The 57,671-nt window shown below is 42.5% G+C and carries 55 protein-coding genes and 1 pseudogene (1 of these 56 running past the window's edge); 26 read left to right on the forward strand and 30 right to left on the reverse strand.

What is annotated here, in order from left to right; all coding sequences use genetic code 11:
- Window positions 1–802: 802 nt before the first annotated feature.
- From IM473_RS09020 to IM473_RS09040, 5 genes are all read left to right on the forward strand, one after another.
- Window positions 803–1,765 (forward strand): glycosyltransferase family 8 protein, encoded by a 963-nt coding sequence (locus IM473_RS09020; protein ID WP_287690419.1) that lies wholly within the window; start codon window positions 803–805, stop codon window positions 1,763–1,765.
- Between the two features lie 22 nt (window positions 1,766–1,787).
- Window positions 1,788–2,627 carry an FkbM family methyltransferase gene (locus IM473_RS09025; RefSeq protein WP_287658576.1) on the forward strand — a complete coding sequence of 280 codons (840 nt, stop codon included), beginning with the start codon at window positions 1,788–1,790 and terminating at the stop codon, window positions 2,625–2,627.
- A 428-nt stretch (window positions 2,628–3,055) separates the two neighbouring features.
- Complete coding sequence (gene dapB, locus IM473_RS09030) at window positions 3,056–3,886, forward strand: 4-hydroxy-tetrahydrodipicolinate reductase (protein ID WP_287658577.1); 831 nt, start codon at window positions 3,056–3,058, stop codon at window positions 3,884–3,886.
- Window positions 3,887–4,037: 151 nt separating this feature from the next.
- Window positions 4,038–4,835 carry an Rpn family recombination-promoting nuclease/putative transposase gene (locus tag IM473_RS09035; protein WP_287658578.1) on the forward strand — a complete coding sequence of 266 codons (798 nt, stop codon included), beginning with the start codon at window positions 4,038–4,040 and terminating at the stop codon, window positions 4,833–4,835.
- Window positions 4,836–4,857: 22 nt separating this feature from the next.
- The gene (locus IM473_RS09040; RefSeq protein ID WP_287658579.1) at window positions 4,858–5,043 is read left to right on the forward strand and encodes a hypothetical protein; all 186 of its coding nucleotides are present in this window, start codon (window positions 4,858–4,860) and stop codon (window positions 5,041–5,043) included.
- Window positions 5,044–5,071: 28 nt separating this feature from the next.
- Here IM473_RS09040 and IM473_RS09045 read toward each other — a convergent pair.
- From IM473_RS09045 to IM473_RS09070, 6 genes and pseudogenes are all read right to left on the reverse strand, one after another.
- Window positions 5,072–5,428, reverse strand: a pseudogene (locus tag IM473_RS09045) (transposase); the annotation flags it as partial.
- A 152-nt stretch (window positions 5,429–5,580) separates the two neighbouring features.
- A complete protein-coding gene (locus tag IM473_RS09050) occupies window positions 5,581–5,757 on the reverse strand; it encodes a hypothetical protein (RefSeq protein ID WP_287658581.1) in 177 nt (58 codons plus the stop codon).
- Between the two features lie 261 nt (window positions 5,758–6,018).
- A complete protein-coding gene (locus IM473_RS09055) occupies window positions 6,019–6,504 on the reverse strand; it encodes a crossover junction endodeoxyribonuclease RuvC (RefSeq protein ID WP_287629052.1) in 486 nt (161 codons plus the stop codon).
- 3 nt (window positions 6,505–6,507) lie between these two features.
- Window positions 6,508–7,611 (reverse strand): non-hydrolyzing UDP-N-acetylglucosamine 2-epimerase, encoded by a 1,104-nt coding sequence (gene wecB / locus IM473_RS09060; protein WP_287658582.1) that lies wholly within the window; start codon window positions 7,609–7,611, stop codon window positions 6,508–6,510.
- A gap of 157 nt (window positions 7,612–7,768) precedes the next feature.
- The gene (locus IM473_RS09065) at window positions 7,769–9,100 is read right to left on the reverse strand and encodes an MlaD family protein (protein WP_287658583.1); all 1,332 of its coding nucleotides are present in this window, start codon (window positions 9,098–9,100) and stop codon (window positions 7,769–7,771) included.
- 46 nt (window positions 9,101–9,146) lie between these two features.
- A complete protein-coding gene (locus tag IM473_RS09070) occupies window positions 9,147–9,929 on the reverse strand; it encodes an ABC transporter ATP-binding protein (protein ID WP_002752097.1) in 783 nt (260 codons plus the stop codon).
- Between the two features lie 205 nt (window positions 9,930–10,134).
- Between IM473_RS09070 and IM473_RS09075 the strand changes: the two genes are divergently transcribed.
- A complete protein-coding gene (locus IM473_RS09075) occupies window positions 10,135–12,705 on the forward strand; it encodes a TIGR03960 family B12-binding radical SAM protein (RefSeq protein WP_287658585.1) in 2,571 nt (856 codons plus the stop codon).
- A 220-nt stretch (window positions 12,706–12,925) separates the two neighbouring features.
- Here IM473_RS09075 and IM473_RS09080 read toward each other — a convergent pair whose 3' ends face one another.
- Window positions 12,926–14,140 (reverse strand): type II secretion system F family protein, encoded by a 1,215-nt coding sequence (locus IM473_RS09080; protein ID WP_287658586.1) that lies wholly within the window; start codon window positions 14,138–14,140, stop codon window positions 12,926–12,928.
- On the opposite strand from IM473_RS09080, the gene IM473_RS22710 reads away from it, so the two are divergent.
- On the forward strand, window positions 14,109–14,297 hold the full coding sequence (locus IM473_RS22710; protein ID WP_502845926.1) for a hypothetical protein: 189 nt from the start codon (window positions 14,109–14,111) through the stop codon (window positions 14,295–14,297). The genes IM473_RS09080 and IM473_RS22710 overlap by 32 nt on opposite strands.
- On the opposite strand, the gene IM473_RS09085 is transcribed toward IM473_RS22710, so the two are convergent.
- Together IM473_RS09085 and IM473_RS09090 are read right to left on the reverse strand one after the other, a co-directional pair.
- A complete protein-coding gene (locus IM473_RS09085; protein WP_287658588.1) occupies window positions 14,281–15,387 on the reverse strand; it encodes a type IV pilus twitching motility protein PilT in 1,107 nt (368 codons plus the stop codon). The genes IM473_RS22710 and IM473_RS09085 overlap by 17 nt on opposite strands.
- Before the next feature lie 197 nt (window positions 15,388–15,584).
- Entirely contained in the window at window positions 15,585–17,597 is a 2,013-nt protein-coding gene (locus IM473_RS09090) for a GspE/PulE family protein (RefSeq protein ID WP_287658589.1), read from the reverse strand.
- Window positions 17,598–17,930: 333 nt separating this feature from the next.
- Here IM473_RS09090 and grpE point away from each other — a divergent pair, with 333 nt between their 5' ends.
- Window positions 17,931–18,653, forward strand: a complete 723-nt coding sequence (grpE, locus tag IM473_RS09095; protein ID WP_287658590.1) for a nucleotide exchange factor GrpE — start codon at window positions 17,931–17,933, stop codon at window positions 18,651–18,653.
- A gap of 203 nt (window positions 18,654–18,856) precedes the next feature.
- On the opposite strand, the gene IM473_RS09100 is transcribed toward grpE, so the two are convergent.
- Window positions 18,857–19,516 carry an HAD-IA family hydrolase gene (locus IM473_RS09100; RefSeq protein ID WP_287658591.1) on the reverse strand — a complete coding sequence of 220 codons (660 nt, stop codon included), beginning with the start codon at window positions 19,514–19,516 and terminating at the stop codon, window positions 18,857–18,859.
- A gap of 90 nt (window positions 19,517–19,606) precedes the next feature.
- On the reverse strand, window positions 19,607–21,571 hold the full coding sequence (locus IM473_RS09105; protein ID WP_287658592.1) for an amylo-alpha-1,6-glucosidase: 1,965 nt from the start codon (window positions 21,569–21,571) through the stop codon (window positions 19,607–19,609).
- 90 nt (window positions 21,572–21,661) lie between these two features.
- On the opposite strand from IM473_RS09105, the gene rpmH reads away from it, so the two are divergent.
- From rpmH to IM473_RS09130, 5 genes are all read left to right on the forward strand, one after another.
- Window positions 21,662–21,799 carry a 50S ribosomal protein L34 gene (rpmH, locus tag IM473_RS09110; protein WP_002739276.1) on the forward strand — a complete coding sequence of 46 codons (138 nt, stop codon included), beginning with the start codon at window positions 21,662–21,664 and terminating at the stop codon, window positions 21,797–21,799.
- Window positions 21,800–21,825: 26 nt separating this feature from the next.
- Window positions 21,826–22,188: a ribonuclease P protein component gene (rnpA, locus tag IM473_RS09115; protein ID WP_287658593.1), complete on the forward strand. Its 363-nt coding sequence runs from the start codon at window positions 21,826–21,828 to the stop codon at window positions 22,186–22,188.
- On the forward strand, window positions 22,178–22,573 hold the full coding sequence (locus IM473_RS09120; RefSeq protein ID WP_002738951.1) for a PH domain-containing protein: 396 nt from the start codon (window positions 22,178–22,180) through the stop codon (window positions 22,571–22,573). Before rnpA ends, IM473_RS09120 begins: the two co-directional genes overlap by 11 nt.
- 84 nt (window positions 22,574–22,657) lie before the next feature.
- Complete coding sequence (yidC, locus tag IM473_RS09125; RefSeq protein WP_287658594.1) at window positions 22,658–23,806, forward strand: membrane protein insertase YidC; 1,149 nt, start codon at window positions 22,658–22,660, stop codon at window positions 23,804–23,806.
- A complete protein-coding gene (locus tag IM473_RS09130; protein WP_151695271.1) occupies window positions 23,806–24,300 on the forward strand; it encodes a Jag family protein in 495 nt (164 codons plus the stop codon). Before yidC ends, IM473_RS09130 begins: the two co-directional genes overlap by 1 nt.
- A gap of 105 nt (window positions 24,301–24,405) precedes the next feature.
- Here the strand turns inward: IM473_RS09130 and IM473_RS09135 are convergent, their stop codons facing one another.
- From IM473_RS09135 to IM473_RS09145, 3 genes are read right to left on the reverse strand one after another with little or no spacing between them, the layout of a single operon-like run.
- Window positions 24,406–24,615 carry a hypothetical protein gene (locus IM473_RS09135; RefSeq protein ID WP_002739214.1) on the reverse strand — a complete coding sequence of 70 codons (210 nt, stop codon included), beginning with the start codon at window positions 24,613–24,615 and terminating at the stop codon, window positions 24,406–24,408.
- A gap of 11 nt (window positions 24,616–24,626) precedes the next feature.
- Entirely contained in the window at window positions 24,627–26,306 is a 1,680-nt protein-coding gene (locus IM473_RS09140; RefSeq protein WP_287658595.1) for a glycosyltransferase family 39 protein, read from the reverse strand.
- A 1-nt stretch (window position 26,307) separates the two neighbouring features.
- The gene (locus IM473_RS09145) at window positions 26,308–26,883 is read right to left on the reverse strand and encodes a hypothetical protein (RefSeq protein WP_287658596.1); all 576 of its coding nucleotides are present in this window, start codon (window positions 26,881–26,883) and stop codon (window positions 26,308–26,310) included.
- Window positions 26,884–27,119: 236 nt separating this feature from the next.
- Here IM473_RS09145 and IM473_RS09150 point away from each other — a divergent pair, with 236 nt between their 5' ends.
- Window positions 27,120–27,314, forward strand: a complete 195-nt coding sequence (locus tag IM473_RS09150) for a hypothetical protein (RefSeq protein ID WP_287658598.1) — start codon at window positions 27,120–27,122, stop codon at window positions 27,312–27,314.
- Window positions 27,315–27,444: 130 nt separating this feature from the next.
- On the opposite strand, the gene IM473_RS09155 is transcribed toward IM473_RS09150, so the two are convergent.
- Window positions 27,445–28,974, reverse strand: coding sequence for a pyruvate kinase (locus IM473_RS09155; RefSeq protein WP_287658599.1), 1,530 nt, complete (start codon window positions 28,972–28,974; stop codon window positions 27,445–27,447).
- 484 nt (window positions 28,975–29,458) lie between these two features.
- On the opposite strand from IM473_RS09155, the gene gatB reads away from it, so the two are divergent.
- On the forward strand, window positions 29,459–30,931 hold the full coding sequence (gene gatB / locus IM473_RS09160; protein ID WP_287658601.1) for an Asp-tRNA(Asn)/Glu-tRNA(Gln) amidotransferase subunit GatB: 1,473 nt from the start codon (window positions 29,459–29,461) through the stop codon (window positions 30,929–30,931).
- Window positions 30,932–31,073: 142 nt separating this feature from the next.
- Complete coding sequence (locus tag IM473_RS09165; protein ID WP_287658602.1) at window positions 31,074–31,739, forward strand: ParA family protein; 666 nt, start codon at window positions 31,074–31,076, stop codon at window positions 31,737–31,739.
- Between the two features lie 17 nt (window positions 31,740–31,756).
- Here IM473_RS09165 and IM473_RS09170 read toward each other — a convergent pair whose 3' ends face one another.
- Complete coding sequence (locus IM473_RS09170) at window positions 31,757–32,209, reverse strand: DUF8637 domain-containing protein (protein ID WP_287658603.1); 453 nt, start codon at window positions 32,207–32,209, stop codon at window positions 31,757–31,759.
- Between the two features lie 48 nt (window positions 32,210–32,257).
- Window positions 32,258–33,025 (reverse strand): pentapeptide repeat-containing protein, encoded by a 768-nt coding sequence (locus IM473_RS09175; protein WP_287658644.1) that lies wholly within the window; start codon window positions 33,023–33,025, stop codon window positions 32,258–32,260.
- Window positions 33,026–33,453: 428 nt separating this feature from the next.
- Here IM473_RS09175 and IM473_RS09180 point away from each other — a divergent pair, with 428 nt between their 5' ends.
- Genes IM473_RS09180 through IM473_RS09190 form a run of 3 tightly spaced genes read left to right on the forward strand, consistent with a single transcriptional unit; the run spans window position 33,454 to window position 36,786 of the window.
- A complete protein-coding gene (locus IM473_RS09180; RefSeq protein WP_287658604.1) occupies window positions 33,454–34,491 on the forward strand; it encodes an AI-2E family transporter in 1,038 nt (345 codons plus the stop codon).
- Between the two features lie 18 nt (window positions 34,492–34,509).
- Entirely contained in the window at window positions 34,510–35,367 is an 858-nt protein-coding gene (locus tag IM473_RS09185) for an amino acid ABC transporter substrate-binding protein (RefSeq protein ID WP_287658606.1), read from the forward strand.
- Between the two features lie 12 nt (window positions 35,368–35,379).
- The gene (locus IM473_RS09190) at window positions 35,380–36,786 is read left to right on the forward strand and encodes a DUF2079 domain-containing protein (protein ID WP_287658607.1); all 1,407 of its coding nucleotides are present in this window, start codon (window positions 35,380–35,382) and stop codon (window positions 36,784–36,786) included.
- Here the strand turns inward: IM473_RS09190 and miaA are convergent.
- From miaA to IM473_RS09205, 3 genes are all read right to left on the reverse strand, one after another.
- Entirely contained in the window at window positions 36,728–37,675 is a 948-nt protein-coding gene (miaA, locus tag IM473_RS09195) for a tRNA (adenosine(37)-N6)-dimethylallyltransferase MiaA (protein ID WP_287658609.1), read from the reverse strand. The genes IM473_RS09190 and miaA overlap by 59 nt on opposite strands.
- Before the next feature lie 436 nt (window positions 37,676–38,111).
- Window positions 38,112–39,965: an ATP-dependent zinc metalloprotease FtsH3 gene (gene ftsH3 / locus IM473_RS09200; RefSeq protein WP_052275780.1), complete on the reverse strand. Its 1,854-nt coding sequence runs from the start codon at window positions 39,963–39,965 to the stop codon at window positions 38,112–38,114.
- 528 nt (window positions 39,966–40,493) lie between these two features.
- Complete coding sequence (locus IM473_RS09205) at window positions 40,494–42,983, reverse strand: tetratricopeptide repeat protein (RefSeq protein WP_287658611.1); 2,490 nt, start codon at window positions 42,981–42,983, stop codon at window positions 40,494–40,496.
- A 492-nt stretch (window positions 42,984–43,475) separates the two neighbouring features.
- On the opposite strand from IM473_RS09205, the gene IM473_RS09215 reads away from it, so the two are divergent.
- Window positions 43,476–44,537, forward strand: a complete 1,062-nt coding sequence (locus IM473_RS09215) for a CIA30 family protein (protein ID WP_287658613.1) — start codon at window positions 43,476–43,478, stop codon at window positions 44,535–44,537.
- 86 nt (window positions 44,538–44,623) lie between these two features.
- Window positions 44,624–45,244 (forward strand): CPP1-like family protein, encoded by a 621-nt coding sequence (locus IM473_RS09220; protein WP_287658614.1) that lies wholly within the window; start codon window positions 44,624–44,626, stop codon window positions 45,242–45,244.
- On the opposite strand, the gene IM473_RS09225 is transcribed toward IM473_RS09220, so the two are convergent.
- A complete protein-coding gene (locus tag IM473_RS09225; RefSeq protein WP_002801790.1) occupies window positions 45,241–45,936 on the reverse strand; it encodes an HAD family hydrolase in 696 nt (231 codons plus the stop codon). The two genes, IM473_RS09220 and IM473_RS09225, sit on opposite strands and share 4 nt — an antisense overlap.
- Window positions 45,937–46,288: 352 nt before the next feature.
- On the opposite strand from IM473_RS09225, the gene sds reads away from it, so the two are divergent.
- Window positions 46,289–47,260, forward strand: a complete 972-nt coding sequence (gene sds / locus IM473_RS09230) for a solanesyl diphosphate synthase (protein WP_287658615.1) — start codon at window positions 46,289–46,291, stop codon at window positions 47,258–47,260.
- Here the strand turns inward: sds and IM473_RS09235 are convergent.
- Window positions 47,257–47,802, reverse strand: coding sequence for a hypothetical protein (locus IM473_RS09235; protein ID WP_287658616.1), 546 nt, complete (start codon window positions 47,800–47,802; stop codon window positions 47,257–47,259). The genes sds and IM473_RS09235 overlap by 4 nt on opposite strands.
- A gap of 107 nt (window positions 47,803–47,909) precedes the next feature.
- Window positions 47,910–48,245: a 2Fe-2S iron-sulfur cluster-binding protein gene (locus IM473_RS09240; RefSeq protein ID WP_287658617.1), complete on the reverse strand. Its 336-nt coding sequence runs from the start codon at window positions 48,243–48,245 to the stop codon at window positions 47,910–47,912.
- Window positions 48,246–48,307: 62 nt separating this feature from the next.
- Here IM473_RS09240 and cimA point away from each other — a divergent pair, with 62 nt between their 5' ends.
- Window positions 48,308–49,948 (forward strand): citramalate synthase, encoded by a 1,641-nt coding sequence (gene cimA / locus IM473_RS09245; protein WP_287658618.1) that lies wholly within the window; start codon window positions 48,308–48,310, stop codon window positions 49,946–49,948.
- A 131-nt stretch (window positions 49,949–50,079) separates the two neighbouring features.
- Here cimA and IM473_RS09250 read toward each other — a convergent pair whose 3' ends face one another.
- From IM473_RS09250 to rimM, 5 genes are all read right to left on the reverse strand, one after another.
- Window positions 50,080–50,604, reverse strand: a complete 525-nt coding sequence (locus IM473_RS09250; RefSeq protein ID WP_287658619.1) for a hypothetical protein — start codon at window positions 50,602–50,604, stop codon at window positions 50,080–50,082.
- Between the two features lie 34 nt (window positions 50,605–50,638).
- The gene (locus tag IM473_RS09255; protein ID WP_287658621.1) at window positions 50,639–51,103 is read right to left on the reverse strand and encodes a hypothetical protein; all 465 of its coding nucleotides are present in this window, start codon (window positions 51,101–51,103) and stop codon (window positions 50,639–50,641) included.
- Window positions 51,104–51,155: 52 nt separating this feature from the next.
- Window positions 51,156–51,935, reverse strand: a complete 780-nt coding sequence (locus IM473_RS09260; protein WP_287658623.1) for an ABC transporter permease — start codon at window positions 51,933–51,935, stop codon at window positions 51,156–51,158.
- Window positions 51,892–52,017 (reverse strand): hypothetical protein, encoded by a 126-nt coding sequence (locus IM473_RS22530; protein ID WP_353738144.1) that lies wholly within the window; start codon window positions 52,015–52,017, stop codon window positions 51,892–51,894. The genes IM473_RS09260 and IM473_RS22530 overlap by 44 nt, the downstream gene beginning before the upstream one ends.
- A 179-nt stretch (window positions 52,018–52,196) precedes the next feature.
- A complete protein-coding gene (gene rimM, locus IM473_RS09265; protein ID WP_287658625.1) occupies window positions 52,197–52,775 on the reverse strand; it encodes a ribosome maturation factor RimM in 579 nt (192 codons plus the stop codon).
- A gap of 150 nt (window positions 52,776–52,925) precedes the next feature.
- Here rimM and IM473_RS09270 point away from each other — a divergent pair, with 150 nt between their 5' ends.
- Window positions 52,926–53,723, forward strand: coding sequence for a Tab2/Atab2 family RNA-binding protein (locus tag IM473_RS09270; protein ID WP_287658627.1), 798 nt, complete (start codon window positions 52,926–52,928; stop codon window positions 53,721–53,723).
- Here the strand turns inward: IM473_RS09270 and IM473_RS09275 are convergent.
- Both IM473_RS09275 and IM473_RS09280 read right to left on the reverse strand, forming a co-directional pair.
- Window positions 53,706–54,500, reverse strand: a complete 795-nt coding sequence (locus IM473_RS09275; RefSeq protein ID WP_287658628.1) for a CPBP family intramembrane glutamic endopeptidase — start codon at window positions 54,498–54,500, stop codon at window positions 53,706–53,708. The genes IM473_RS09270 and IM473_RS09275 overlap by 18 nt on opposite strands.
- 408 nt (window positions 54,501–54,908) lie before the next feature.
- The gene (locus tag IM473_RS09280) at window positions 54,909–55,295 is read right to left on the reverse strand and encodes an AbrB family transcriptional regulator (protein ID WP_002765913.1); all 387 of its coding nucleotides are present in this window, start codon (window positions 55,293–55,295) and stop codon (window positions 54,909–54,911) included.
- Window positions 55,296–55,827: 532 nt separating this feature from the next.
- On the opposite strand from IM473_RS09280, the gene IM473_RS09285 reads away from it, so the two are divergent.
- Window positions 55,828–56,811 carry a succinate dehydrogenase/fumarate reductase iron-sulfur subunit gene (locus IM473_RS09285; RefSeq protein WP_002795461.1) on the forward strand — a complete coding sequence of 328 codons (984 nt, stop codon included), beginning with the start codon at window positions 55,828–55,830 and terminating at the stop codon, window positions 56,809–56,811.
- Window positions 56,812–56,884: 73 nt separating this feature from the next.
- On the forward strand, window positions 56,885–57,671 hold the 5' portion of the coding sequence (locus IM473_RS09290) for a CsgG/HfaB family protein (protein ID WP_287658629.1). 215 nt of this gene lie beyond the right edge of the window; only the first 787 of its 1,002 coding nucleotides appear in the window; it begins with the start codon at window positions 56,885–56,887; its stop codon lies off the right edge, out of view.

Raw genomic sequence — 57,671 nt, forward strand, 5'->3', positions numbered from 1 at the left:
GGGGTCAATTACCTAATTTTCAGGGAAAAAGTCCCTGAATTTTCCCCCCGATCACTCCCATATTTGCTACTTTTTGATTGACAAAAAGTCTAAAAGTCTTACCCAACAAGGTTTTTAGATTTATTCAGCAAGCTCTACTTAATCGATAGATTTACTCTGTCAATTTTAAAAGGATCAGTGGAGACAAGCAGGGAGAGCAGAAGGGGCAGGGGAAGCACCGGGAGATTTATCTCTCAATTCAATCTTGACAGACCAATAGGTCTATGGTACAGTGTGGGGGCATTCTCGCCGAGTGTGCGGCAGTTCAAGACAATACCAACAGTAGCCTATGAGTTTGATCGATAGGAAAATTTGTTTCGTCACCCTAGCTGTCGGGAAGAAATATCGAGATCATGCCCTTACCCTCGCCGAGGATATTCGTACTATAACTGATAATAGCCCTTTTGTAGTTCTCACTGATCGCCCTGAAGTTTTTGCCAAATCCGATTCGCTCATCCCGCTCCCCTCATCATTGCGACACCAGTTATCCGGAGGAGGCGAGCCGTCATCGTTAAAAGGCTAAAAGTCTTTCTAGTTAAGAAACTTACCCAAATAGAAATGATTTTAATTGTCCTATATTTTTTCGGTGAAATTGAATTAGCCAAGATGGATATACATTTCAGCCATTGAACTATTTTAAATTAGGACAGAGCCTAAAAGCAAGCTGTAATTGGGTTATAATTTTTAGAGATGTCTAATAGAGAAGCGATTCTTTGACCTTGTTTCTATGGAATTTAAACTTGTAAGACACGAAGAGTTGATAATGCAAAATACTAAAACACCCACAGTCGTCTGTGCTGCGGACAACAATTACGCAATTCCTCTTGGCGTAATGCTTTACTCCTTGGCAGAGAACCTGAAAGAGGGGAAAGCTTTTATTTATGTTATTGATGGGGGAATTACCAATGCTAATAAAAAAAAGGTGATTCGGTCACTACAAAAATTAGAAGTTGAAGTGGTACTTAACTGGCTAAAGCCTCAAGAAGCAGCGTTCTTTACAATCGTGGAAAAACTTCCGACTTGGGGTCATGTTACTATTGCCGCTTACTATCGTTTATTAATTCCTTATCTCTTACCCCCGTCGATTGAGAAAGTTATTTATCTAGACTGTGATTTAATTTTGAAAGAAGATTTAAACAATTTATGGAAAATTGACATTGATAATCAATATTTATTTGCTGTGCAAGATATGGGATGTCCTCTAGTCTCAAGTAAAAATGGCTTAAAAACTTATCAAGAACTTCAAATACCCCCAGATACGCCATATTTTAACTCTGGGGTAATGATTCTTAATTTAAAAAAATGGCGAGAAGACGATATGTCTTTTAAAGTTATTAATTATCTAGAGGAAAATGGGAGACGTCTCCGTTACTGGGATCAGGACGGTCTCAACGCTATTTTGGCGGGCTGTTGGGGGAAACTGGATCCACGCTGGAATCAACTTCCTAATAAATTTTCTTCTTGGCAAGAAAGTCATTTTTCCGAGGAAGTTTATCATCAGGTTATGGAAGCTCCTTATCTAATACATTTTGCATCAGATGATAAACCTTGGAAATTTAAATTCTCTCCGTTAAGGAATACAGAAAAGCAATTTTTTGAATACTTAGATCGAACGGATTGGTCTGGATGGCGACCGAAAGAAGGATGGAGAAGAAGATTAAACCGATATTTTAACAAGGCTCTAGCCTATTTCAAAACCAAATCAGTTAGTCCTAATATTTTCTAGCAAAAGTTATAATTTTTTAGCCATGATACTTGCAAAACTTAAAACTTATATCTCTCGATTAGTCGGCAAAAGATCGGACAAACAGTCAAAGTTCTGGAGCATTTTTAAATCACCTAGTCTTCGCTACAAAATCTTTAAGGATAAGCTCGATACACTGCTTTACAGTTTATCCATTTCGCAAGCGCATATTTTCTTTATTCAAGTAGGTTCAAACGATTCTAGCTACGGTGATCCCCTACGTTCGTTTATGCTAGATGAACGCTGGTGTGGAATTATGATAGAACCCGTTGACTATGTATTCAAAAGATTACGCTCTAAATATGGTGATTATGGTCGATTTAAGTTGGAAAATGTAGCGATTGCCGAGGTAAACGGGTTTAAAGACTTCTACTATGTTGAAGAGACAGATTCTCCCTTGCCTGTTTGGTACGATCAAATCGGTTCATTTTCCTTATCTCATGTCTTAAAACATATTGATTTTATCCCAGAACTAGAACAACTAATTCGGAAAACTCAAGTAGAATGTATAACGTTTGAAGAGTTATGTAACCGGAACTCGGTTGGCACTGTAGACTTAATCCACATAGATACGGAAGGATTCGATTACGAGGTACTGAAAATGATAGATATTGATCGGTTTCAGCCTAGTTTGATACTGTACGAGCATAAACATCTTTCGGATAGCGATAGGATATCCGCTCGGAGTCTCTTGAGCGCACGAGGATATCAATTGTTGCAGTTAAATAGTATGGATACTGTTGCCGTTTCTGTAAAAGCATTGGAAAACAGAAACCCCTTAAAGTCGGCGTGGAAAGTGATCACTAAAAATTTATCTTATCATCAAAATTCAGGGAGCAATTAATTTTTACAACTGCTAGAACTCGCCAAATAATAAGTTGATTAGTTTGAGGTGATAAAATATGGTTAAGGGTGCATCTCACATTTGCCAAAATATCACCCAGACAAAGCACCATTGACGTAGGAACAGCGCAAAATGTAGAATGCTCTAGACCTTCTCACTTTTACACTGTACGCCTGATATTTTTGCCCTTCTTCCAATCCCTAAAAACGACAGTTTAAGCATGGGATGGAGGGTTAACGACCGAGATTTTCCCTAAATAATCACGATTTTATCATAACTACCCCTCGATCATTGTGCATGAGAAAACGGATAATTAATTCAGTGATTAGGCAAAAGGCGGTTAGGTGTTGGGGTTTTTTCCTTTGTCCCTGAAATACCCCTCCACCCCAACAGTCCATAATCCCTACATATAAGGAGAATAATTAACTATGACCGAAAATAGAAACCCGATTCCCGTAGTTGTCAACGGTGCAGCCGGCAAAATGGGACGGGAAGTCGTTAAAGCCGTTGCTCGTGCCGACGATATGATCTTAGTGGGTGCAGTGGATCGAAATCCAGCTTTTCGAGGTCAGGATGTGGGGGAAGTGGCCGGTTGTGAACCCCTAGAAGTGCCGATTCTCGACGATTTACAGAGTGTTTTAGTCCTGGCAACTCAGGAAAAAGTGCAAGGGGTGATGGTGGATTTTACCCATCCCGACGGTGTTTATGACAATACCCGCAGTGCGATCGCCTATGGAGTGCGTCCCGTGGTGGGAACTACGGGATTATCGGCGGCACAACTGCAAGATTTAGCCGAATTTGCCGAAAAAGCCAGCACCGGCTGTTTAGTTATCCCCAATTTTTCCCTTGGCATGGTTTTACTACAACAGGCTGCCGTGCAAGCATCCCGCTACTTTGATCATGTAGAAATTATCGAACTGCATCACAATCAAAAAGCAGACGCACCCAGTGGCACAGCCATTAAAACCGCCGAATTACTGGCCGAATTAGGTAAAACCTTTAATCCTGCCCAAGTTTCCGAAAAAGAAACCATCCCCGGCGCTAGAGGCGGTTTAACTGCTGAGAACATCCGTATTCATAGCGTGCGTTTACCCGGTTTAATTGCCCACCAGGAAGTCATTTTCGGTTCACCAGGAGAAATCTATACCCTTCGTCATGATACCAGCGATCGCTCCTGTTATATGCCGGGGGTTCTCCTCTCTATCCGCAAAGTTACTCAGCTGCAATCCCTCGTTTACGGTTTAGAAAAAATCCTCTAAATCGAGATATTTGAGAGGAAGGAGAGGAAAAGGGCAAAGAAGAGAAATCTCGACAAATTGCCCTAAAAATGCTATCTGCTGGCTTTCCTATACCCAAACTTTAGACTTAGAGATTGAACAAGTACCACAAGTCATTGAGGGACAAAATTGAGTGAAAACGGACAGTATTTTCTATCGTCTCTTTGAGACTTTTCCCGAAAGTTTCTTTGATTTGCTCAATCTTCCCCCTGAAACCGTCAATCATTATCAATTTTCCTCCCTAGAAGTTAAACAACTTGCTTTTCGTTTAGATGGGGTCTTTCTTCCCGATAACCTTAATGACCCGATTTACTTTGTTGAGGTACAATTTCAAAAAGATGAACGGTTTTACTCGCGCTTTTTTAGTGAAATATTTCTCTATTTTCATCAAAGCGAGTTAAGCCAGAATTGGCAAGGGGTGATCATTTATCCCCATCGGGAAATTGAAAATAGTCCCAAATCTCGTTATCAAGAATTCTTTGAGTCAGGCCGGGTTAACTGTTATTATCTGAATCAGTTAGATGAGGGGGATTCTCTGGGGGTAAAAGTGTTACAATTAATTGTAGAATCGGAACCAAACACCTTAGCACAGGGAAAAGAACTGATTCAACAAGTTAGACAACAATTCCAGGAGTCTTTAAAAAGACAGGACATTCTAGAATTAATTGAGACAATTCTCATTTATAAATTGCCCAAATTAAACCGTAAGGAGATAGAAAAAATGTTTAGTTTAAGTGATTTAAGAGAAACTAAAGTCTATCAAGAAGCTTTAGAGGAAGGTAGAGAGGAAGGCAAAGAGGAAGGCAAAGACGAAAAAGCTCGACAAATTGCCCTAAAAATGCTATCTGCTGGTTTTTCTATCCCAGAAATCGTCCGATTTACCGATTTATCCCCCGAGGCAATCGAGAAATTACAATCGAGAGACGATTAAAAAAATCCTTCGGAGTGACATTATGAGAGAATCAGTCATCTATCAAGATATTTTAGAGGAAGGCAGAGAGGAAGGAGCATTAACCGCTAAATTAAACTCTATTCCCCGTTTATTGGCCTTAGGATTAACTATAGAACAAATTGCCCAAGCTTTAGACCTAGAGATTGAACCAGAAACGTTGAATCTCGTAACAAAACTTTACATTTAAGAACATAACAACCCCAAAACGCCATTTTTCAAATTGAATAGACAATTTTCCTAAACCAGTGTACATAGCTGATATGTTGACACATAAAACTCTGTAAATAGCGGAGTTTATCTAATAAGCTTTTGCCAAAATCTTCCGCAATATCAATTAATTGTAAAATTAGGTAGACGATAATACAGCTATAGATTTGTATCCGAATTCCCTTTTCATTTTTGGTGATGAGGTTGTCGAGTTTAAGAGGCATTTTCAAGAACTTCCACAGGAGTTCTATCTGCCATCTTTGTCGGTACATTTCCCCGATTTCTTCATTGCTGACCACCCCTTCCCCTACTAAAGGTAAATCCGTTGCTATCCGAAATTCAGTCCGACTTTCTAGGTCACAGAAAGCGGGAACATCTCACCTTTGCATTAAGCATATAGTCATTTCAGATAAGTCTGATACACTCTAGACCGACAAAACCCTTATGAACTCTGGGATTGATATTCTCAATCTTAATTGAAATGACTATAAATGCAAAGGTGAGGTCAATAAAAAAGTTAAAAAAGAGAACCATTAAAATAGGCACAGCGATGACGAAGATAACCAGGTAAAACTAAGCTGATACCAGCCAAACTATGTATTGTTCCTGGATAACTTTCTTCTGCATCACTACCCACCAATCGCCAACAAAAAGAACCCAACCAAATATAAAAGCCTGGAATCAGTGCGTCCATAGAATAGGCAATATCTTTTAACTGAGGGTTAACTCCGTTTGATGATCGCTTTTTTTAAGAAACTTTTATTTTCATTATTTTAAACTTATACTCATTTAATAACTATACCATATTTTTGTTAGCATTGACGATGACAATTATCACAATTCCACACTTAAACCCTTTGGTGCGATCACTTTTGCTAAAAGGACGAGTTATACTAAATCCAAAGATGGCTTTTAGTTGTCAGCTAAATTTTTGCGCCAATTTCGTCAAATTGCTTCAAGAGATTTGATTGCGAACGCCACTGAAAGCAGCATAGGCGATTGCTATAGCATCTACAGCATCATTAATAGGCATTTTTGTCAATCCGAATAAATACTTAATTTCTTCCGCCACCTCAGCTTTAGTGGCCCTACCATGGCCCAGATGACATTTCCAACTAGCTTGATGGAGGAAAATCGGTTCAATTCCCCCATCGCGACAGCTAACTAGATTGATAATTCCTAAGGCTTGCAGGACTCCACCGGCTGCCTTGATTTGCCGGTTAAAAAAGGGCATTTCCACGGCAATTTCCCCCGGTTTATATTCTGCGATTAACTCCTTTAAATCCCGTTCAATTTCGATCAAACGCTGGGCAGTAGAAAGATTTTTAGAAGTTTCGATCGTGCCGTAATCGACTAAAATTGGCATTAACTCACTATTATCCCGGAGAATAGCCCAACCGACAATCGCTAATCCGGGGTCGATACCCAACCAAGTAGTCATAGATTAAGCCAAAAAATCTTGGACGATTTGGAGGATTCTTTGGGATGCTTGTCCATCTCCAAAAGGATTAATTGCATTAGCCATACGATCATAGGCGATTTTATCCCCTAATAATTCTCCCGCTTGTGCTAAAATTTGCTCTGGATTAGTACCAATTAATTTCGCTGTTCCCGCTTGTACTGCTTCTGGTCTTTCTGTGGTTTCTCGCAATACTAAAACTGGTTTTCCTAAACTAGGGGCTTCTTCTTGAATGCCCCCAGAATCAGTTAATAATAAATAACAGCGTTGAATCGCCCCCACTAACTCGGCATAATCGAGAGGTTCGGTTAAAAATACCCTGGGATGATTGCCCAAAGCGGACTGTATTGGTTCTCGGACGGTGGGATTGCGATGCAGGGGTAATAATAGGGCTGTATCGGTATATTTTTCTAACAACAAAGTGAATCCTTTGATAATATCCTGTAGTGGTTCGCCCCAATTTTCCCGGCGGTGAACCGTGGCTAATAAAACCCGATAATCTGACCAATTCAAGCCCGCAATTTGACATTCTGGTGCGGTTTTTGCTACGGTTAATAAAGCATCAATAACCGTGTTGCCGGTGTGGTGAATATTGCCCGTAACCCCAGATTTTTGTAAATTTTCTACGGCTAAAGTAGTGGGAGCAAAATGTAGGGTAGTCAGTTGAGAAATTAGGCGGCGATTAGCTTCTTCGGGATAGGGATTATAGATATCATTAGTTCTTAATCCTGCTTCCACATGAGCGATAGGAATTTGTTGATAAAAAGCCGCCAAAGCAGCAGCAAAAGCAGTGGTAGTATCACCTTGCACAATAATTAAATCTGGTTTTATGCGCTCAAAAACTGTTTCTAAACCCCGTAAACTGCGGCAAGTAATATCGGTTAAAGTTTGACGAGTTTGCATAATATCGAGATTTTCATCTGCTTTTAAAGCAAATAATTCCATCACCTGCGCTACCATTTCTTTATGCTGTCCCGTCAGGACTACATGGGTTTCAAACTGTTGCGATTCTTGAAAAGCACGAATAACGGGAGCTAATTTAATCGCTTCGGGACGAGTTCCAAGAGTAATACAAATTGATTTCGACATATTATTATCAGTTATCAGTTATTTTAGCCGTCAGGAGACAGGAGACAGGAGATAGGAGTCAGGAGATAAGAGTCAGGAGATTATTTTTATTTATTCTCCCTAATTCATAATTCATAATTCATAATTCATATTCTATCGCTTGAATTGTACTATTTTGTCATTTTTCACTCGTGGGTGGTTGTTGAACGATAAATTGGGGATAGAGTTGCATTTGCTTAGGATTTAAAGGTCGAGAGATGGTCAAAACTTTTTGTTTAGCTAACTCTTTGGTCATGGTATCCAAAGTTTGAGCGATACGCAAATTATATTCTAATTGTTCCCCAGAAGAAAGCAGATTACTTAAGCCATCGATTAAACGTCTTAAATTCTCGCGAAATTGGGGATCACCGATTAACTCATCGATATCGGAGGTGATTTTTTGAGTATTTTCAAAAGTAACCCTAGCGGATTCGAGAGTTTTTTGCAGTACGACAATTGTAGCAGGATCGTTAATAGTTTTAGTAATTTCTCGTAAATTATTCGATGTTTCCACCGCATTATTCAAAATAGTCTCGATATTTTGCATGACTTGTTTAGTATCAATTTCATCTAAACCTGCATTCAACCTCAGGGCGGTATTATTGAGATTATTAGCGAGACTACCAATACCTAAACTAGCTTGATTAATATTACCGAGAGTATCAACAATTTGTCCGCGATTTTCGCTGAGAACAGCATTGATATTAGCGACCAATTGGGAAGATTGTTGAAAAGTCCTGCTGATTTGACTGCGATTTTCCTGAACGGTATTATCTAAAGTATTGACAAAACGGGAGGCATTATTAGCCGTATTAGTGACCGAGCGACTGGTGGTAGCTAATTCCAAAGATAGACGAGAGATTTCTCTTTGGGCATTACGGATAGTCTGGGAGGTATCATCGGATAAACGGGCGATTTTTTGAGCTGCTATAGCGGTATTTTTGGTGACATCATTGAGATTACCCACAAATTCAGGACTGGTAAAAGTATCCACTAAACGACCAACACTAGACATTAATTGTGTTCCTGTTGTCCCCTGTAAACGAGTATTATTACAGAGAATTAACTGTTGATCACAGTCGGGACCCAGAGGGTCGAGATTTTTGGCCTCAGCACTTAAAGAAACTAAGGGAGTGATATCGATGGCTGCCTCCCCAATTAATCCGGAAAGATTGGTAGTAACAGTTACCTTCCTAGGCATAACTAAAGTAGCAGAAGCGATCTCGGCAATAACCTCCACTTGATTACTTCCCGGGATAAAACTCGTAATTCTTCCCACTCTCACCCCGCGAAAACGCACCGGCGCACCGACTTGTAACCCTTCCACGTCGGCAAACTCGAAGATTAATTGATAGGTTCTTTGACCAAATCCCCCCCCGCGAACCCAGATAGCGAGCGCCCCAAAGACCAATAATCCGCCTAGAGCAAACAAACCTAGTCTTCCTTCCCGTAAAGCTCGCGAACTCTGCATGATTTTTTTCTCATTCTCGATAGTTCTTAATTTAGATTAATCTAGCTTAAACGATTGTCCTAATCGGGCCTTCAATGCTGGCGCTAAAAAATTGCCGGATCATGGGATGATCGGTACGATCGATATCTGCCACTACTCCCTGCCATTGCACTTTTCCCTGATAGAGAAATACTACTCGATCGGCGGTGCGTCGGATGGTACTTTGTTGGTGAGAAACCATGACATAAGTGTTCGCAGACCCCGATTTTTCATGGAGAGTCCGCACTAGATCCTCGATAATTGTGGAAGCTATCGGGTCTAATCCGGCGGTAGGTTCATCATACAGCAGTAATTCGGGATTATCGGCCGGATTATCGGGATTAGTGATAATAGCGCGGGCAAAAGCCACCCGTTTACGCATTCCCCCCGATAGTTCCGAAGGATAAAGGTCACTAATTCCCTGTAAACCGACCATTTCCAGGCTTTTTTCCACTAATTCCCTAATTCTGGCTTTTTTTAAATTAGTTTGTTCATAGAGATAAAAACCGACATTTTCCCCGACGGTGAGAGAATCAAACAGGGCCGTTTGTTGAAAAACCAAGGAAGTTCGCATCGCTTCTCGACCATCTTCTAGCAATCCCTGACGCAATTGGCCTTTAATACGAATTTCTCCGGCATTTATCCCCGTTAATCCCGCAATTAACCGTAAAACCGTTGATTTTCCCGTTCCCGACGGCCCGATAATTACCAGGGCCTCCCCTCGATAAATGGTTAAATCTAAACCATCGAGAATAACATTATCCCCGAATCTTTTCGATACTCCTCTCAATTCAATTAACGGTTCTTTCATCGTCGCTTAATTATCTTATAACCTCTGGAATTTTAGGGAGATGGGGAAGTGGGAAGTATTTTCGGTGAACAGTAAACAGTAATCAGTGAACTGAACTCTGATAAGTGATAAGTGATAAGTGATAACTGATAACTGATAACTGACTCGATTCTGGCTGCTATAGTAGAAAAGCACCCATTGCTGACGATATCTGAGGTAGATTGCCGTGACTATTGCTTTAGACCAACTGCTTACCCCCGACATTTTTCGACCAGCGCGTTATTTGGGCAACGAGTTAGGTGCTAAACATAAAGAATGGGCAAGTGCGGTGGTTCGTTGGGTGTTAACCTATCCGGAAGTGTACGAAGTGGGGGCATCTAACCTCGGCCATATTATCCTCTACAATATCCTCAATGCTCAACCCCGCCAACTCTGCGATCGCACTTATTTACCCGCACCGGATTTAGCCCAAAAACTCAAACAGACAAAAACCCCCTTATTTGCCCTAGAATCCCGTCGTTGCCTCACAGATTTTGATATTCTGGGTTTTAGTCTCAGTTATGAGCTAGGAGCCACCAATATTTTAGAAATGCTCGACCTAGCGGCAATTCCCTTGACTTGGAGAGAAAGAGATGCGGGTAACTATCCGCTAATTTTTGCCGGGGGACAAACTGCCACCTCTAACCCCGAACCCTATGCTGACTTTTTTGATTTTATCGTCCTTGGTGATGGCGAAGAATTATTGCCAGAAATCGGTTTAATTTTAGAAGAAGGTAAACTAGCTAATCTAAGCAAAGAAGAACTATTACTAGATTTAGCCCAAATTCCGGGGGTATATGTCCCGCGTTTCTACGATGTCACCCCAATCGGTGCAGTTATCCCCAATCGTGACGATGTACCGCAAAGAATTTTACGCCGGGTAGCCACTCCTATCCCAGCCTATTCTATCGGTTTAGTTCCCTTCGTGGAAACAGTCCATGATCGCCTAGTGGTGGAAATTCGTCGCGGTTGCACTCGGGGATGTCGTTTTTGTCAACCGGGGATGTTAACCCGTCCTGCGCGGGATGTGCAACCGGAAGCAGTAATCGAATCGATTGAAAAAGGAATGCGAGCGACGGGATATAACGAATTTTCCTTATTATCTCTCAGTTGCTCCGATTATCTAGCTCTACCTGCCGTGGGTATGGAGATTAAAAACCGTCTCCAGAATGAGAATATATCTCTATCCTTACCCAGTCAAAGAGTCGATCGCTTTGACGAAAATATTGCTAACATAATTGGGGGCAATCGTCAATCGGGTTTAACCTTTGCACCGGAAGCGGGAACCCAACGAATGCGCGATGTGATTAACAAAGGGTTAACCAACGAAGAATTACTCAGAGGGATAAAAACTGCTGTCGAACAGGGTTGGGATAAGGTCAAACTCTATTTTATGATTGGTTTGCCAGGGGAAACCGATGTCGATGTCATCGGTATCGCGGAAACCCTGCGTTGGTTGCGTCGGGAGTGTCGTTTACCGAAGCGGAAACCCCTCGATTTTACCCTAACTATCTCTAATTTTACGCCTAAACCCCATACCCCCTTCCAGTGGCATTCCGTCTCCACGGCCGAATTTATCCGCAAACAGGAGTTATTAAGACAGGAATTCCAAGGCATAAGAGGGGTAAAAGTCAATTATACCGATGTCCGCATCTCGGCCATGGAAGATTTTATCGGTCGCGGTGACAGAAGTTTAGGGAAAGTGGTGCTGCGCGCTTGGCAATTGGGAGCCGGGATGGATGCTTGGTGGGATAATACAGAGAAAGCCTATCAAGCATGGTCACAGGCGATCGAAGAATCCGGTTTAACTTGGAAATATCGTCAGGTAGAACAGGGAGAATGGAATATTTTTGCCGATACAGACAAAGATATTTTAGAGCGTCCTTTGCCCTGGGATCATCTCGATACCGGTATCGATAAAAAATGGCTAGAGGAGGACTTAAAACGCGCTCTAGACGCGGCAACGGTTCCCGATTGTTCTTTTGAGGGTTGTTCCCATTGTGGCGTTTGTAGCGTCGATTTTGGTCATAATATCGTCATTGAAGCGCCTCCGATTCCCGCTTTTGCCGGACATTTTCAACCCAATCAAGAACGCGCCCAAAGAATTCGGGTTTGGTTTGGCAAAATTGGCGAAATGGCCCTAGTTAGTCACTTGGATCTCGTGCGTTTATTTGATCGCGTCGTCCGTCGCGCTGCTATTCCCATTTCCTTTACCGGTGGATTTCACCCTGGTCCGCGCATTTCGATCGCCAATGCTTTATCCTTGGGAGCAACCAGTAGCGGTGAGATTGTCGATTTTGAATTGACAAAAGTGATCGATTTAGAGAGGTTTAAACAGCAATTAAGCGCACAATTGCCCGCAGATCTACCAGTTTATCAGGTGGAAGAAATTCCCTTAAATGCCCCCGCTGCCACCCGTTTGTTAGAAAAAGCTGCGTATTTGCTCACTTTTAACAGTGAGGGAATTGACTGTCAACAGTGGCAAAATTGGATCGAGGCAATTAAACAAGCAACGGTGATGGAACGGGAAAAAACCACCAAATCTGGCAAAAAAGTCACGATTAATCTGCGAGAACAATTATATGAATTAGAGTTAAAAACTGTTGACAAACAAGCCGTTTTGTGCTATGTGGGCAGTTGTCGCAATGATGGCACTTTACTGCAGCCCGATCATATCGTCGAGATGTTAGAAAGGGTTTCTGGCCAAGAGATTTCGCTGCTTAATTTTCATCGTCAGCGTTTGATTTTAGGAGCTTAACCATCGTAAATTGTTCCCTTTATGCTCTAACCCCAGAGAGTCAGCTAATCTTGATCGACTAATTACAAGGAATCATCAACCAAAGCTGGCCGGTAATTTTGAACAACCAAAAGTTTCCTAAGACACAGATTCACCTAATCAAATAAAAGGAGATGAAAATTAAAATCTGGCTGATTTCAAGCTACCAGCAATAGTCACTGATAACTGATCACTGATAAACTTATCCCAAGGCATCGAAGATTTTAAACATAGGCAAGTACATAGACAGAAGAATAGTTCCCACCATCCCCGCAACAGCAACCATCATCAACGGTTCAATGATACTGGTTAAAGCTTTAACGGCCTGTTCCACCTCATCTTCGTAGAAATCCGCCACTTTCATCATCATGGCATCTAATTCTCCCGTTTCCTCACCAATACTAATCATTTGAATGGCCAAAGCTGGGAAAACATTGGCTTTTTGTAGGGCCAAACTCATCATTCCCCCCTGCTGAATTTCCTCCTTAGCACCAGCGATCGTATTAGCAATTACCTGATTACCCACCGTATTACAAACTATATCAAGGGAACTCAAAATCGGGACACCAGAACGCGTCAGAGTCCCAAAAACCCGGCAAAATCTAGCCACAGCCGATTTTTCATTCAAATCGCCAAAAAGGGGCATTTTAAGGAAAAACCAGTCAATTTGCAGACGACCCATCGGGGTTTTGTAATAGCGACGCAGTAAAAAAACCGTGGCAGCAATGGTGACAATCGGAATTAAAATTAACCAACTACGCATCACACCACTTAAAAAGAGCATAAATTGCGTTAAAGCTGGTAGTGGCACCTTCAAATCGGTGAAAATTTTCGCAAACACGGGAATTAAAAAGATCGTCATCCCGAAAAACACAATTACCGCCAAAATTCCCACTGCTACTGGATAGGTCATCGCTGATTTAATCTGGTTTTTCAAGCGGGCCATATCTTCCAAAAGTTTCGAGAGACGGAGCAGCACTTCATCGAGTACCCCCCCCGTCTCTCCAGCTTCGATCATACTGACATAAAGTTCATCAAAACATTCGGTATGTTTGGCCATCGCTTGCGATAACGGACTCCCTTGCTGTACGTCGGCGCTAATCGCTTGTAGTGCTTTTTTCATCTTGGGATTACTGGATTGATCAGCCAAAACTCCTAAACATCTCACAATCGGCACACCAGCATTAATCATTACCGAAAATTGACGAGAAAAAACCGCTTTATCTTTGATGGAAATGCTGGCAAACATCAACTCTAAACTAGAAAGATCGATCTCTCCTCCCGCTTTTTTGATTTTACCGACGGCAGCATATTTCGCCTTCAGCATCATTCGGGCATGATCGGGAGACATAGCTTCAACTTTCTCTTGGAAAACTTTTCCAGAGCTGCTTTTAACTTGTGCGACAAAAGTAGGCATAGTACAAATCAGTTATCAGTTATCAGTTATCAGTTATCAGTTATCAGTTATCAGTTATCAGTTATCAGTTATCAGTTCACTGTTTACTGAAAAAACTTCCCACTTCCCACTCTCCTATCCCTTTTACACAGGATTTGTTATTAAATCCAGGCTTTAGTTTTGGCGTTAGCACCGGACCCGGCGACAAGACGTTGTAATTCATCGGGTTTACTACTTTTAGAAATTGCCTCTTCAAAGGATATAACACCGCTAACAACTAAATTAGCTAATCCCTGTTCCATAGTTTGCATTCCTAGCTTCATTCCCGTTTGAATTGCTGAGTAAACTTGGGGGGCTTTTCCTTCGCGAATTAGGTTAGCGATCGCTGGAGTTACCACCATGATTTCCTGTACCATTGCCCGGGCAAATTCTCCCGGTTTAGGATTTTTTTTCCTGACTAGGGTTTGACTAAAAACTGCTAGTAAAGAATTGGATAACATGGAGCGAATTTGTGACTGTTGGTTAGGGGGGAAAACGTCAATGATCCGATCGACTGTTCCCGCTGCCGAGCTAGTGTGTAGGGTTCCGAAGACTAAGTGACCGGTTTCCGCCGCCGTAATTGCCAAACTAATTGTTTCTAAATCCCGCATTTCTCCCACAAGTATAATATCAGGATCTTCTCGTAAAGCTGCTCTTAATGCGTTAGCAAAACTCTTGGTATCTTCTCCTTTTTGTCGTTGGTGAAACAGGCTTTTTATATTAGGAAAAACATATTCAATCGGGTCTTCTATAGTCAAAATGTGTTCAGGCCTAGTCCGATTAATTAAGTCTAAAATTGATGCTAAAGTGGTAGTTTTACCTGAACCTGTTTGTCCAGTTACGAGAATTAATCCCCTCGGTCTTTCCGATAATTCTCGGACTACTTCTGGTAAATTTAATTGTTCAAAGTTAGGAATTTTAGAGGACAAAGCGCGTAAACAAGCTGCATAAGCTCCCCTTTCTTTATAAACATTTATCCTAAATCTTGCTAATCCTTTCACCCCATAGGAACAGTCTAATTCCCAATTCTGCTCTAACTCTTTTATTTGAGTATTATTGAGCATACTAAAAATCAATTTCTGACAATCTTGCGGGGTTAAAGATTCTTCATTAATCGGGGTGAGTTTGCCACTAATGCGAAAATAGACCGGCGCACGGGACTGAATGTGCATATCGGAACCGCCCATCTCGACCAATTGTTCCATTAAATCTTCGATCATTAAGTCCATAAGTTAAACTCCATCTATCGTATAAAGTAAAAACTGAAAAGGAGATAGGAGCCAGTCCCGATGAAAAAATTTTCACCCCCACAGATGAAAGAGGTTTCTTTCCCTACACCCCACACCCTCTTTTCCGTCAGGAGACAAATTCATAATACTTTTGCCTGTTCCGGAGTTCCCTGATCACTGATCACTGAAAAACTGTCTTAACCACTAAATCGCGGTCTCATACAATAGGGACAATCGAGCCATTCTGGTTGTAGTTCGGCGCGACAACCACTACAGATTAAACCGCTTTTCCGTTTAGCTTTTAATTCCGCTTCCAGACCAGAATCGCTAAATGTCACCCGTTCCACTTCTTCGAGGGTGGTGTAACCCTCGCGCACCAGATTTAAACTGTAGGCTAGGAGTGTCACCATGCCCTCATCGACGGCCGCCTCCTTAATACGATCGGTGGTTGCCCCTTGGTTAATTAATTGCTGTAGTCGTTCACTGTTCTGCATCACCTCATAGACACCGATGCGACCTTTATAACCGCTGCCGTTACACTTGACGCAGAGATTACCCTGTCTTCGCGCCTGTTGAATTTCCGCTATGGTCAGGGTATTAGCCTTATAAAAGGTCACTTCCTGTTCATTGGCAGCGGAAAGACCAAAACGGGCCAATTCCTCTTGGGTGGGGTGATAGGCGACTCGACACTCGGTACAGACGCGCCGCACCAGACGCTGGGCCAAAACTCCCAACAGAGAACCAGAAATCATAAACGTTTCAACCCCCATCTCATCGAGACGAGCGATCGCACCTGCGGCATCGTTGGTGTGTAGGGTAGTTAAGACCAAGTGACCGGTTAAGGCGGCCTCGATCGCTGTTTTAGCTGTTTCCCTGTCCCTAGTTTCTCCCACCAGAATCACATCCGGATCTTGTCGCATGAAGGCCCGCAGAATCGAGGCGAAATCCATGCCTTTTTCGCGAATTACCTGCACCTGGGTGATGCCTGGTAGAGAATATTCGATCGGATCTTCGACGGTACTGATATTGACCCCAGGGTGATTTCTTTCCGCTAACACCGAGTATAAAGTGGTGGATTTCCCCGAACCGGTGGGGCCCGTCACCAGCAACAGACCAAAAGGATGACTGGCCAAGTCTCGGACGATTTGCAGGGTCTTTTGATCGGTGATTAGTTTATCTAAACCCAACTGGGTAGACGAGTTATCGAGAATCCGTAAACAGACTTTTTCCCCGTAGCGACTGGGCAGGGTATTAACCCGAAAATCCACTTTCCGCCCTTGATACATCCGCCGAATTTTACCATCTTGGGGAAGACGACGTTCGGCGATATCGAGCTCGGCCATGATTTTAAAACGGGCTGTAACCGCCGGGGTAATTCTTTTCGGCAGTGGATCAAAAGCTTGATGAAGAACTCCATCTTTGCGAAAGCGAATTTTCAGGAATTCGTCTTGGGGTTCGATGTGAATATCGGAAGTCCCTTCCTGTAGGGCTTTAGCTAGAATTTTATTGACCAGGTTGATGACGGGGGCTTGATTAGCGTCTCCTTCTCCGAGATCATCGGCCACTTCATCGTCAGCACCAGAGACCACCTCAATACTGGCGACAATATCGGTGATATCCGAGAGTTTTTCCAGTTCTTTTTCTTTTTCGAGTCTGGCTTTTTCCCTTTCTAGTTCCGGTTGGGCCCAGTGGAATTTTTCCAGTAATCTTTCATAATCTTCGCTGGTAATCACTAAACGCTGTAAACCTAACTCCCTGGGGCGGAGGATACGATTAATATCGTCCGTAGCCTCTAGGTTGTCGGGATCGACCATCGCTATCAAAATTGAAGCCGGCTCTCCTTCGATTCGACGCAGGGGGATGAGACGATAGCGACGACAAAGATCGATCGGAATCAAAGAATCGATCAGCCTGGCTATTTCCAGTCCATCCACATCGCTCAATTCGGGGTCGATAGATTCGACTCCGTAGAGAATTTTTAGTTCAAATAACTGGTTTTTCTTATACTGTCGCTGTAAATCTGGGGGCAAAGGTCGCCCGGTTAGTTTTTGTAATATTTCTACTAATGATCGTCCCGATTTTCGTGTTTCCACCAGGGCCTGTTGCATTTGCTCGGCACCGATATAGCCCGACTGCACCAACTTGTTACCAAAGGGGGAAAAGTAATTGCGTAGGGCAACAGCACGGGTTTTCTTGGAAGAAAATGTCATAGACGATTCCTAACCTCTCCACTACCCTTTAATCTTTCCAATTTTACTGAGAAAATTGCATTCTAGCAAAAATTTTTCTAGATCACTGATTATTGATCGGGGCTGCCTATAGTGCTTTTCACGTTACTGAGGTATCGACAAGTTTTGCCAACAAGGGGTTTAAGCCCCTTGCCCATGCCTCATTCTGATGAAAACTGCTATATATCTAGTTACGGATATTGTCCACAAAATGTTACATTAAGGGTTAAACCTTGATTATTAGCTGGTACTTAAAGACCAAAATTAGCAGTAAATGGTCATATATTGCCAAATTCCCCACTAAAATCGTATACCATGAGTGCAGAACCAAATACCTCAGCAATTTTCGACGAAAACCAAGAATCCTTTTCTAATTCCCCTGAATCTCTTGCAAACGAATCAGAAACCAGTCTCACCGATGAAGCCAAAACGGTGACGGACAAGGCCGCCTCTAGCGAGGAATTTTCCCTTCCAGACGGAATGACTATCGATTTTCTACAAGAGGAGATCGACACTCTCAAGCAGCAGTTAGAGGAGCAAACCCAACAGGTTGATGCCTATAAGAAACGCTATATCAGTCTAGCGGCCGAGTTCGACAATTTTCGCAAACGCACAGAGAAAGAAAAAGAGGAACTGGAAACCAAAACCAAGGGCAAAACCCTGATGGAAATTCTTGGCGTGGTGGATAATTTTGAGCGCGCCCGTACTCAAATTAAACCGGCTAATGATGGCGAGATGGGTATTCACAAGAGTTACCAAGGAGTCTATAAAACCTTAGTGGAGAGTCTCAAGCGTTTAGGCGTTTCCCCCATGCGTCCGGAAGGTCAACCCTTTGATCCCACCTACCACGAAGCGATGATGCGGGAGTACACCGATGAACATCCCGAAGGCACGGTAGTGGAGCAGTTAGTGCGGGGATACACTCTCGGAGAAGATGTTTTGCGTCATGCTTTGGTAAAAGTGGCCGCCCCCAAAGAGGCAGACCCTAACGCTGATCAGTCAGAATCTACTTCCATTCCATCGCAGGAATCGGTCTAAAATCCCGATGGGGATTAAAGCATTTTGAGGGTTAGGTATTAGCTGGTAGGGTCTGTATTCCCTCCCTGTCCCCTATCCCCACTGAAAGACTTTTTCTCTCTTGACCTATTTATTCGTAGGGGTGTGGGGTGTGGGGTGTGGGGTGTGGGGTGTAGGATTTTACCCATAAGAGCCAAAGATATTAGCCAACAAGGTTTTTAGATTTATTCAGCAAGCCCTATTGATCTTTTAATTAAAAATGCCTCTATACCTAGGGATTTTGCTCCTTGGTAATCCTCTTTTTTACTATCGCCAATATGCCAAGCTTGTGCGGGGGAACAATCATGTTTTTGCAGGGCGATTTGAAAAATTTCCGGATCGGGTTTAGCTGCTCCTGTCTGGGAAGAAATCGTGATCGAGCGAAAAAAATATTCTAAGCCTAATTCTGCCAAAACTTGGTAGATACGACTATCAAAATTAGAAATAATGCCCAACTCGATCCCCTGAATCTGCCAGAGTCTTAAAGCGGGAATGACATCCTCGTACAGGACCCAAGGCTCGGCCGTGGCAAAATGACGGTAAAGTTCGCCAAAAAAAGCCTCAAAATCGGGAAATTGTTCCAGATAACCTAAATTATTAAAAACTGCCCCAGTCAGCGATCGCCACCAGCGATACTCTAACTCAGGAATTTGTGCCGGTTCAACCTTAGGAAAAGCCAGGGGGGGAGAAGTGGGGAAAATAGCCGAGAAAGATTGTTCTAGTCTCTCGGCCGCCACCTCTACCCCAAAATCCGCCGCTATTTGACTATAAATTGCTCCGACACTGCCTTTTACTCCAAAAATGGTCCCCACAGCATCGAGAAAAATAACTTGCGGTTTCTGCATGAGAGTTTTGTTTATAACGGTCGAATTGAGGTTTTTAGGGTCGGCCCTTTAGCCAGCCTAACACACCTAACAATTGCTCATTTTAAAGGATTATGGCGTAAATTCTCGGATCGCTTGCCAAACCCTTAATGCCTCTGCCACTGTCCATGCTTGGGCAAAAGCACCCCTAGGGGTAAAAGGGGCATTACCATCGAAAATTTCACTTAAATTACCGATACAGCTATCCTGAAGATGGTCGATCATCGGTGTTAAAAAACTCTCAGCTAGAATGGGATCGCGATAGATTTTCAGATGGGCCTCGATAAATGCCCCTAATAACCATCCCCAGACTGTCCCCTGATGGTAGGCACTATCTCTTTTTAAGCGATCACCACTGTAAACGCCACGGTAATCAGGATGATCGGCATCTAGTGATCGCAAACCGCGAGAAGTCAACAATTTTAAAGCACAAATATCGACAATGGCCTTTTTCTGTGGGGAATTTAATAACTCCTCCACCGACAAGGACACGGCAAAAAGTTGATTCGGTCGTAAACTGGCATCATTACCCTTGTCCGTATCCAAAACATCGTAACAATACCCCAGAGAATCATCCCAGAAGCGAGAAAACCCTTTTAAGGTCATTTTTCTCATTTTTTCGTAATCAGTGGCATCCATGCCCAAATAATGGGCAAATTGAACCATTATTTTTAGGGCATTGAACCAAAGGGCATTAATTTCTACGGGTTTGCCGATGCGGGGAGTAATCACCAGATCATCAACTTTGGCATCCATCCAAGTCAATTGTACTCCCGCTTCGCCGGCATAGATCAAACCATCGTCATCTAGGTGAATATTGTAGCGAGTACCGCGACGAAACCAAGCGATCACTTCCTTTAAAGCGGGATAAATAGTTCTGAGAAACTCAAAATCTTGGCTTTGGTTAAAATAGGAACGAATGGCTTCAAAATACCAAAGAATAGCATCGACAGCGTTATATTCGGGCATTTCTCCGCCATCGGGCAGTAAATTGGGCAATAAACCCCGGTCTAGATAACGAGAAAAAGTTAGTAAAATCTGACGCGCGATCGCAGGTCTGCCTGTAGTCAAAGTTAATCCTCTTAGGGAGATCATCGTATCGCGACCCCAATCACCAAACCAAGGATAACCCGCGATTATCGTTTTGCCGTCCGGTTGATCCCGGAGAGGACGACTAACGATAAACTGGTCGGCAGCGAGGGTAAGTTGTTGAATCCATTCGGGCTGCTGGGGATTAATCAGACTATTTTCGTAGCGATAGCGAAACTCTAGAGAAGATTGACCGTCTAAATTCGGATCGGGACGGGTACTAGCGGCAATTGTCACCGATTCTCCCACTTTAAGAGTAGCCGAAAAACTAGCCCCATGAAGATGATTTTCCCGATCGATTAAACCACGATAACGTTCCACGGCCAAATCAAAGCGATAATACCAGATATGAGCAGGAAAAACCTCTCCTTGACTGATTAATAGATAAAAAGGTACAGCATGGTCATAGGCAATCACTCTTACTCCTTTTTCCAGAGGACTAATAGCCATTTGCCAGTTAAAACCCTGGGTATTGCCGTGAAAATCACGATAATTGACAAAAGCAGTCAGATTGAGAGTTAGGGGAGAATTGCCACGACGGTAGGTATAGTGAGTATAGGTGGTATTTTCTCCCTGTTCCATCCAAATGCGCTTTTCTAGCAAGGCATCCCCACAGATAAAAGTCCAGACGGGAATCGTCCCTTCCAGATGAAAACTTTCGATATTAATATAGCCTTGCGGTTCGATCGTAGCACCTAACCAGCGATTGCTGGCCAGATGATAAATTTTCTGGTTATATTGTACCGATTCATCGATTTTAGTCACAAGAAGCGTTCTTTGCGTCGGTGGAGCCAAAGCAGCGATCAAGAGGCCATGATAACAGCGAGTTAGCAATCCGGCCACGGTTCCCGCGGCAAAACCACCAATACCATTAGTGACTAACCATTCGCGCTTTTCAGCCACCGGGAGACAATTACAGATATCTCGACCAAAACGGAGCCTGACCATGAGCTTCCCAATTCCTAGTAATTTTGTTATAATTGAAAATTGTGTCTTTATATCTATAGACTAACTCTATCTTAAGGAGAAAAATCAGCAGTGAGTAAACGTACTTTAGAAGGAACCACGCGCAAACAGAAGCGCACTTCTGGATTTAGAGCGAGAATGCGTAGCGTCAACGGACGTAAAGTGATTAAAGCTCGTCGGAAAAGAGGGCGCTATCGTTTAAGTGTTTAGGTTATTCTGGGAACCGACTAATTTTCGTGGGACTACCCCAAATTCATCGCTTAAAACATCGACAGGATTTTCAAGCTGTCTATGGAAAAGGGAGGCGTTATCACGGTTCCCACTTAACCTTAATTAGTTTAGAGGATTCTTGCCCAGATCACTCTCTCCCCAGTCGTTTTGGTATCTCGATTAGCAAGAAAGTTAGTAAAAAAGCGGTGGTTCGTAATCGACTAAAAAGGCAAATACGAGCGGTAATTCGGCAGTTATTGCCAGAAATAGCGACAGGATGGCGAGGGATAATCATTATCCGTCCCGAGGCGATCGAGTGCAATTATGAACATTTTTTGCGAGAATTAAAGCAGTTGTTAGTGAAGGCGAATATAATTCATGGGCATTAAAGAAGAAACTTTTTATGAAGGCGGTCCGCACATCGGCGACCTAATCATCAATATCCTGCTAGGATTTACGGTGATTTGTTTACCTTTGACCGTTGGGGCAGTAGTACGGGCAATCTGGTTAAGATATAAGATAACCGATCGGCGGATTTCGATCACTGGGGGTTGGATGGGACGCGATCGCACAGATATTATCTATTCAGAAGTGGCAAAAGTAGCGAAAATGCCGAGAGGAATTGGTCTTTGGGGGGATATTGTCGTAACTCTCAAGGATAGAAGTCGTTTAGAAATGCGCGCGATGCCGAAATTCCGGGAAATTCATGACTATATTGCCGAAAGAGTCGCCGATAAAACCGGTCGTCCCCTAGAATCGATCATCAGTCAATAAAACAAAATAATCGATCGCCGCGATTCGATAAATTAGATTTGTCAAAGTGAACCCCCATTAAACGAGAAGGCATAGATTAAAGCCATGGATTTTGGAGTCGGATTTATTTCCACAAATATCATGTTGCCAATCCTAGATTTTTTCTTTCGGATTGTGCATAGTTACGGTTTCGCCATCATTGCTTTAACGCTAGTGGTGAGATTTGCCGTCTTTCCCCTCAGCGCCGGCCAGATTCGCAATATGAGAAAAATGCGAATCACGCAACCCCTAATGAAGGAAAGACAGGCAGAAATTCAACAACGCTACAAAAATGACCCGCAAAAACAACAGGAGGAAATGGGCAAATTAATGCAGGAGTTGGGCAATCCCCTAGCCGGTTGTTTACCCCTGTTATTACAAATGCCGATTCTTTTGGCTTTATTTGCGACGCTGCGGGGTTCCCCTTTCTCGGATATTAACTATACCGTCGATTTACAAGTGCTGCCAAGCGAACAAATCGCCCTCGTGCAGCGCCAACCCTATGCCACCAAACCCCAAAACGTCTATATTGACGAATCTCTCCACTATCCCATTACCGCTTTTTTACCCCAAGGCAATAAAATCGCCCCGGGAGAACAGGTAAAAATCGACCTGCAAAACGACCAGGGCAAGTCTTTAAGCCAATTAGCCACGGAAGCACCTGAAAATAACCTAAAACCCACCTACGAGGTGGTTAAAGGTCAAGAACTGGTGCAAGTTAATGAAGACGGTTCCATCGTCGCTTTAGCCCCCGGAGATGCCAGTATTAAAGTTATCGTGCCGGGGATTGCCGCTAATACGGGTTTTCTCTTTATTGAGGCCCTGGGAAGAATTGGGGCAACCGGTGCGAATGGTGAAATTCACTGGGATATCTTGGCGATGGTGATCGCTTTCGGTATTAGTATCTATGTTAACCAAGAGTTATCCGGCGCCGGTGCGCCTTCGGGGGGAGCAGCCCAACAACAGCAAACGGTGAATAAAATCACCCCGATAATTTTTAGTATGATGTTCCTGTTTTTCCCCTTACCGGCGGGGGTATTGATGTATATCTTAACCGCGAACATCTTCCAAACTATTCAAACGGTGATTTTGATGCGGGAACCTTTACCGGAAAACCTGCAAAAATTGGTAGCGGAACAGGAAAAAACGGAAAAAACCCGCGATGCTCTCCCCTTTGAAAAACGTTCTAGCAAGAAAAAGGAAAAAACATCGTAATGAGTATATGGGAGCAAAATAGCGAGAAAGCTAAACAATGGCTGGAAAAACTGCTAAAGTTGATGGCCATGCCCACAGATGTCCAGATTGGTGTGCAGGAATTGGGAACTGGACCTTCCTCCTGTTGGTTAATTATTGATAGCAGTCAATTGAGTCCCCAACAAGTGGAACTTCTCCTCGCTAACAAGGGTGAGGGACTGGATGCGATTCAATCCCTAGCTAATACGATTCTGAATATTGGTGTCGAGTCGGCAGAACATCAGTTCTATATTGTCGAAATCAATGGCTATCGTCAACAAAGACAGGCAGAACTTTTCGACTGGGTGAATCAAGCGGCGACGCAAGTGCGGCAAACAGGGCAGGAAATAGAATTAAAAGCCCTATCTTCGGCAGAACGTCGCCAAATTCATGCCTTTTTTCAGGAAGAAAACGATTTAACCACAGAAAGTCGCGGCGTGGAACCCGATCGCCGGTTAGTAATTCGTTTAAAATAAGACCAAAGGGTGGGGTAAAACCTGCCCTCTTTTTTATTTTAGCCAGATATTTCCTGTCTCGGAGTTTCTTCACCTAACGGAAGATTTTTGATTGTTGCAGGAGATTTAATAACTTAACTTCAGGGCATTTACAGGTACATCATCCCAAGATTCTACGGTTCTTAAAACTGCTACCCACCCCGCTTGTTTTTGTTCATCCGTAAGACTGGTTAACCAACTTTGATGACAATCTTTTGCCGCTTGTTCGTCTTGACAGGCAATACAAGCTTGTACTAAACCGCAGGGGTCAATCTGTTCATTTACCCAAATAATCATAGTTAATAGCCCTACTTAACTTTACTATTATAATCCATCGATCGCCCACAGAGAAACTTTTGATATTCATAACCCGTTACATAATTGGAGGATAACTCTGAGAGTTGACAGTCCGATAAATCTATTGAAGAATGGAAATTAATTAACCATAATTCAAAAGGGGGAGAAGATGACAGATTAAAATTTGGCTTTTGTTTTGGGTTGACTAAGAGAAACTTAGGGTTTTTGTCGGGAAATCTTTGGTTAAATTCCCAAGCAATTCCCATCATTTCTCCCACCTGCACCAAACTCCTATAGCTAGTAGCAATTACTAGCGGATAACGGCTATTATTTTCGATGGTGGTAACTAATTTATCTGGGCGATAATACTTACGATAGCCTAAATTAAAAGTAACACTTAGGGAACTAACTAAAGCCATGATAATTACAATAATTACGATTTTTTGCTGCTTCCTTTGCCAACAATTATCTAATAAAATTGCTAGAATTAAAATTACCGAGGGAAAGTAAACAAAACTATATCTAGCTCCCCGGGTAATATCGACCGAAAGCAGATAAGTGATGACAAAGAAAATAGCAATTGAACTGAGAAAAAATACCGAGAGAATGCCTAATTCTGGTTTATAGGAGTCTAGCCACGCTGTTTTTAATTGTGGGATAATCCAGAGAAAAAACCCGATCATTATTGCCCCAGAAATCAAGATAATTATTAAAGATTCTGATTCAACGGGGAGCAGAGAAAGCATAGTAATTAATGTTCCCAGCAATTGAAAAAAGGGGCTAATTACTGCTAAAAAACTATCATTGTCTCTCTGAATCCAACCGGTCATCTGATTGCCATAATCTTTGGGTACAACCGTGATCAACCAAATAACAATAAAGCTCAAGTTACCTAAAAAAACTAAACTTAAACGCCACCAATTAGTTATCCAAAAGTTTTTTTGTTTGATTTGATTGAATAAAATCAATAATAAAGTTATTGCTTCCGCTAGGATAGTTAAACTAAAAAAATAGTGGACTAATAACCCTAGACAGTTGACAATTAACCAGAAAAAAACCAAAGTATGGGATATTCTTTGATGGTGGATAATTTGGCCGCTTGCCCTAAGAAAACAGCCTAAAGATATGAGTACAAATACAACCGCTAAAGTATAATGACGCGCTTCTTGGGAGATAAAAACCCCGTAGGGAGAAACCGCCATTAAAATCGCCGCTAGAAAAGCGATCGAGCCTGATTTAAAGACCAATTTACTGATAAAATAAATTAAAGGAATCGAAATAACTCCCCAAAATACTGCCAGCGCTCGCATTCCTTCTAAAGATACATATTCTCCCCGATCAAAGAATAATTTATTCCAGAGATAGGCGAGAATAAAATATAAAGGTGGATGATTGTCCTCCTGAATAACTAATTTAATTACATCGGCAATAGTTGCCCGATCATTGCTCTGGAGAGGTGCGAATAAAGTGGCGAGGGAAATTATCTGATTTAACGGCACTATCTGGTAATTATTGCCAATACTAAAAACCATAGTTGCAAATTCATCCGTCCAGGGAGGTTTGCTCGTTAATTGTGTTAACCTAATAACCAGTCCCAAAATTATTACTAATCCTAACCAGCAAAAATCAGACCAAGCTAACCGCTCCTTGCTTCTTTGTTGTAGATCAGAAATGACTGTAGATAAATTCAATTTAATTGTTATCTCCGAAAGATTCGATTATTTTAACCGCTTCCGATGGGGAAATATCTTGACGGCAATTAGGATAATCATACTCCTCCCGGGCAATTAATGCCCCACTGAGACGATAAAAATATTCTCCCATTTTCATCCAATCGGAATAAAAATCGGGTTCGGGGAATTGTTGCCTTAATTCCGAGTTTTTGGGTGTACCATAATTGAGCCAGTATCCTTCTCCAAATAGTGGGGAATTGAGCGCTAGGGTTCCCTCTAATTCTAAACCATCATCGCCCCTAGCGTTTTCGATTCCTTCCACCAAAAAACAGCTATTCTCGGCATTTTCAAAGAGGATTGCGTATCCTTTCCTCTCTTCTGCGAGGATTTTAATCTCGCTGGCCCGAAATCCGGGGGGGATATAGTTAGGTAAAATAATCTTAGCATCTAGCGATCGCAGTTGTTGCCGTTGACTGGCGCTCAAAGTTACCGTTTCTGCTCTCAGATATTGCCCATTGTCAATAATAACAATAGATAATCCTAAAACTAAAGGCCAGAAAAATTTTATGGTCATAATCGCGGTTTCTAGGGTCATATTCTGGAGAATATGTCAGTTTTTAGGCAATTTACTGATTATTTAACCAGATTGACGACGAATATTGCCCTTTTCCTGTTCCCGATTCCCTATTTACCCATTCTAATCGACAAAAAATCATAGCTTATCTGTGGATTCCACTTTTTTCCACTTCTGTCACCCAGAATTATGGGACTGACATCACCCCAAACCCTCTCGTATTCTAAGGTTATCGAGAGGAAAGAGAGGTAACAACCATGTTAGCCAGCCACCAAAATCAAACTTTTGTCCGTAACTACTTAATCGCAGTTATCTCCGTGGTGATGATGGGTGTGGGAGTTGCCGATCTCGTCAATAATCCCTCCCGAATCGCTCAACAAAACCGTCTTGATGGTTATGGTCGCTATGTTAGCGCTGGTTTGGTTAGCGGTGCGGTCAATAATATACGTTAATCTGCCTCTGATTCTCAAGCCTGTTGAAAAGGTGTGGGGAATTATGAATTATGAATTATGAACTGGGGAGAATAAATAAAAATAATCTCCTGAATACTGATAGCTAAAAATAACTGATAACTGAAACTGCTTAAACCCAAGAATGGAGAGCGCGTAATTGGGGCGTTTTTTTAGCTTGGTGGGTCTGCATTCTTTGTAAAACATCATCAAGAATTGTCACCGCTTCCCGGATATATTTCCCCTTATTAAGCATGACACATTCGGCCCTTTCGGCCATAGCGGCATCGGTAATCTCGGCCCGGGAAGGAATACTTTTCTTGACCAGATTTTCTAGAACTTGGGTAGCCCAAATTACTGGAATATGGGCTGCTTCGCATAACCAGAGAATTTCCTCTTGAATTTCTGCTAGTCTTTGATAGCCAATTTCTACGGCCAAATCACCCCGGGCAATCATCACCCCAAAAGGTTGTTTACCGGCGGCATGGATGATTAATTCGGGAAGATTTTTCACGGCTAAAGGTGTTTCTATTTTGGCCACAATTGCTTTTTGTCGCCAAGCATCCCCCAAACGACTTTGTAACTCTAGCTGTAGTGTCTCGATATCGCTGGCTTTCTGCACAAAAGAGTAACCGATAATATCGGCATTGTGGGCAATAAAATCTAAATCTTGCCGGTCTTTTGCGGTCAAAGGATCGATATTTAAGACGGTATCGGGGAAATTTAGACCCTTATCTGCTTTGAGTTTTTCTCCTTTCTCTCTTGCGTGGGTAATTTTTAGTAAAAGACCTTCCGGCATTATGGCAATAACTTCAGCCCCAATATGACCATCATCAATCCAAACTTTCGCCCCGACGGGAATTTGGGGAATAATTTCCGGTTGGGAACAATTAGCCTGAAAATACTGAGGATGGGCAGTATGGGGCGGTTGGGTGGTTAAGAGGAGAAAATCCCCTTGATATAGTCTGGTTTGGGACTGGGGGGCTAAAATCTCTTCTAAACGGATTTTTGGACCCGCTAAGTCCATATAAACCTTACAGGTATCTCCATTGACTAAATTTTCGGGATTTTTGACCGCCTCGCGCAGATTTTCGATCATTCCCTGCCACTCTTTCGGGCTATCATGGGCGCAATTAATGCGAATACAGTCCATCCCGCAACGCAGTAATTGAGCGATAAAATCGGGGTCAGTTGCCGCCTCCGTCGGCATTGTCACCATAATTCGCACCCGACGCCGGGGGGAAGGCAGACCGAAAACTTCGGCGCTATGGGAAGCTAAAAGTTGATCTCCTTGGAAAAATGCCTCTAAAGGGGGATGTTTTGGCAATAATGAGGATTCTTGATGACAAACCGCCCCTAAAGTGGCAATTACGGCATCGAGAGTCGGTAAAACTTTTGATTCAATCCGGCCTAGGGAAGATAATCCCCAGGGCATTAAAGCTAATTGTAAATCCCGGATATCTTCTTGTCTCAGGGCGAGATAATAGGCTAAATTACGGGTGCTAGGTTGAAAATTCTCCTTTTCAATCAGGTTTTTCCACTGCTGCAATTTCTCCTCTCCTTCTACTGTCACAAAATGCCGTAACTTTTGCAGATGATGGAGGAGAGTTTGAGGGTAGGATAATTGTTCTCGTTTGAGTTGTTCTGAGAGAGTTAAAGACATAAAATCAAGTAAAAATTAAAAATCGTCAATTACTAAGGCAATACTCGCCTAGAAAATGATCACTTTTGCGGCTTATATTGCTCTTGGCTGGTTATGGGGTCAGTTATTGGGTATAATCTCTCTGTTTCTATACTAAGCAAATATCCCGTCTCTAGAAGTTAATTTTTGCTACGATTTATGTCGGTTATCTTCATGGTGAGTTGGGAAGTTTTGGTTTTCGGGAGTCGCTGGTCGGTGGTCGATACTAAAAAAGCTAGGTTTATCGGTGAAAAATTATCGATAAGCTTCTTTAATCTTATGCCTTTGATAAAATTAAAAATAATGGCGGACATTGGTTGAATAAATTATCTTTTTTGAGCTATATTAAAGGTGCATAAAGTTATTAGTAACTACATTATTAAGTTTTATGAAGGGAGGGAATGATCCAGAATCGCGACTATAATGATTAAACAGATCATTCCTGTGTCGGCGAGAGCGAGAAAATATGTCTGCCACTGAATACGAAGCAATTATCGGTTTAGAAACCCACTGTCAACTGAACACCAGAAGCAAGATATTTTGTTCCTGTCCCACCAACTTCGATAGTCCCCCCAATACTAACGTCTGTCCCATCTGTTTGGGTTATCCGGGGGTGTTACCCGTCCTTAACCAAGAAGTCCTGGCCAGTGCCGTTAAACTGGGATTAGCTATCGATGGTAAAATCACACCTCATAGCAAATTTGATCGCAAACAGTATTTTTATCCCGACCTGCCGAAAAATTATCAAATTTCCCAGTATGATCTCCCTATTGTCGAACAGGGTCAACTAGAAATCGAGATCGTCGATAAAAAAACTAAGGAAGTTAGCCGCAAAATTATCGGCATTACCCGTCTGCACATGGAAGAAGACGCGGGAAAACTGGTTCATGCCGGCAGCGAACGTCTCTCCGGTTCCACCCATTCCCTCGTGGATTTTAACCGTACAGGTGTACCATTATTAGAAATTGTCTCGGAACCGGATTTACGCACCGGGGCCGAAGCGGCGGAATATGCCCAAGAATTACGGCGTTTAGTGCGTTATCTCGGCATCAGTGACGGCAATATGCAGGAAGGTTCCCTGCGCTGCGATGTCAATATTTCCGTTCGCAAAAAAGGCACTGAAAAGTTCGGGACTAAGGTAGAAATTAAAAATATGAACTCCTTTAGTGCTATCCAAAAAGCCATAGAATACGAGATCGATCGACAAATTGAAGCGATCAAAAATGGTGAACCAATCGTACAGGAAACCCGTCTTTGGGAAGAAGCTAGTCAACGGACGATTAGTATGCGGAAAAAAGAAGGTTCTAGCGATTATCGCTATTTTCCCGAACCGGATTTACCCCCCCTAGAAGTCTCCGCCGAACAGTTAAAAGCTTGGGCGGAAGAATTACCGGAATTACCCGCGCGTAAACGTCGTCGTTATGAAGAAGAATTTGGTCTTTCCGCCTACGATGCCAGGGTTTTAACCGATGATCGCACCGTGGCCGAATATTTTGAAACTGCTGTAATTGCGGGGGCAAATGCGAAATTAGTTGCTAACTGGATCAGTCAAGATATCGCCGCTTATTTGAATAATAATAAGCTGACGATCACAGAAATCGCCCTGCAAGCGTCAGACTTGGCTGAATTAGTTAAACTGATTGAAACGGGAACAATTAGTGGCAAAATTGCTAAGGAAATTTTACCCGAACTTCTCACCCAGGGCGGTTCACCGAAAGCGCTGGTGGAAAAGAAAGGATTAATACAAATTTCTGACACTTCTGCCATCGAAAAACTGATCGAGGACATTATCGCCGCCCATCCAAGCGAGTTAGAAAAATTCCGGGCGGGTAAAACCAATCTCAAGGGTTTTTTTGTTGGTCAAGTCATGAAAAAAAGCGGCGGTAAGGCCGATCCTAAATTAACTAGCCAAATCTTAGATCAAAAACTTTCTGGTTAGTTATATTCAGTGATCAGTGATCAGTGTAAATTATGAATTATGAATTATGAATTATGAATTGGGGAGGGGGGAGAAGAAATAAAAACACTCTCCTGCCTCCTGTCTCCTATCTCCTGACAGCTAAAATAACTGATAACTGAAAATGCCAAATTCTCCAACAAACTCGCAATTAAAGCCTAATAGCCCGAAAATTCTGGCTGTTGTCAACGGTAAAGGTGGTGTGGGTAAAACCACCACTGCGGTTAATTTAGCGGCAATTTGGGGGCAAAATCAGCGTGTTTTGCTGGTGGATGCGGATCCGCAGGGTTCCTCCACTTGGTGGGTAGAAAGAAATCAAGGGGATATGGTATTTGATTTAGCCAAGCAAATTAATACAGAGAAATTAGGAGAATTGCGTCAAATTATCGAGTACGATCTGATCGTGATTGACACACCACCAGCTTTGCGCTCCGAATTACTGACGGCAGTAATAGCAGAATCAGATTATTTAATTTTACCGACTCCTCCCGCACCGATGGATTTAATGGCTTTAATTGACACGGTACGCACGGCAGTTAAACCCCTAGGAATTGCCTATCGGGTTTTGTTAACGAAAGTGGATTCCCGTAGTCTTAAGGAAACTTTGGAAGCACAAAATACTTTATTAGAATTAGGTATTCCTGCCTGTCATGCTTTTGTCAGAAATTATAAGGCCCACGAAAAAGCCGTTTTAGACGGGGTAGCTATTACCAATTGGCGCGGTAAAAATGCCCAAGAAGCCAGCGCCGATTATCGTCGTGTGGCCGAAGAATTAGAACGGGATTGGTAGATTTATCGACAGGTTTTCTAAGCACAATATTTTTGCAGTAAAGAAATCACTAAATCTAGACCATCGGGCTGAACTTGAACAGTATAGGCTTCGGCTTCAATTTGTCGGCTAAAACCTTCATAATTCATAAAAAATCTTCTGGTTATTGCTGGTGGTTCTATCCCTAAATTAAGAGCTTTAACTGTTTTGCCTCCATGACAAAGTTGGGCAGCATGGACAGCTTCATGAATCAATGTTGGTCGGGCAATACCTAAGTCAAAAACTAGGGGATGAATCCAAATAATTCTAGTTTTACTATCAAATAAACCGTAGGCTCCTCGCACTGGTGGCGGGGCAATTTTGACGATGAAATTGTGTTTTTCTAGAGCTTTTTGTAGTCGTAGAAAATCTGGATTTGCTGCCGATAAATTTTCTCCTGCAGCTAATTGCATCCCTAGAAAAACAGCAGCGATTGTGTAATAAATGCCCATCAGGTGATAGTTCCTATTAAAGAAAAATCCAAATTAGCAAGAGGTTATTCATTGATGAATCGAACCATCGGGGAGAATTGTTCCCGTTAAAATTGCTCCAGTTAATTTCACCATAATACGCTTACCAAAGCCAATTTTTGCCCCGCGTAAATCTGCCGCCGACAGATCCGCCCCGCTTAAATCCGCTCCGATGAGATTGGCTTCCTGTAAATTTGCGCCTTTAAGGTTAGCTTCGAGGAGATTGGCGCGAAAAAGATTAGCTTTGTACAGATTGGCTTTTTCTAGGTTAATTTTGTGCAGGAAGCTATCGCTTAAGTCGGCATGGCTTAAATCTGCCCCGATGAGACTGCGACTAGAGAGATCTTTTTCTTTCAGGTTGGCTCCCTGTAAATCGGCTCCGTTTAAATCCCGATAGTGAGGGCGCCAGGCGGCATGATTGTGGACCTGATGGTTATTCTGGGAGTGGCTGTGTTGACTGTGGGTTTGTTGACTGTGGGTTTGTGAATTTTGGCCGGGTTGGCTAGGGTGAGGCTGATAGGGAGAAGCAGTTTTATAGGCGTGGGCGGGCTGTTTTTCAGTTTTAGGGGCGGAATTGGAGCGTTTAGGAGAATTTTGATGAATTTGCCGCAATTGTTCCCTAGCTTGGTTAATTTCTTGCAGTTTAGCGGTGGCTTTTTCCAAAAGACGCTGATTATCTTTGGGAATGCGATCGGGATGCCAAATAAACACCAAATCTTTGTAGGCTTGATTGATCTCATCGAGAGATGCCCCATGATCTAACCCTAAAACTTTATAGTATCGCTCCAATTCTTTCATCATCGAAGTCCTAATACAAGGATAAAAGCATTAATGGCCACAATTTTGCTGAGTCTTGTCGGATTTTCTAGGAGAGGATTTCTTTCAGGATAATTTGACTCTGGGAGAGTTGCCATAAAATTTGAGAAAATGTCTGGTAATTAAGAAAATCTCGTTTTTCTATCCTGTTTTGTGGCGTAACTGTATAGCACATAACAGCAAAATTAGCAAATTTTTGATACAAAACTTAATTTTTGCTGTTGGGGGTTAGGGAGAGGGAAGTGGGGAAGTGGGGAAGTGGGGAAGTGGGGAAGTGGGGAAGTGGGGAAATTGAACTAAAACCCCAAAACCCCAAGACCCCAAAACCCCAACACCTAAAACCTGCCGACCGCCGACCGCCGACCGACTGCTGTATGATAAAACTTGTCCCGATAGGATAAATCAAGGTCGTGAAATTTGGTCAGTGGTTGGGGTTTATCTGTTTAATAATGGCTCTCTATGTATTGTGGCAGATTCGACAGCTGTTATTATTGATTTTTATGGCGATCGTGTTTACCGTAGCCTTAAATAGATGTGTAAAAGGATTGCAGAGATTGGGGATTAAAAGGGGTTTGGCTATTTTAATCACCCTGCTGACGAGTCTAGGAATTGTGATTTTATTTTTTATAATTATTGTTCCCCCCTTTATCGAACAGTTTCAAAAATTAATTGAACTTTTACCGCAAGCTTGGGATTTAGTCCGTAATAACTCGATTCGATGGCGACAACAATTTCAATTTGATTGGCTGCCATCGCTGCCTAATTTAAGTGATTTAGTCCAGCAGTTACAACCTTTAGGAACCTTTGTTTTTAGTAACTTTTTTACCTTCTTTTCTAACTCAGTTGCGGCAATTTTGCAATTATTATTTGTGCTGGTGTTAGCAATTATGATGTTAGCCAACCCCCAACCCTATCGACAAGCTTTCTTAAAATTATTTCCTAACTTCTATCGTCGTCGTGCCGAGGAAATTCTTACCCTATCGGAAGCAGGTTTAGGTAATTGGTTGTTGGGAATTGCCATTAGTTCAACTATGGTAGGATTATTCAGTGGTTTCGGTCTTTGGGTTCTACAAATTAATCTAGTTCTCGTTCATGCTATCCTAGCAGGATTGCTCAATTTTATCCCTAATATCGGACCGACTGCTAGTGTGATTTTTCCGATCCTCATTGCTGTTATCGATGCACCTTGGAAAATTGTCGCTATTCTGATTCTCTATTTTATTATCCAAAATGTCGAAAGTTATTTGCTGACACCAACTGTCATGGCTAAACAGGTATCTTTACTACCAGCAATTACCCTAATCGCTCAAATTTTCTTCGCTCAAATATTTGGCATCTTAGGTTTATTATTGGCTTTACCTTTGACAGTGGTAGTAAAAACATGGTTAGATGAATTACTATTCAAAGACATTTTAGATCAATGGGATCACGTCCATAAAAAATCTTAAATAATCTCGGCAAAAGTCATGAAATTAATCATTCTTACTCTCGTTATTTTATCTAATTTTTTTGCTGCTCTCCCAGCTAAGTCTGAAACGGTTCTAGAAAAAATTAAACGCACGGGATTATTAGAAGTAGCTATGAGAGAAGATGCGATTCCTTTTGGCTATCGAGATAGTAATAATAATTTGCAGGGATTATGCTTAGATTTTATCCAATTGCTCAGAGGGGAACTAAAGCATAAATTAAACCTCCAGATCATCAGTGTCAAAATTTATAAATCAACTTTATTTAATCGCTTCCAGTTATTGGAAAATAAAACCGTTGATTTCGAGTGTGGTCCCAATAGTATCAGAAAAAATATACCTGATGGTGTCAGTTTTTCCCGTCCTTTTTTTGTGACTGGAACTCAGTTTTTAGTTCGGAGTGATAGTCAGAAGAATTTTAACTTTTCCTCGTCCTTAGAAGGTATAAGTATTGGAGTTTTGCGAGATACCAGCACTCAAGAATTATTAAGACAAAAATATCCTCTTGCTACCTATCAAGAATTTCAAGGAGTGACGGGAAGACTGCGGGGTATCCAAAGTTTAAGAAGGAATAGAATAGATGCTTTTGCTAGTGATGGTATTCTGCTAATTGGAGAAGCTGTCATTCTCGGTTTATCCTTAGAAAAAGATTATCAACTTATCCCCCGCAATCCTTTAAATTGTGATTATTATGGTTTCATTCTTCCCGCTAATGATCCCCAATGGCAAGAGTTTATTAATGGGGTTATCGTCACCAGTGAGAACAGAAATATTTTTAAAACATGGTTTACTGAAGTTGCTTCCTATTTTATAGATACCTGGCAATATTGTCGTAATAATCCCCAAAAATCCCAGTAAAACTTAACGATTATGCCCCAAAAAAAAGATATATTTTGGTTAATTGGTTGCGCGACAATAATCCTGTTTATTTGCAGTGCAACCAGACATATTTTATTTCAATCTAATGCTCTCGATCTTGGTTGGTTCGATCAAGGAGTTTACTTAATTTCTCAAGGTAAACCACCGATTATATCTTTTGTTGACTACCATATTTTAGGCGACCATATCGCTTTTATTCTCTATCCTATAGCCTTACTTTATAAAATTTATCCTAGCGTTTATTGGCTGCTTTTCTTACAAGCTTTTTCCCTTTCTCTTGGTGCTTTTCCCCTCTGGCAATTGGCAATAGAAGCGGGATTAAAAGAAAAACAAGCTTATACATTAGCCTTAGTTTATCTGCTCTATCCCCTGATTTTTAATGTTAATCTCTTTGATTTTCATCCAGAAGTGATCGCAGTGCCAGCGATTTTTTGGACAATTTTGGCAGCAAGATTAAATAATCTCTGGGGATTTTGTCTAGGAATCATTATTATTCTCGGTTGTAAAGCAATTCTCTCTTTAACATTGTTGGGAATGGGTATCTGGTTACTTCTCTGGGAAAAGAAAAAAATCCCCGGAATAATTGCCATGATTACCGGCATTCTTTGGTTTATTATCACCACGAAGTTATTAATTCCTCTCCTGACAGGAAAATCAGCAGTTATTGAAATGGCTGATTCTCGATATAGTTATCTAGGAGATAGTTTACCAGCAATTATCTTTAATCTTTTCCTCAAACCCGATCTTGTCTTGGGAAAAATCTTTACTGGCAATAATCTAGAATACCTAATCCTATTAATTATTCCCTTAGTTTGGGGTTTATCCTGGCGCTATTCTGCGCCAATAATTGCCGCTATTCCCGCACTCGCTTTAAATTTATTGGCAGATCATGCCCCACAAAAAAACTTAACTACTCAATATTCCCTGCCAATTTTGCCCTTTTTATTTCTAGCGGTTATCGCCACTTTAGCCCATAATAGCAGCTGGTTGAAGCAGCCTAAATGGATAATTACTTGGGCAATTATTGCCTTTTTTGCCTTAGCTAAATACGGCTATTTTTGGTCACTGTATTTAAATTCCCTCGATACTTGGTCCGCCACCCAAAAAGCTCTAACCCAAATTACCACCAGTGAGAGTGTCTTGACTACTTCTAGAATTGCCCCCCATCTTACCCATCGAGAAATGATCAAATTAACGATCGAAGGTTCCCAATCCCTAGATTTAAATCAATTTAATTATATCCTACTCGATCGCCGTCATCCCGGTTGGTCTAGTTCACCAGAACTAATTGATTATCACTTAAATAAACTGAATCAAAATGACAACTTTCGGTTAATCTTTAATCAGGATGATGTGTTTTTATATCAGGCCTTGACAACCCCTCAAGAAACAAAATAATTTTTCGTTCCACCGATTCCAATAAATTTTCTTTATCGATGGGAAACCAGACAATATCAGCATCGGCACGAAACCAAGTGCGCTGACGTTTGGCAAATTGACGGGTGTGGAGGATAATCAGATCGATCGCCTGTTCTAAAGAAACTTCTCCGAGGAGATATTGCTTAATCTCTGCATAACCCAAAGTCTGCAAAAGTGGCAAATCCCAACCGTATTTATCCCCCAAATTCTGCACCTCTGCTACTAATCCTTTTGCAATCATTTGATCAGTACGAACAGTGATCCGCTTGTCTAAACTTTCTGGGGAACAATCTAAACCAATTTGTAAAATCGGATAAGTGGGAGGATTTTCTCCCTGCTGACTAGAGATAGGTTTTCCTGTCAGATAAAAAACCTCTAAAGCGCGTAAAGTCCTTACCTGATCATGGGGATGAATTTTTTTAGTTGCCTCCTCATCTACCTGCGTCAGAATTTGATAGAGATAGGATTGTCCTAAAGCTTGTAATTGCTGCCTTAAATCCGGTTGAGGAGAAACCCTCGGTATTTTTAAACCTTTGACAATGGACTTGATATAAAGTCCCGTACCACCAACCAAAAACAGAGGAGAATACTGGAGATTGCTGATTAAATCCTCAGCTTGTTCTTGGTACTGTGCTAGGGTAAAATTATCTTTAGGAGCGCAAATATCAATTAGATAATGGGGAATTCGCTGACATTCTTCTAAGCTAGGTTTAGCAGTACCAATATTAAATTCTCGATAGATTTGTCGGGAATCGGCACTGAGAATTACTGAATTAAACTTTTCGGCCAATTGTAGGGCTAAACTGGATTTTCCTGTGGCAGTTGCCCCACAAATAACAATCAGAATAGGTAAAGGGGAAGTAGTCATCGACGCTACATGACAGTAAACAGTAATCAGTGAAAAGACAGGACTGTTAAGCTAAGACGCATTTAAACTGGGTATTGTTAAGCTGATTAACAGGGGTGCATCCCACATTAATTATCAGTGACTCTTAAATTATTACAGATATATCAGCAGCTATCTGTAAGCATCCCACCGAAAAACTAATGCGCTTCCGGGTTTGGGTAGGGTTGATTCATGAATCAACCCTACCTTGAATCAACTTTAGGAGAAAGTTTCCGCTTAAAAATCCCAAATTACATGAGTAGAAAACGGGTTTCTCCGAGAAACCCGTTTTCTCTGTGTGGGATTGACAAAAATTGAGATGCACCCGATTAACAGCTATTAAGTTTGTCATTAATTTTCGTTGAACAAAAAAACAGCACCCATCAGGATGCTGTTTGTCAAGAAAATGTTACAAAACTTAAGCTAAAGCCGCCATTTTCACATCGTTATGAGCGAGGATATTTTGTAACTCCTCCGCATCCACGGTTTCTTTTTCCACTAACATTTGCGCTAACTGGTCCAAGATGGCGCGGTTATTGACTAAAACCTCTTTAGCGCGACGATAGGCCTGTTCCACTAGGTTACGCACTTCCTCGTCAATAGCTGCCGCAGTTTCATCGGAGAAATCTCGATCGGAAGCGATATCACGACCTAGGAAAACATTACCATTTTGACGACCTAAGGCCACCGGCCCCAAGCGATCGCTCATGCCGAAACGAGTGACCATTTGCCGCGCTACTCGTGCCACCTGTTGCAGGTCATTAGAAGCACCCGTAGTCACTTCCTCCTCACCGAAGATAATTTCTTCAGCTAAACGACCCCCCAAAGCTACAGCCATCTGATTTTGCAGATAAGCGCGAGAATATAACCCGGATTCCATGCGATCCTCGCTGGGAGTGAACCAAGTTAAACCCCCAGCGCGACCGCGAGGAATAATACTAATTTTTTGGACGGGATCGTAATCCGGCATTAAAGCACCCACCAAAGCGTGACCAGCTTCATGGTAAGCCACTAAAGTTTTGCGTTTTTCGCTCATGACGCGATTTTTCTTCTCAGGGCCTGCTAGGACACGATCAATCGCATCGTTGATCTCATCCATGGAAATCTCGGTTAAGTTGCGACGTGCCGCTAAAATTGCGGCTTCGTTGAGCAAATTAGCTAGATCGGCACCAGTAAAACCGGGGGTACGACGGGCAATTTTATCGAGATCCACGTCTTGAGCCAAAGTTTTGCCTCTGGAGTGGACATTAAGGATTTCCTTACGACCAGCGTAATCGGGACGATCTACCACTACTTGGCGATCGAAACGACCCGGACGTAATAAAGCGGCATCCAGCACATCGGGGCGGTTAGTGGCGGCGATAATGATAATACCTGTATTACCTTCAAAACCGTCCATTTCCGTTAATAATTGGTTGAGGGTTTGTTCCCGTTCATCGTTACCCCCCCCTAAACCGGCGCCCCGTTGACGACCGACAGCATCAATCTCATCGATAAAAACTATACAAGGTGCATTCGCTTTCGCTTGTTCAAATAGGTCGCGGACGCGAGAAGCACCCACCCCGACGAACATTTCCACGAATTCCGAACCGGAAATGCTAAAAAACGGGACTCCTGCTTCTCCAGCTACTGCGCGAGCGAGCAGGGTTTTACCTGTCCCCGGAGGACCGACTAAAAGGACTCCTTTGGGGATTTTTGCCCCAATTGCCGTGAAGCGATCGGCATTTTTCAGGAAGTCCACCACTTCGTTTAATTCTAATTTTGCCCCTTCAATCCCGGCCACATCACCGAAAGTAACCTGGGTTTGGGGTTCCATCTGTACTCTTGCTTTCGATTTGCCGAAGTTCATCGCTTGGGAGCCAGGACCACTTTGAGCGCGACGGAGCAAGAAAAATAGACCAACAAGAAGCAATATGGGGAAAAATAGGCTACTGAAGGCTCTTACCCATACTCCTTCTTCTCTTTGGGGCAGTACGGAAATATCAACGTTATTTTCTGCCAAGATGTTGATTAATTGCGGATCGTTGGGCAGGTTAACTAATACATTTGCACCATCTTGGGTGGGTACGATCGCTCGTTGCCGGTCGGCACTTAAGCGCACGGTTTCTACTTTACCTTCGCGTACTTCCTGTAAAAATTCACTATACTTCCAAGTTTGTTGGACTGCTGGCTGGCGATCGAAGAAAGCTGAGGCCAAGGCAAGGACTACGATTAACAATAGGGCATATAGTCCCGCATTGCGCCATTTTTTGTTATTACCGTTTTTGTTCACGCTGTCGAACTCCTGATAAATTGAGGATGATCTTATCGGTTGTTAAGGGGTTGTTAATTTATGTTAACGTTTCTCAGGAACAGTGGACAGGTTTTTTTTTAATATGCCCGTTCTAGTCCTCAATGGGGGTTAGCTGTTGGGGGTTGGCAGTGGGGGAGACCACTTCTTGCGCGTTGCGGGGCAGCGGGGAGCGGGGGTGAAAAAAGCTGATAACTGATAACAAGGGCCGAATCTAAAACCTAATACTAAATCTGGTTATTAAAAACTGATTATTTATTCTCCGTTTTGCATGAGTGCCTCTTGCATGAGTGCCTCTCCTCATAAGTAAACTATACTCAACGGATTTAGTATAATTTGTTCAGCTAAAAGCTTTGATTTACTTAGTTTCTAGCCTTCTTTTTCGGGGGGAGAATTGCCAGATTCTTTACTGGGAGCCTTTTGAACCCCCAAAAATTGATTATGCAAGAAAGCTAATCAATGATAAAGTCTTGAAGCCTTTGTCAAAAATGAGCTTATTTTTTAGACAAATTACTGCATTTTTAACATCCATTCTACTGCGCGTTCATACAGTTCTAAATTACCAGTTTTTATCAAGGCATTAGCGGCTTTTTGCAAATAGTTAAGGCTCGCTACTCGACTACTAGGATTTTTATCATCGTAGGTGGCAAGAGCCAAGTTATAATAAGCTTCGCCATAATTTGGCTGATAAGTAATTGCTAATTGATAATCAGTGATCGCTCCCTTCTTATCGCCTATTTTTTCCTTAACTAAACCTCGATTATAGTAAGCTTCAGCGTAGTTAGATTGGAGAGCAATAGCGATATTTAAATCCTCCAAAGCACCGGCATTATCTCCCAAATCAAAGCGAATAACTCCCCGGTTATTGTAGGTGATCGGATTATTGGAATTCAATCTAATTGCCCTATCTAAATCCTCTAAAGCACCCTCTTTATCCCCAGTTTGTCGTCGAATAATACCACGATTATTATAGGCGATCGGATTGGCCGATATTCTCGGTGTTACTTGTACATTATCGGGAATAGTAGCGGTATCGGTGCGTGCATTTCCCCGATTACTATACACTGTCACATCGATAGGATTAATGCTCAAAGATTGCAGATAATCTGTAATCGCTCCTTGGTCATCTCCCACGTCAGCGCTACTATTACCACGACTATAGAAAATTCTCGCATCCCGGACTTTTTGTAGGAATACATTATAATCCTCGATCGCTCCCTGTTTATCCCCTTTTTCAAAACGCGCATTGGCCCGTTTATGATACCCTTCTGGATCGTTAGGATGGGCAACTATATAAGTAGTATAATCTCTTTCGGCCGCGGCAAAATTTTTCAGAGCAAAATAAGCATCTCCCCGCGCTTGAGCATGACAAGAGACGTTATAATTAGGACGAAAATCGGGTTCTCTGGAGTCATAAAAATAATTTCTGTCGGCAGATTCTTGGATATTTTCGCTACAGACAGAGCGAGAAGTAAAACTAGGTATATTAATCCGATCATCTTGGGCTAAGGCAATACTATAATTATCTACTGCCTCCTGATAACGCCCTAATTTATACAGCACTAATCCTCGATGATAGTGAGCGGCTGCATCATGACGATTTCGTGCAACTGCTGCAGTAAAATCCTCTAAAGCTCCTGCGTATTCTTGATATTTATTGGCTCGCATTAACCCCCGATATACATAAGCTTTTGCGTCTTGGGGTTGCAGATAAATTGCTTGGTTATAATCTTGAATTGCCCCTTGATTATTGTTGAGTCTTAGGTGAGCATAACCCCGTTTAATAAATGCTCTAGCATGGGGAATTTTATCGTAGTTGGGATTAATACGGATGACAAGTGCTAAGTCTTTGATGGCTCCATTATAATACTCGATCGCTGTTTGATATCCTTGAAGGGAATTATTCGATAAATTGGCTAATTCTACTTCCTCGTCAGCCATTTCAATTTGTACTCTGGCACGGTTTTGATAACTGCTAGGACTATTCTTGGCTAAAAATAGTTTGGGTGAGCATTTTAAAACGATTTTATAATCCTTAAAAGCATCTCGTTTTCTCCCTATCTTTTCTAAAGCTATGGCCCGATTATAATAGAGTTCAATTAGATCGGGTTGGTATAAAATAGCCAGGTCATAATCTTTGATAGCCTCTGCATAATTTCCCCACCGAGAGTATAGCTGTCCTCGATGATAATAGCCGCGATAATTTTCAGTTTCATAACCGATAAAACGCTGATAATAATCTAAAGCCAAGGATTGATGATCGAGCAAAGACGCAACACTTGCTAGGTTAAAGTAAACTTCACTTTCATTGGGATTATATTTAAAGGCTTGCCGAAAATCTGCTTGAGCAGCTTCTAATAATTTTAGCTGATGCTGCTTCCTTATTGGCCTTTCTGACTCAATAAGGGGTGTTTCTTCCTCAATAACAGGGATTTCCTCAACTATAGGTTTTTTTTCCTCAATAACAGGGATTTCCTCAACTATAGGCGTTTCTTCCTCAATAACAGGGATTTCCTCGGCTATAGGGGTTTTTTCTTCCTCTATCGCCATGGCTAACTTTAACTTACCTCTTTGATAATAGGCTTGAGCTAGTAACTGTCGATCTTTGAATCCAGGAGCATTATAATTACTATACCAAATGTATTGACTGAAATCATCGATCGCACCGTTTCGATCGTTGATTTTTTCTCGCGCCATTCCCCGTTGAAGATAAAGTTTAATCGTACTAGGATCGCTAGGGTAGACTCGCAGAGTGGTCGAATAATTAGCAATTTCTCTTTTAAGAGCATTTGTATCAACTTCTTCCCTAGAAATAACGGGACATTGTAGGTTTTCTACTGCTTTAACCGAGCTAACTGCTAAACCAAATAATTCCCAAAACAACAGGGGAGACAATAAAAATATTTTTCTAAAAAGCTTGACATTTAAACTATTTTGTGCTATGGGATTGAGGAGGACTTGATCTGTCGGGGTTTTAGGGATTAAGGATTGTTGTGGCATGATGATTAAAAAAATTTGCAGTAAACTCAAATCTGAATTGTATCACTATCCGATCGTATTTGATAAAATACCTCAAAGGGGGTTGGATAGTCAAGACATTTTCGGGGATGATTGTTAATTAACTCTACAACTTTTGCAGCTTCCTCCCGTTGGCTCTCTAGACTGGTTATGGCAAATTAGTAGTTTTAATGAGCTTAAAAACTTAGATAGTATGGAATCGAATAAAGCCAAAATATTTTTTGTTAGAATTAATATCCTGTCAAAGTAAGTTCTCGAGCCGCTATCGGGTCAAAATATCTAATAGCACAGATAAATTTGACATCATCTTCGGTTTTATGGGTAGGATAGTTGTCTCTTGTCTTTTTTCTGTTCCTGTCTCGGAGTTTCCTCACCTAACGGAAGATTTTTGAGGTTTACAGGAGAGCTTTTGATCTCAAACAGCCAAATTAACTCGATAAAATAAAAATTAATGGCAGTAAGGAGATAAAATTTATGGCTGAGTCAAAAAGCTGGGATTTTCAGAGATTTTGGCAAACTCTCGACTATTTTGATAGTATTCCCCTCTGGAGTTGTCTGCAAAAGCTGTTCGGTTTCGGAGAAGATAAAAAAATTCAGCTAACAAATGAGCAAGCAATGAAGACTATTTTAGTCATTGGTGGCGAAAATGCGATCGGTAGAAAGGTAATCGCTCAACTACAGCAGCAAAAGTATCAAATTCGCGCTTTAGTCGATAATATCGAGTCTGCACGTCAATTATTTGCTGAAAATGTCGATTTATTCGCTCTGCAAACCCCGCAATTATTCACGGGGATTGATGAGATTATCTACTGTCAAGGGGAGAATAACCGCCATAGTTTAGCTAATTTACTCGATTTACTGAAAAATACCGGAATAACCGCCGAAAAAACCCTCTTTGACTTTAGCAATCCCAGCAGTGATATAAAAGAAATCTGGGGTGCGGTGGATGATGTGGTAATGGGAGGAGTGAGCGAGAGTCAGATAACCCTGACTAGAGGACGCGCGCTCTTTTCTGGTATCGTTAGAACTGAAAATAACGGCGGTTTTGCCTCAGTTCGTACCAGAAACCTGAATCCTCCCCTAAATTTATCTAACTACGAGGGAATAGAATTACAGGTAGAAGGGGACGGAAAACGCTATAAATTAATTCTGCGTTGTGAAGGACGTTGGGACGGCATCGGTTACTGTTATTCTTTTGATACACTTGATCGCACCCTGCAAAGGATTTCTATTCCTTTTGGCGATTTAATCCCAGTGCTGCGGGCCAAAACCCTGCGGGAGGCAGCACCCTTTGATAGCAGTAGCGTCTATGCTTTGCAGTTAATGCAGAGTAAATTCGAGTACGATGGGGCCTTAAATCCCCGTTTCTCTCCAGGGTTATTTGCTTTAGAAATTGTCACAATTAAGGCCTACGGTGGCAAAAACCGCTTAATTATCGTTAAAGAAGGAGAAATCGCCGAAAAAAGCCTTTTAGATGCCAGTGGTTATCCCTACGAAGCGATCGATTCTGCCCAGATTTTCGCTAAACTTAATTAATTTAAATAAGCTTGGATCTCAAGTTAAACTACAGAACATCGGGTTAAGATCATGACTATCGGGAGCATAATTAAGGAGGTATGTTCATGAGTGAACAGAATCCCTACGAACAACTTGGGGTTACTGAAGAATCCTCTTTTGAAGAAATTCAAGAGGCCAAACAAAGACTGGTGCAACAGTATCAGAATGATAGCAAAATTGTCGAATCGATCGAGGCGGCCTACGATTCTGTCCTCATGGATCGACTGCGGATGCGACAGGAGGGTAGAATTAAAGTACCCGATCGCATTCGTTTTCCCGAACGTCTGACGATTCCGGTGGAAAGTAAACCAGTTACTAGCGGCAAATCTCCTAACTGGTGGAAAAGCCTAATCGATACACCTTCTGCAAGGGATATCGCTGTGCCAGCAGTGATTTACGCTTGTTTAGGAGCAATAACGCTGTTAGTTCCCGATCCCAGTGGCTCCCTCTTACCGCTGCTCTTAGCTGTTGGCGTTTTCGTTAATATCTATTTTTTCAACCGCAAAGAAAAACGTTTTGGCCGCGCCTTACTATTCACTCTCGCTGGTTTAGTGCTAGGAGTCGCTCTGGGAGCGGGATTAGCCAGTTTAGCGGCCAAGGCTGATTTGAATATTTTCGGTGATCGCCAAATTTATGCGCTCGTCACTTTTCTGATCTTTTGGGTGATTAGTAGTTTTTTCCGTTAACCAATCGCTCGTAGGGAGCCTAAGATCACGTCCACTGCTTCCCCAAGGTTATTGACGATATAATCAGGCTCGTAGCTCTCTAAACGGGAACGGCTGCGAATCCCCGATAATACGCCAATAACCTTAATATTTTGGCTCTTAGCTGCGGCAATATCCGCTTCCGTATCCCCCACCATCCAAGTGTCGGCAGCCGCCGGCAGTTCCTTAGCGGCCTTAGCCATAAGCAGGGTTTTGTCGCGCACGTCGTTGGTTTTGGTGTAATTATTATTTAGACAATAACGACGATTAGCGGCGAAAAAACGACCGATATCGTGGCGATTAAAGGCATGATCTAGCTCGGATACCCGCCGCATCGTCATCACGACTAAATCGATCTTTAACTCTTGGATTTTCTGGAGAGTTTCCAAAGAACCAACCACCGGGCGATCGTGGACAAGATAGGGTAAAGTATGGACAGTTTGACGACGAAGATGGGCAAATTTACGCGCTTGATCTTCATCTAATCCTGACATTTCGCCGATACGCTTCTCAGAAACCTGATCCCGTTTTAACTGCCAGAATTCCGCTTTCGATAATTCCCCGATAATTTGACCTTTATAGGCGGTTTTCTGTAAACAGTCTTGATAAACTTGGTAATATCGCTCCGATACGTCCATTATCGGGCCGTCAAAGTCGCTAATTAGTCTCAACATCGCTCTAATACTTCTCGCTTTATTAATTTTTATATACAAGTTACCCTAGAGTCTTGACAATGACAAGGGTTTTGTCGGGAAAAAAATTAGGGATGAGGGAAGTGGGGTGTGGGGTGTAGGGTGTGGGGTGTAGGGTGTGGGGTGTGGGGTGTGGGGGGAAGTGGGGAAATTTCCCCTAAAACCCCAATACCCTAAAACCCCAACCCCCAACCCCTCACTGATTACTGTTGACTGATTACTGATCAGTGATCACTGATCACTGATGCTTCCCCTTCCCTAGTCTGGACGGTTAGCTTAAAATAAATGTAAGGATATGTAAACTTTCGTAACTATCTCGCCAATTGGCTAACCAATGATCCCAACAACTTCTTTATTCGCACCCGTTGACGATGATCTCCGTCTTTTGACCGATAACTTAAAAAACCTCGTCGGCGCTCGTCATCCCATTTTAGCGGCGGCAGCAGAACACTTGTTCGAGGCCGGTGGTAAACGCGTTCGACCGGCGATCGTGTTGTTAGTGTCTCGCGCTACTATGTTAGACCGGGATATCACTCCCCGTCATCGTCGATTAGCGGAAATCACGGAGATGATCCACACTGCCAGTCTCGTCCATGATGATGTGGTAGATGAGGCGGAATTGCGCCGCGGTGTTCCCACCGTTAACAGTTTATTTGACAATCGCGTGGCGGTTTTAGCGGGAGATTTTCTTTTCGCTCAATCCTCTTGGTATCTAGCTAATTTAGATAATTTAGAAGTGGTAAAATTGCTCTCGGAAGTGATTCGCGATTTTGCTGAAGGGGAAATTCAACAGGGAATTAATCGCTTTGATACCAGTATCTCCCTAGAAGCTTATCTAGAAAAAAGTTACTACAAAACTGCTTCTTTAATTGCCAACAGCGCCAAAGCGGCCGGGGTATTAAGCGAGCAATCGGCTGAAGTTAATCATCATTTATATAATTATGGTCGTGATTTAGGATTAGCTTTTCAAATCGTCGATGATATTCTCGATTTTACCTCCCCCACGGAAGTATTAGGAAAACCCTCTGGCTCCGATTTGATCAGTGGCAATATCACCGCTCCCGCTCTCTTTGCTATGGAGGAAAATCCCTATATAGAAGTGTTAATCGAGCGGGAATTTAGTCAGGAAGAAGACATCGAAAAAGCTCTTGATTTTATTCACTCTGGCCAAGGTATTCCTCGCTCAAAAGAATTAGCAGCTCAATATGGACAAAGTGCCTTAAAACACCTTGACTGTTTAGCTTCTTCTCCCTCAAAAGACGTGTTAATCGAGCTAGTAGATTATGTTTTGAGCCGAATTTATTAGGGAATCATAGTTCTCGCCGTAGCAATAGTCCAAGCATCGACTAATAATAAAAATAGGGTGAGAATAAAAAGAATTCCATACATCCAAGGCTGAGAAAGGGGGCGAATATCGGTCATATCCAAGTTAGTTTTTTCCTCGATTATTTTGACCATGCGATTAAACCCCACTACTCGCATCGGTAATAAATAGGCTTTTTCCGCGGAGCGATCAAGGAAATAATAAACTAAACCACCCTGTCCCGTACTGCGACATTTAAGTTCTTTTATATCTGTCCAATTTAACCACCAACCAGAGCGAAGAAAAGCAGGAAACCATTGGGGATAGGTAACTTGTATCCCTGTTTCTGATAAAATGACTCTTTCACTTAAAGCTCCGTATAAAGCGATTAATCCTAAGCTAATTCCTACCCAGAGAAAATTGGGATTAACGGGGGAATTAGTGACTTTTGCTAAAAAGGGTAAAGGGATGGTTAACGCTATGTATAAACTTAATAAAGTTACCCGAATTATTGGTGATATCCGAAAAGTTGTTGTCTCGTTCATTTGATAACCCTAATCAGTAAACAGTAAACAGTAATCGGTGAAAACACAGCAGAAAACTGCCACTTAATACTTTAACACTTTAACACTTAATACTGCTCACTGAAAACTCAAAACTGATCAGTTATCACTGAGTCTCCTTGTCCCCAAAAACCATCGTATTTAGTCACTTCAATATCACCAAAAACTTTGACTTGACAAGCAAGACGACGGTTATTATCGGGGTTGTGGGGAGGTAAAGAAAGACGCGCTTTTTCCCTCCAATTTATAGCAGAAACTTCGCCCACAATTGCCACCGCACAGGTTCCACAGCTGCCGATGCCGCGACAATTGATTAACTGGGAACCGCCATTATACAAAGAAATGTCATGTTTTAATAATATGCGACGGAGATTTTCACCTCGATCGCAGGTGATTGTTTGACCGTAAACTGTTATTCTAGGCATTAGGGGCGTGATTTTAACTTGCTACAGTTATTAATTAATATTAACACTTATTGACTATTTCTATGAACAATGGTAAGCGCATTTGGGTCTATGACACTACTCTCCGGGATGGGGCCCAGCGAGAAGGTATTTCCCTCTCCCTAGAAGATAAAATTAAAATCGCTAGGGAATTAGATCGAATGGGTATTCCTTTTATCGAAGGCGGTTGGCCGGGCGCAAACCCTAGAGACGGTCAATTTTTCTGGAAACTGCACGAAGAACCCCTAAAACAAGCGGAATTAGTCGCTTTTTGTTCCACTCGTCGCCCCCAGATCGAGGCCCGGGAAGATCGGATGTTAACCGCCATTCTCGCCGCTAGAACCCGTTGGGTGACAATTTTCGGCAAATCTTGGGATCTGCACGTCACAGAGGGCTTAAAAACCAGTCTGGAGGAGAATTTAGCCATGATAGGAGATACGATCGAGTATCTACGCTGTCAGGGAAGACGAGTCATTTATGATGCCGAACATTGGTTTGATGGTTACAAAAATAACCCCGAATACGCCCTTTTAACCCTGAAAACCGCCAGGGCTGCCGGGGCCGAATGGTTAGTTTTCTGTGATACCAACGGCGGCACTTTACCCCAAGAAATCGCCCCTATCGTGGAGAAAGTGCGGCAGCAATTGGGCATCGATCCCGATGAGGAAAATGCGCCTCAATTAGGCATCCATGCCCATAATGACGCGGGAACCGCCGTGGCTAACTCCTTAGCGGCAGTTAACGAGGGCGCACGCATGATTCAAGGCACAATTAACGGTTATGGGGAACGCTGCGGCAATGCCAATTTATGTACTTTAATTCCCAATCTTCAGTTAAAAATGGGCTTTTCTTGCCTAGAAGAAAATCAATTAGGCCGATTGACGGGAACTAGCCGAAAAATCAGCGAAATGGTCAATTTAGCCCCAGATGATCATGCTCCCTTCGTCGGACGTTCCGCTTTTGCCCATAAAGGCGGCATTCACGTTTCTGCGGTGGCGAAAAATCCCCTGACCTACGAACATATTAACCCGGAAGCGATCGGGAATCAGCGCCGCATCGTCATTTCTGACCAATCGGGATTAAGTAATGTGTTAGCGAAAGCGCGCAGTTTTGGCATCGATTTAAATAAAGATGATCCCACCTGTCGGCAAATTTTGGAACGTTTAAAAATCTTGGAAAGTGAGGGTTATCAATTTGAGGCAGCCGAAGCTAGTTTTGAGTTATTAATGCGGGAAGCTTTGGCACAGAGAAGCCACCTTTTTGAATTAAAAGGATTCCAAGTTTATTGTGATATGCTGCGGGATAGTGATAATGCGATCGCTACAATTAAAGTACGGGTAAAAGAGGAAGATTTATTAGAAGTGGCCGAGGGTAACGGGCCTGTGGCTGCTTTAGATCGAGCTTTAAGAAAGGCTTTAGTCAAATTCTATCCCGAAATTGCTAACTTTCACCTGACCGATTATAAAGTGAGAATCCTCGATAGTGGTTCGGGGACGGCAGCGAAAACTAGGGTTTTAATCGAGTCCAGTAACGGTCAACAAAGATGGACAACCGTGGGAGTGTCTAGTAATATTTTGGAAGCTTCCTATCAAGCAGTAGTAGAAGGAATTGAATACGGTTTATATCTGCTGCAAAACAATAAACTAGAATTATCGGGTCAATTTTGTCCTTTGGGAATAATTTAGGGAGCAGTAATCAGTAATCAGTAATCAGGAGTCAGTATTCAGGAGATTATTTTTATTTATTCTTCCTATCCCCCCACACCTCACACCCCACTTCTCCACTTCCTGCTCCCCTTTCTGGGATTGAATGTTTCCTAGGATAATAATCTAGTGACGACCGAATTTTGCCAACGACGAGCTAGGGCCCGCAGATACATATTAACGGGAAACTGATAATATTCGATAATTAACCAGAGTAAACAAATAGCATGGCAAATAAAGGTTAAAATCGACCAAAATAGAGGCACCCATGACAAAGGACTCCCCTCGACCGGAGGAAAAAGATAGGCTCCCGTAGCCACAATTGCTGTGGGAAAAATCACAAATCCTAAACCGATAATTAAGTAAAAACCTGCCATCTCCATGCCTTCTCTCGGTAAACCCTGCCAATACTTACCATTCCAATACCAAGTTAAGGGTAATTGACTATCGGCCATTTTTAAAACCTGTTGTTCTAAATTAGCAGTAAAAATGTGTTGACAAAAGTTACAAGCATAGGCTTCCATTAGGGGTAAAGCGGCGATTTTACCATGGCGACAGACGGGACAAGAATAGGTATCGTGATAGTTTAATCGGGTTGGCTCGGTCATGGTAATGTGAGTACGAGTAAAAAAGGCCATTGCAGATAATTAACTTTTCCCTATTGATAACTAATTAAGCAAGATTGGCAGGAATTGTCCCCAGTTTTTGTAGTTGTTTTTCAATATTAGCCTTTAATTGGGTCCGGGAGATTTCTTTTCCTATTTGAGAGGTGTGTGCATTTTCCAGAAAAATAATACTATCTACTCCTTCTAAGGCAAATAATTGGAATAAAAGATGGGTTACGGGAATCAGGAGCGTTGATAGGGGTGAATTAGCAGTATTTTGAGCAGATATGGCCATTTTTTCCGTAGCAAAAGCATAGATTACCCTTTTCTCCTGTTGCGGCTGCTGCCGATGGGCTAAAGTGGTTAGTAACCAATCACCCTGGCTATTCTGAACCACATAGTATTGTAAATGTTTTAACTCTCTGGCCACGGCCGCGAGGACAGGATTAACCGCTTCTTCCATGACCACGGTAGCTAGTCCATAATTGACCGCTTCTCGACTTAAAATATGCAGTTGTGCCTTTAATTTCATGGCTAATAATGTCTATAAACTAATCGATGGCGATGACATTCGCCAAGGCCATTTAAAATTGTCGTCGTGAAAAGATGAGGATGGAGATACCCAACAATAGACCAGTATAAACGAGACTGTAGAGGGCATTACCGATTAAGACATCAGCACTAGGGAGCAAACCATAAACGGCCTCGTTTCTAAAATTCAATCTCTCCAAATCTGGGAGAATTAGATAAATATTTTTAGTGATAGCGAGAATATTGGGATTTTTGCTGATTATACCCAATTGGATCAGATCTTTGCTGATGTGACCCATGAGATAGACCCCAAAAGTCATTAGCGTGGCTAAAATCGAACTGGTAAATACCCCAAAAGCGATCGCCACGGCCGCAATGAGAATTAATTCCAAACCGAGATAGAAAACCGAGACAATCAGGGGTAAAGGTTGAAAAGATACTTTCATCCCCAGCAACATCAGCAGGTAAATCACCAACATTACCCCCAACATCACCGCTAAAACCCCGGACAAACCCAAGTGTTTACCTAGAATAAATTCGGCCCGACTCAGGGGTTTGGGAATCAAAACTAAAATAGTTCTCTTGTCAATTTCCTTATTAATTAGCCCTGTACCCACAAAAACCGCGACAATTATCCCTAATAGTCCGATAGCGGCTAATCCCAAGTCAAGAAAGATTTTCTGATGGGTTCCCACCGCAATTTCTGGTAATAAACGCCAAGCGAAGGCCATCAACAAGGCAAAAAACCCGATAAAGTAAAGAATGCGATCGCGAATAACCTCGCGAAAACTATTGGCTGCGATCGCCCAGATTCTCAGGATGCTGATACCCATAGCCTTTCATCAAAATAATATCTGTCTTTCCCTTTGAGATTACCCATTTCCGGCGCAAAAGTGGACTTTCTCTAAAAATCAAAAATTGTCCCGGTTGGTTAGCAGTCCCTAGGGATAACTAGGTGTTGTTAAGTTAGCTAAAACAGCAGATAACCCTTACCGTTCCAGTGTTACCTTATCTTTGCAGGCAGCTTACCCCTTGGTTTTGTTGCAGTTGTCCTGAAACTTCCTCCCCGTCCCAATCCGCCATCAAGAATCAGCCTAGGATAAATTGATCTCTAATAACCCCGGTGGTGGCGAGATCTCGATGCGTGCCGCTTTCAGATCCACCAGTGGAACAATTTCTTTGACGAAGGGGACCAGGGCCCGGGCCTCTGAGTCGGAGGATGAACTTTTTTTCTTGACAGAGGCGAGATTTGCTTCTAGTTGCACTGCTAAAATGTCATTACCCGCCCAGAAAATATCTACCACAACCCCGATTTTTTCTCCTGTCAGGTGATGATAAACCTCTAAGTTTACTAGCTCACTAACATGATATTCATCCGCTTTTAGGCGAGGTTTTTCTAGTTTATTCGCCCATAATTTATATCCGCGCAAAGCTTCGGCTTGTTCCCGATTTTCAACCCCCTCTAACTTGATAACATAAACATTTTTTCCCGGTAGCTCACGTCCCCTGAGCAGAGTAATTTCTTGGATTTCTCCCCCCTGGTCCCCTTGTATTCCCCTAATACCTCGCTTCTGAAAACGTTCGGGAAAATCTGATACCGATAAAACTCGCAATTCTCCCTCCAGTCCCTGGGGTGCTACTATTGTCCCAATTTCTAGCCAATTTTCTTCCATTGTCTCGACATTTTTTGCTATAGCTTTCCCTAGTATATAGCCTTTTTTGTCTCGCTCCTAGATTTTAAAAGTCTTGATCGGGTAAAATTTTTAGTTGACCTCTACTCCTGACCATTTTTTGACTTTTTACTGGTGACTTGTTACTAAATTATGACTATTTGGCAAGCGGATTTTTATAAATCTTCATCTTCTTCCCCCCTTGGCACAGTCTGGCAATTGTTAATTTCCGATTCTCTTGGTCATCTTATCTATGAAAATTCCTGTCCCCAATCCCAAGCTAATAGCGACTGGTTAACCCAACAGTTACAGCAAGCTTGTCAAGTCTCATACCCGGAAATTATCCAAGTTTTTCGCCCCCAATGCGCCAATTTATTTCTCCTCGCTGGTCAAAATTTACAGATCAAAATCGAGTTAACCCGTCACGTTAATGCTCTGAAAAAACAGCTAGAATTGCGACAAATCCCCATCAATATCGACTCTCCTCCACCGCAACCCCTACCGGAGCAATTTTTAGGTCAAGAGTGGCGTTTTGCTCGTTTTCCCGCCCTTGATTTAGTTAACTTTTTTGGCGATCGCCGAATACCGATTCTTTCCCTGCCAGAGGCCTTTTCTCCTTTAAAATTAGGTTTAGCCTCCACTTTAATGATCCCCGGTGTGGTTATTACCGGTGGTAAAAAATCTCTGGCGATCGCTCGTTGGCTGGGGGAAATTAACCCGGTATTTATCGATCATATTCCCACAGAAACGGGGCGATCGGGCGGTTTAGTCTTAGAATCGGGCCTCAATGAGCGTTGGATTTTTCTCACCTACGAAGATGAAGAAGTGGCCCAGGCAGCCAATGCTTATCAAGCAACCAAAGAGGAAAGCCAAGGTTTGCACTTTCTCCTCATACAACCGGATGATTCCGGTCGCACTTTTACCGGCTTTTGGCTACTGAAGCAGGTTTAACCCCCAAGCTGTCCCCAAGAGGCAGAGAATGCCGGCTAAACCCGCTAAAGGTTGGTTATAGATACCTTTAACCCAAGCTAACCCAGAATCGCTGTAAGACATCAATTCGGCACTGTCTAGCAAAGCTAATCCCCACACCCAACCGCTATGAAGTCCCCAAGCTAATCCTAAACTACCATGATCGATCGCCCGCGCCCAGACCAGAACCATCCCCATCAGAAATAAACCGGGTAGTTGCGGCAGAGTTTGCTGACGTTCCCAAAGCAGATGCAGCAGGGCAAAAATTAGGCTAGAAATGGCTCCCGCCACCCAAAAACCGTATTCTTGGCTTAATTGACTCAAAAAGATGCCCCGAAAGATTAATTCCTCGGTAATACCCACCCAGAGGGCCACTATCAACAGGGGTAAACTCAAGGAAAAAGCACGAGTTAGATTTTTGGGCTGCCAATGTACCCAGGCCAAAATCCCCTCTAGGAAAAAAATTACCCCTAATCCCACCACTGCCAGGATTAATCCTTTAGTTAGGGAGATAAATAGGGAAAATGACCAAATTAATCCGTAATTATCGAGGCTACTCCCCTCTATCTTCAATAATCCCCAGATAACTAAGGGAGCCAAGACGTAAAGAGAGGCCACCAGGGGCAATTTTTGGTCAGGTTTTGTCCCTTGCAGCGGTTGCCATCCCAAACGACTCCCTAAACCAATGGCAATGGGCAGCCAGAGAATTAACCAGGCCAACAGGAAAATAATAATTTTTATTAAGGCAGCCATATCCATTGTCAATTAGGTGCTAGGGAAGTGGGGGTGTAGGGTGTGGGGTGTGGGGTGTGGGGTGTGGGGTGTGGGGTGTGGGGTGTGGGGAAATTGAACTAAAACCCTAAAACCCTAAAACCCCAAAACCTGCCGACTGTCTCCTGACTCCTGATGGACAAAACAACAACCCCTCTAGGTACAGAATAACTGTGGAACTTTGCTCTGGGAAAGCCTAGCTCCAACAAAAATCCGTCCCTAGGGGGTTGCGAAAAAGAAGAAAAAGTGCTTAAGGAAAACCCCTCAAGTTGATGAAAGAGGCGGACAGGGGTTAGAATTAGGGATAAGAATCTATATTGTCTTTTTGGTCGGTCTTGTCAAAACTAGCCCTTTTGACTGCCGATTTTTTTTCCTTATCCCTACTCCGTAACCTATTTAAGCTTCTACCGATTCTTCTGATTCCGTTTGTTTGAGGTGGATGTGCTTGTAGCCAAGTTTGATTTCAAACTCATCGCCGGGCTGCAAGTTCATTTGTTCGGTATAGGTGGAACCGATGACGATTTGACCATTTTTATGGACACTAACCCGGAAAGTGGGTTCGCGGCCGCGGCCATCTTTAGTGCCTTCGGGATCGAGAGGAACCCCTTTTGCACCTAAAACAGCATCGTAAAAGTCGGTTAAATTGACCCGAACTTGGCCATCTTTACTTTGAGAGTAGTAACCACAACGTTTTGCCGTTTCGCGACGGGGTAAGTGGGATAACTCTTTGACTTTTTGTAGTAGAGCTTTCCCGGTTAGGGGAGTAGGAGAGATATCACTCATGGTACTTTTTAATGTCCCTTGATTTTTGACTGACTGTCAATTAAGTTTACACTGACAAATTGATCATACCAAAAATCTTGCCAAAAATGTCTAGAGGGGAATAATAAATTTTTTAAAACTGATGGTTCGGTGATGACAATCGTGCTAAGAAGACCCCAGACTAGGTAGTAAGTGTAAACCTTGTGGGGGAGAGGAAATTTTTGGCCAAGACTCTGGCAATTTTTGGTCGGGTGTGAGGAAAACAGGAAGGAGAAAGTGAGGACATAAAACCGTTTAAGCTATACCTAGCAAGGAATTGAGAAACTATACTTGTGGTTGGAGTTGGCAAAAAACTAATGACCCAGAGCAGTAAATCCGGGGTGATTAAACTGTTTTCGATCGACTTGCCCATCTATGATTAGGTCTAGATACCCACCCCTTGGCTCAACCGACTGGGGAAAATCTTAAGGATTAATTACCATTACTAGCTCCCCTTTGGCCCGTTAACATCGATTATCCTGAGTATTAGGAGTCCCTCACCCCCGTGCCGAGTATGGAAGTTTCTTTTAAAATTCTGCGTCAACGACCCAACGACACCCCCTACCTAGAAAATTTTACCCTAGAGGTGGAGGCGGGAAATACAATTCTCGACTGCCTTAATCGCATCAAATGGGAACTTGATGGAACTTTGGCCTTTCGTAAAAATTGCCGCAATACAATTTGTGGCAGCTGTGCGATGAAAATTAACGGCCGTTCGGCCTTGGCTTGTCAAAAAAATATCGCCAGTGAATTAAACCATTGTAGCCAAAAAGATGCCGGAGAAATTCCCGAAATCACGATCGCCCCTCTGGGTAATTTACCGATTATCCGGGATTTAATCGTCAATATGCAACCGTTTTGGGACGATTTAGAAAAGGTTGAACCTTATATCAGTAGTCAAGCACGCACCATTCCCGAACGAGAATTTCTGCAAACTCCAGAAGAAAGAGCCAATCTCAATCAGATGGGTAACTGCATTATGTGCGGCGCCTGTTATTCGGAATGTAATGCCAAGCAAGTGAATCCCGATTTTGTCGGTCCCCATGCTTTAGCAAAAGCGCAGCGCACCCTAGCAGATTCCCGCGATGGTAATCAGGAAAGTCGCCTAGAACTTTATAACCAAGGCACCGCCGGGGTTTGGGGTTGTACCCGTTGCTATTTCTGTAATGCGGTTTGTCCCATGGAAGTGGCCCCCATGGATCAGATTAGTAAAATTAAACAGGAAATACTCGCTCGCAAGTCGGACGATAGTAGTCGTCCCATTCGTCACCGGAAAGTTTTAGTGGAATTAGTCAAAGCAGGGGGATGGGTTGATGAACGCAAATTCGGCCTCTATGTGGTGGGCAATTATTGGCGCGATTTACAGGGTTTATTAAGTATTGCCCCCTTGGGATTGCGGATGATTGCTAAGGGTAAATTTCCCACTTCCTTTGAAGCTTCCGAGGGAACCGAGGAAGTGAGAGGTTTAATTACTGCCATTCAAAATTCTCGCTCTTGATCACTTTCGATAGTTAGAGCAATTTTCAGATGTATTATGATCTATATTCTATTTGACTGGAGAACCCCTTATCATGTTCGATCGAGATAGTATCCGTGGTTTTTCTGCCCTAATCACCCTTGTGGGAGTCGCTTCTAGTTTGGGTTTTAGCTTCAACGCACCGGCTTTCTCCCAAGCTATCTCTAACGATTTACCTTTACTATTAGCCCAAAAAAGCGAAAAGGTGCGAGTAGCGGTTTTAGACTTCGATTATAGCGGTCTCAGTAATCCCCAGTGGTTAACATTTCTCAATGGTGGGGCCAGTGGTGTCAGTGATATTCTCGTCAATAAATTGGTGGAAAGTGGTCGCTATACAGTCATTGAGCGCAGTCGCATTGATGCTGTCCTCAGAGAACAGAATTTGGGAGCTTCGGGACGGGTAGATGCAGCTACCGCCGCTCAAATCGGGCAAATTTTGGGGGTAGATGTGGTGATTATCGGTTCGATTACCCAATTCGATTTACAAAAAAAACAATCTGGTGGCTCGTTTATTATTTTTAGCACCGCCAAGACAGAAACCGATGCTTTTGTCAAGTTAAATGTCCGGGCAATTAATACCACCACGGCCGAAATTATTACCACCGCTCAGGGAGATGGTACTGCCAATCAATCCGATGGTTCAACCGTGGTTTTAGGCGTTGGGGGTGGTTCCCAAACCTCCAACGAAGGGAAATTACTCAGTATTGCCACCGATAAGGCAGTGGCGCAGGTGGTGGATAATCTCAACAATAAAGCCGACCAAATCGCCGCTACACCTCGCTCGCTCCCGACTGTCACCGCTTTAGTGGCTGCCGTGGCGGGAAATCAGGTAATTCTCAATA

Source organism: Microcystis sp. M015S2, assembly GCF_020245945.1.
Taxonomy (GTDB): domain Bacteria; phylum Cyanobacteriota; class Cyanobacteriia; order Cyanobacteriales; family Microcystaceae; genus Microcystis.

Coding starts and splice junctions, on each gene's coding strand:
- IM473_RS09020 (WP_287690419.1), top strand. CDS start 803: ATGCAAAATACTAAAACACCCACAGTCGTCTGTGCTGCGGACAACAAT.
- IM473_RS09025 (WP_287658576.1), top strand. CDS start 1,788: ATGATACTTGCAAAACTTAAAACTTATATCTCTCGATTAGTCGGCAAA.
- dapB (WP_287658577.1), top strand. CDS start 3,056: ATGACCGAAAATAGAAACCCGATTCCCGTAGTTGTCAACGGTGCAGCC.
- IM473_RS09040 (WP_287658579.1), top strand. CDS start 4,858: ATGAGAGAATCAGTCATCTATCAAGATATTTTAGAGGAAGGCAGAGAG.
- IM473_RS09050 (WP_287658581.1), bottom strand. CDS start 5,757: ATGGACGCACTGATTCCAGGCTTTTATATTTGGTTGGGTTCTTTTTGT.
- IM473_RS09055 (WP_287629052.1), bottom strand. CDS start 6,504: ATGACTACTTGGTTGGGTATCGACCCCGGATTAGCGATTGTCGGTTGG.
- wecB (WP_287658582.1), bottom strand. CDS start 7,611: ATGTCGAAATCAATTTGTATTACTCTTGGAACTCGTCCCGAAGCGATT.
- IM473_RS09065 (WP_287658583.1), bottom strand. CDS start 9,100: ATGCAGAGTTCGCGAGCTTTACGGGAAGGAAGACTAGGTTTGTTTGCT.
- IM473_RS09070 (WP_002752097.1), bottom strand. CDS start 9,929: ATGAAAGAACCGTTAATTGAATTGAGAGGAGTATCGAAAAGATTCGGG.
- IM473_RS09080 (WP_287658586.1), bottom strand. CDS start 14,140: ATGCCTACTTTTGTCGCACAAGTTAAAAGCAGCTCTGGAAAAGTTTTC.
- IM473_RS09085 (WP_287658588.1), bottom strand. CDS start 15,387: ATGGACTTAATGATCGAAGATTTAATGGAACAATTGGTCGAGATGGGC.
- IM473_RS09090 (WP_287658589.1), bottom strand. CDS start 17,597: ATGACATTTTCTTCCAAGAAAACCCGTGCTGTTGCCCTACGCAATTAC.
- grpE (WP_287658590.1), top strand. CDS start 17,931: ATGAGTGCAGAACCAAATACCTCAGCAATTTTCGACGAAAACCAAGAA.
- IM473_RS09100 (WP_287658591.1), bottom strand. CDS start 19,516: ATGCAGAAACCGCAAGTTATTTTTCTCGATGCTGTGGGGACCATTTTT.
- IM473_RS09105 (WP_287658592.1), bottom strand. CDS start 21,571: ATGGTCAGGCTCCGTTTTGGTCGAGATATCTGTAATTGTCTCCCGGTG.
- IM473_RS09120 (WP_002738951.1), top strand. CDS start 22,178: ATGGGCATTAAAGAAGAAACTTTTTATGAAGGCGGTCCGCACATCGGC.
- yidC (WP_287658594.1), top strand. CDS start 22,658: ATGGATTTTGGAGTCGGATTTATTTCCACAAATATCATGTTGCCAATC.
- IM473_RS09130 (WP_151695271.1), top strand. CDS start 23,806: ATGAGTATATGGGAGCAAAATAGCGAGAAAGCTAAACAATGGCTGGAA.
- IM473_RS09135 (WP_002739214.1), bottom strand. CDS start 24,615: ATGATTATTTGGGTAAATGAACAGATTGACCCCTGCGGTTTAGTACAA.
- IM473_RS09145 (WP_287658596.1), bottom strand. CDS start 26,883: ATGACCCTAGAAACCGCGATTATGACCATAAAATTTTTCTGGCCTTTA.
- IM473_RS09150 (WP_287658598.1), top strand. CDS start 27,120: ATGTTAGCCAGCCACCAAAATCAAACTTTTGTCCGTAACTACTTAATC.
- IM473_RS09155 (WP_287658599.1), bottom strand. CDS start 28,974: ATGTCTTTAACTCTCTCAGAACAACTCAAACGAGAACAATTATCCTAC.
- gatB (WP_287658601.1), top strand. CDS start 29,459: ATGTCTGCCACTGAATACGAAGCAATTATCGGTTTAGAAACCCACTGT.
- IM473_RS09165 (WP_287658602.1), top strand. CDS start 31,074: ATGCCAAATTCTCCAACAAACTCGCAATTAAAGCCTAATAGCCCGAAA.
- IM473_RS09170 (WP_287658603.1), bottom strand. CDS start 32,209: ATGGGCATTTATTACACAATCGCTGCTGTTTTTCTAGGGATGCAATTA.
- IM473_RS09175 (WP_287658644.1), bottom strand. CDS start 33,025: ATGAAAGAATTGGAGCGATACTATAAAGTTTTAGGGTTAGATCATGGG.
- IM473_RS09185 (WP_287658606.1), top strand. CDS start 34,510: ATGAAATTAATCATTCTTACTCTCGTTATTTTATCTAATTTTTTTGCT.
- IM473_RS09190 (WP_287658607.1), top strand. CDS start 35,380: ATGCCCCAAAAAAAAGATATATTTTGGTTAATTGGTTGCGCGACAATA.
- miaA (WP_287658609.1), bottom strand. CDS start 37,675: ATGACTACTTCCCCTTTACCTATTCTGATTGTTATTTGTGGGGCAACT.
- IM473_RS09205 (WP_287658611.1), bottom strand. CDS start 42,983: ATGCCACAACAATCCTTAATCCCTAAAACCCCGACAGATCAAGTCCTC.
- IM473_RS09215 (WP_287658613.1), top strand. CDS start 43,476: ATGGCTGAGTCAAAAAGCTGGGATTTTCAGAGATTTTGGCAAACTCTC.
- IM473_RS09220 (WP_287658614.1), top strand. CDS start 44,624: ATGAGTGAACAGAATCCCTACGAACAACTTGGGGTTACTGAAGAATCC.
- IM473_RS09225 (WP_002801790.1), bottom strand. CDS start 45,936: ATGTTGAGACTAATTAGCGACTTTGACGGCCCGATAATGGACGTATCG.
- sds (WP_287658615.1), top strand. CDS start 46,289: ATGATCCCAACAACTTCTTTATTCGCACCCGTTGACGATGATCTCCGT.
- IM473_RS09235 (WP_287658616.1), bottom strand. CDS start 47,802: ATGAACGAGACAACAACTTTTCGGATATCACCAATAATTCGGGTAACT.
- IM473_RS09240 (WP_287658617.1), bottom strand. CDS start 48,245: ATGCCTAGAATAACAGTTTACGGTCAAACAATCACCTGCGATCGAGGT.
- cimA (WP_287658618.1), top strand. CDS start 48,308: ATGAACAATGGTAAGCGCATTTGGGTCTATGACACTACTCTCCGGGAT.
- IM473_RS09250 (WP_287658619.1), bottom strand. CDS start 50,604: ATGGCCTTTTTTACTCGTACTCACATTACCATGACCGAGCCAACCCGA.
- IM473_RS09255 (WP_287658621.1), bottom strand. CDS start 51,103: ATGAAATTAAAGGCACAACTGCATATTTTAAGTCGAGAAGCGGTCAAT.
- IM473_RS09260 (WP_287658623.1), bottom strand. CDS start 51,935: ATGGGTATCAGCATCCTGAGAATCTGGGCGATCGCAGCCAATAGTTTT.
- rimM (WP_287658625.1), bottom strand. CDS start 52,775: ATGGAAGAAAATTGGCTAGAAATTGGGACAATAGTAGCACCCCAGGGA.
- IM473_RS09270 (WP_287658627.1), top strand. CDS start 52,926: ATGACTATTTGGCAAGCGGATTTTTATAAATCTTCATCTTCTTCCCCC.
- IM473_RS09275 (WP_287658628.1), bottom strand. CDS start 54,500: ATGGATATGGCTGCCTTAATAAAAATTATTATTTTCCTGTTGGCCTGG.
- IM473_RS09280 (WP_002765913.1), bottom strand. CDS start 55,295: ATGAGTGATATCTCTCCTACTCCCCTAACCGGGAAAGCTCTACTACAA.
- IM473_RS09285 (WP_002795461.1), top strand. CDS start 55,828: ATGGAAGTTTCTTTTAAAATTCTGCGTCAACGACCCAACGACACCCCC.